This window comes from Rahnella woolbedingensis (genome assembly GCF_003602095.1).
Taxonomy (GTDB): domain Bacteria; phylum Pseudomonadota; class Gammaproteobacteria; order Enterobacterales; family Enterobacteriaceae; genus Rahnella; species Rahnella woolbedingensis.
On sequence record NZ_RAHH01000008.1, the window covers coordinates 172,464 to 217,929 of the forward strand.

The 45,466-nt window shown below is 54.4% G+C and carries 42 protein-coding genes (1 of these 42 running past the window's edge); 9 read left to right on the forward strand and 33 right to left on the reverse strand.

The window, feature by feature from the left end:
* The 7 genes from D6C13_RS08700 to D6C13_RS08730 form a co-directional block, all read right to left on the reverse strand.
* On the reverse strand, positions 1-1,096 hold the 5' portion of the coding sequence (locus D6C13_RS08700) for a gamma-aminobutyraldehyde dehydrogenase (RefSeq protein ID WP_120132385.1). 323 nt of this gene lie to the left of the window's left edge; 1,096 of the gene's 1,419 nt are visible here — the first part of the coding sequence; its start codon is at positions 1,094-1,096; the stop codon falls past the left edge of the window.
* Between the two features lie 13 nt (positions 1,097-1,109).
* On the reverse strand, positions 1,110-1,916 hold the full coding sequence (locus D6C13_RS08705; protein WP_120132386.1) for an ABC transporter permease: 807 nt from the start codon (positions 1,914-1,916) through the stop codon (positions 1,110-1,112).
* Positions 1,906-2,838 carry an ABC transporter permease gene (locus tag D6C13_RS08710; protein WP_120132431.1) on the reverse strand — a complete coding sequence of 311 codons (933 nt, stop codon included), beginning with the start codon at positions 2,836-2,838 and terminating at the stop codon, positions 1,906-1,908. The genes D6C13_RS08705 and D6C13_RS08710 overlap by 11 nt, the downstream gene beginning before the upstream one ends.
* A gap of 15 nt (positions 2,839-2,853) precedes the next feature.
* On the reverse strand, positions 2,854-3,879 hold the full coding sequence (locus D6C13_RS08715; RefSeq protein ID WP_120132432.1) for an ABC transporter ATP-binding protein: 1,026 nt from the start codon (positions 3,877-3,879) through the stop codon (positions 2,854-2,856).
* Between the two features lie 152 nt (positions 3,880-4,031).
* On the reverse strand, positions 4,032-5,189 hold the full coding sequence (ydcS, locus tag D6C13_RS08720; RefSeq protein ID WP_425272705.1) for a putative ABC transporter substrate-binding protein YdcS: 1,158 nt from the start codon (positions 5,187-5,189) through the stop codon (positions 4,032-4,034).
* A 35-nt stretch (positions 5,190-5,224) separates the two neighbouring features.
* Positions 5,225-6,688 (reverse strand): gamma-aminobutyraldehyde dehydrogenase, encoded by a 1,464-nt coding sequence (locus D6C13_RS08725; RefSeq protein WP_120132387.1) that lies wholly within the window; start codon positions 6,686-6,688, stop codon positions 5,225-5,227.
* 163 nt (positions 6,689-6,851) lie between these two features.
* The gene (locus D6C13_RS08730) at positions 6,852-7,760 is read right to left on the reverse strand and encodes a LysR substrate-binding domain-containing protein (protein ID WP_120132388.1); all 909 of its coding nucleotides are present in this window, start codon (positions 7,758-7,760) and stop codon (positions 6,852-6,854) included.
* A 280-nt stretch (positions 7,761-8,040) separates the two neighbouring features.
* On the opposite strand from D6C13_RS08730, the gene D6C13_RS08735 reads away from it, so the two are divergent.
* The gene (locus D6C13_RS08735) at positions 8,041-8,325 is read left to right on the forward strand and encodes a type II toxin-antitoxin system ParD family antitoxin (RefSeq protein ID WP_120132389.1); all 285 of its coding nucleotides are present in this window, start codon (positions 8,041-8,043) and stop codon (positions 8,323-8,325) included.
* 355 nt (positions 8,326-8,680) lie between these two features.
* Here the strand turns inward: D6C13_RS08735 and D6C13_RS08745 are convergent, their stop codons facing one another.
* On the reverse strand, positions 8,681-9,109 hold the full coding sequence (locus tag D6C13_RS08745; RefSeq protein ID WP_120132390.1) for an OsmC family protein: 429 nt from the start codon (positions 9,107-9,109) through the stop codon (positions 8,681-8,683).
* 134 nt (positions 9,110-9,243) lie between these two features.
* Here D6C13_RS08745 and D6C13_RS08750 point away from each other — a divergent pair, with 134 nt between their 5' ends.
* The gene (locus tag D6C13_RS08750) at positions 9,244-9,423 is read left to right on the forward strand and encodes a YodC family protein (protein WP_120132391.1); all 180 of its coding nucleotides are present in this window, start codon (positions 9,244-9,246) and stop codon (positions 9,421-9,423) included.
* A gap of 78 nt (positions 9,424-9,501) precedes the next feature.
* On the opposite strand, the gene metQ is transcribed toward D6C13_RS08750, so the two are convergent.
* The 3 genes from metQ to D6C13_RS08765 all read right to left on the reverse strand — a co-directional run bounded on the left by metQ (position 9,502) and on the right by D6C13_RS08765 (position 12,390).
* Positions 9,502-10,314: a methionine ABC transporter substrate-binding lipoprotein MetQ gene (metQ, locus tag D6C13_RS08755; RefSeq protein WP_120132392.1), complete on the reverse strand. Its 813-nt coding sequence runs from the start codon at positions 10,312-10,314 to the stop codon at positions 9,502-9,504.
* Positions 10,315-10,515: 201 nt separating this feature from the next.
* The gene (locus tag D6C13_RS08760; RefSeq protein ID WP_120132393.1) at positions 10,516-11,727 is read right to left on the reverse strand and encodes an MFS transporter; all 1,212 of its coding nucleotides are present in this window, start codon (positions 11,725-11,727) and stop codon (positions 10,516-10,518) included.
* Positions 11,728-12,054: 327 nt separating this feature from the next.
* Positions 12,055-12,390: a DMT family transporter gene (locus D6C13_RS08765; RefSeq protein WP_120132394.1), complete on the reverse strand. Its 336-nt coding sequence runs from the start codon at positions 12,388-12,390 to the stop codon at positions 12,055-12,057.
* Between the two features lie 395 nt (positions 12,391-12,785).
* On the opposite strand from D6C13_RS08765, the gene D6C13_RS08770 reads away from it, so the two are divergent.
* On the forward strand, positions 12,786-13,793 hold the full coding sequence (locus D6C13_RS08770; RefSeq protein ID WP_147408178.1) for a diguanylate cyclase family protein: 1,008 nt from the start codon (positions 12,786-12,788) through the stop codon (positions 13,791-13,793).
* 3 nt (positions 13,794-13,796) lie between these two features.
* The gene (locus D6C13_RS08775) at positions 13,797-15,080 is read left to right on the forward strand and encodes an HdeD family acid-resistance protein (RefSeq protein WP_120132396.1); all 1,284 of its coding nucleotides are present in this window, start codon (positions 13,797-13,799) and stop codon (positions 15,078-15,080) included.
* Here the strand turns inward: D6C13_RS08775 and D6C13_RS08780 are convergent.
* From D6C13_RS08780 to D6C13_RS08810, 7 genes are all read right to left on the reverse strand, one after another.
* A complete protein-coding gene (locus tag D6C13_RS08780; protein WP_120132397.1) occupies positions 15,075-16,874 on the reverse strand; it encodes an ABC transporter ATP-binding protein in 1,800 nt (599 codons plus the stop codon). The two genes, D6C13_RS08775 and D6C13_RS08780, sit on opposite strands and share 6 nt — an antisense overlap.
* Positions 16,875-16,876: 2 nt before the next feature.
* Positions 16,877-17,794: an ABC transporter permease gene (locus D6C13_RS08785; RefSeq protein WP_120132398.1), complete on the reverse strand. Its 918-nt coding sequence runs from the start codon at positions 17,792-17,794 to the stop codon at positions 16,877-16,879.
* Positions 17,794-18,768 (reverse strand): ABC transporter permease, encoded by a 975-nt coding sequence (locus D6C13_RS08790; RefSeq protein WP_120132399.1) that lies wholly within the window; start codon positions 18,766-18,768, stop codon positions 17,794-17,796. The genes D6C13_RS08785 and D6C13_RS08790 overlap by 1 nt, the downstream gene beginning before the upstream one ends.
* A complete protein-coding gene (locus D6C13_RS08795) occupies positions 18,765-19,724 on the reverse strand; it encodes a nucleoside hydrolase (protein ID WP_120132400.1) in 960 nt (319 codons plus the stop codon). The genes D6C13_RS08790 and D6C13_RS08795 overlap by 4 nt, the downstream gene beginning before the upstream one ends.
* A gap of 4 nt (positions 19,725-19,728) precedes the next feature.
* A complete protein-coding gene (locus tag D6C13_RS08800) occupies positions 19,729-20,679 on the reverse strand; it encodes a nucleoside hydrolase (RefSeq protein ID WP_120132401.1) in 951 nt (316 codons plus the stop codon).
* A complete protein-coding gene (locus tag D6C13_RS08805) occupies positions 20,676-21,560 on the reverse strand; it encodes a dihydrodipicolinate synthase family protein (RefSeq protein WP_120132402.1) in 885 nt (294 codons plus the stop codon). Before D6C13_RS08805 ends, D6C13_RS08800 begins: the two co-directional genes overlap by 4 nt.
* 93 nt (positions 21,561-21,653) lie before the next feature.
* Positions 21,654-23,219: an ABC transporter substrate-binding protein gene (locus D6C13_RS08810; protein ID WP_120132403.1), complete on the reverse strand. Its 1,566-nt coding sequence runs from the start codon at positions 23,217-23,219 to the stop codon at positions 21,654-21,656.
* 141 nt (positions 23,220-23,360) lie between these two features.
* Here D6C13_RS08810 and D6C13_RS08815 point away from each other — a divergent pair, with 141 nt between their 5' ends.
* On the forward strand, positions 23,361-24,248 hold the full coding sequence (locus D6C13_RS08815) for a LysR family transcriptional regulator (RefSeq protein ID WP_120132404.1): 888 nt from the start codon (positions 23,361-23,363) through the stop codon (positions 24,246-24,248).
* Between the two features lie 394 nt (positions 24,249-24,642).
* Complete coding sequence (locus D6C13_RS08820) at positions 24,643-27,132, forward strand: membrane-bound PQQ-dependent dehydrogenase, glucose/quinate/shikimate family (protein WP_120132405.1); 2,490 nt, start codon at positions 24,643-24,645, stop codon at positions 27,130-27,132.
* Positions 27,133-27,193: 61 nt separating this feature from the next.
* On the opposite strand, the gene D6C13_RS08825 is transcribed toward D6C13_RS08820, so the two are convergent.
* Together D6C13_RS08825 and D6C13_RS08830 are read right to left on the reverse strand one after the other, a co-directional pair.
* Positions 27,194-28,489 carry a type II toxin-antitoxin system HipA family toxin gene (locus tag D6C13_RS08825; protein ID WP_120132406.1) on the reverse strand — a complete coding sequence of 432 codons (1,296 nt, stop codon included), beginning with the start codon at positions 28,487-28,489 and terminating at the stop codon, positions 27,194-27,196.
* Between the two features lie 3 nt (positions 28,490-28,492).
* Positions 28,493-28,744, reverse strand: coding sequence for a helix-turn-helix domain-containing protein (locus D6C13_RS08830; protein ID WP_120132407.1), 252 nt, complete (start codon positions 28,742-28,744; stop codon positions 28,493-28,495).
* Positions 28,745-28,951: 207 nt separating this feature from the next.
* On the opposite strand from D6C13_RS08830, the gene D6C13_RS08835 reads away from it, so the two are divergent.
* Positions 28,952-29,662, forward strand: a complete 711-nt coding sequence (locus D6C13_RS08835; RefSeq protein ID WP_120132408.1) for a GntR family transcriptional regulator — start codon at positions 28,952-28,954, stop codon at positions 29,660-29,662.
* A 5-nt stretch (positions 29,663-29,667) separates the two neighbouring features.
* On the opposite strand, the gene D6C13_RS08840 is transcribed toward D6C13_RS08835, so the two are convergent.
* Positions 29,668-30,867 (reverse strand): enolase C-terminal domain-like protein, encoded by a 1,200-nt coding sequence (locus tag D6C13_RS08840; protein ID WP_120132409.1) that lies wholly within the window; start codon positions 30,865-30,867, stop codon positions 29,668-29,670.
* Positions 30,868-31,192: 325 nt separating this feature from the next.
* On the opposite strand from D6C13_RS08840, the gene D6C13_RS08845 reads away from it, so the two are divergent.
* A complete protein-coding gene (locus D6C13_RS08845; RefSeq protein WP_120132410.1) occupies positions 31,193-32,593 on the forward strand; it encodes a PTS transporter subunit EIIC in 1,401 nt (466 codons plus the stop codon).
* A 6-nt stretch (positions 32,594-32,599) separates the two neighbouring features.
* Here D6C13_RS08845 and D6C13_RS08850 read toward each other — a convergent pair whose 3' ends face one another.
* Entirely contained in the window at positions 32,600-33,472 is an 873-nt protein-coding gene (locus D6C13_RS08850; RefSeq protein WP_120132411.1) for a fumarylacetoacetate hydrolase family protein, read from the reverse strand.
* A gap of 158 nt (positions 33,473-33,630) precedes the next feature.
* Between D6C13_RS08850 and D6C13_RS08855 the strand changes: the two genes are divergently transcribed.
* Positions 33,631-34,554, forward strand: coding sequence for a LysR family transcriptional regulator (locus D6C13_RS08855; protein WP_120132412.1), 924 nt, complete (start codon positions 33,631-33,633; stop codon positions 34,552-34,554).
* Between the two features lie 32 nt (positions 34,555-34,586).
* Here the strand turns inward: D6C13_RS08855 and D6C13_RS08860 are convergent, their stop codons facing one another.
* The 11 genes from D6C13_RS08860 to D6C13_RS08910 all read right to left on the reverse strand — a co-directional run bounded on the left by D6C13_RS08860 (position 34,587) and on the right by D6C13_RS08910 (position 45,427).
* Entirely contained in the window at positions 34,587-35,552 is a 966-nt protein-coding gene (locus D6C13_RS08860; protein WP_120132413.1) for an ABC transporter ATP-binding protein, read from the reverse strand.
* Positions 35,549-36,553: an ABC transporter ATP-binding protein gene (locus D6C13_RS08865; RefSeq protein ID WP_120132414.1), complete on the reverse strand. Its 1,005-nt coding sequence runs from the start codon at positions 36,551-36,553 to the stop codon at positions 35,549-35,551. The genes D6C13_RS08860 and D6C13_RS08865 overlap by 4 nt, the downstream gene beginning before the upstream one ends.
* Complete coding sequence (opp4C, locus tag D6C13_RS08870) at positions 36,550-37,497, reverse strand: oligopeptide ABC transporter permease (protein WP_167458005.1); 948 nt, start codon at positions 37,495-37,497, stop codon at positions 36,550-36,552. Before opp4C ends, D6C13_RS08865 begins: the two co-directional genes overlap by 4 nt.
* Positions 37,497-38,456 carry an ABC transporter permease gene (locus D6C13_RS08875; RefSeq protein WP_120132416.1) on the reverse strand — a complete coding sequence of 320 codons (960 nt, stop codon included), beginning with the start codon at positions 38,454-38,456 and terminating at the stop codon, positions 37,497-37,499. The genes opp4C and D6C13_RS08875 overlap by 1 nt, the downstream gene beginning before the upstream one ends.
* A gap of 57 nt (positions 38,457-38,513) precedes the next feature.
* Positions 38,514-40,133 (reverse strand): ABC transporter substrate-binding protein, encoded by a 1,620-nt coding sequence (locus D6C13_RS08880; protein WP_244212659.1) that lies wholly within the window; start codon positions 40,131-40,133, stop codon positions 38,514-38,516.
* Positions 40,134-40,564: 431 nt separating this feature from the next.
* Positions 40,565-40,786, reverse strand: a complete 222-nt coding sequence (locus D6C13_RS08885; RefSeq protein WP_013573939.1) for a DNA-binding transcriptional regulator — start codon at positions 40,784-40,786, stop codon at positions 40,565-40,567.
* 94 nt (positions 40,787-40,880) lie between these two features.
* Positions 40,881-42,032 carry a phage late control D family protein gene (locus D6C13_RS08890; protein WP_425272706.1) on the reverse strand — a complete coding sequence of 384 codons (1,152 nt, stop codon included), beginning with the start codon at positions 42,030-42,032 and terminating at the stop codon, positions 40,881-40,883.
* Positions 42,033-42,040: 8 nt separating this feature from the next.
* On the reverse strand, positions 42,041-42,511 hold the full coding sequence (locus tag D6C13_RS08895; protein WP_120132418.1) for a phage tail protein: 471 nt from the start codon (positions 42,509-42,511) through the stop codon (positions 42,041-42,043).
* Positions 42,512-42,523: 12 nt separating this feature from the next.
* Positions 42,524-44,998 (reverse strand): phage tail tape measure protein, encoded by a 2,475-nt coding sequence (locus D6C13_RS08900; RefSeq protein WP_120132419.1) that lies wholly within the window; start codon positions 44,996-44,998, stop codon positions 42,524-42,526.
* The gene (locus D6C13_RS08905; RefSeq protein WP_112150974.1) at positions 44,991-45,113 is read right to left on the reverse strand and encodes a GpE family phage tail protein; all 123 of its coding nucleotides are present in this window, start codon (positions 45,111-45,113) and stop codon (positions 44,991-44,993) included. The genes D6C13_RS08900 and D6C13_RS08905 overlap by 8 nt, the downstream gene beginning before the upstream one ends.
* A gap of 32 nt (positions 45,114-45,145) precedes the next feature.
* Entirely contained in the window at positions 45,146-45,427 is a 282-nt protein-coding gene (locus D6C13_RS08910) for a phage tail assembly protein (protein ID WP_120132420.1), read from the reverse strand.
* Between the last annotated feature and the right edge of the window lie 39 nt (positions 45,428-45,466).

Here is a 45,466-nt window from a genome sequence, read left to right on the forward strand (position 1 = left end):
CACCCGCCAGCACGGTGGGCTGGAAATAGTAGCCTTCGCCGCGCACACGTTCACCGCCGGTGACGACCTGAATGTGCGCCTGCTGTTTTGCGCGTTGCACGAAACCTTCCACCCGTTCTAAATGCGCTGCCGATACCAGCGGCCCCATTTCGCTGCTTTCGTCAGTGCCCAGTTTGATAGTAGAAGCCGCTTCGCCCAGCGCTTTGACCAGCCGCGCGTACACGCCTTTTTGCGCGTAGAGTCGACAGGCCGCGGTGCAGTCTTGTCCGGCATTGTAGAATCCGAATGTGCGCACGCCTTCCACCACCTGATCGATATCGGCGTCATCGAACACAATCACCGGCGCTTTGCCGCCGAGTTCCATGTGCGTGCGTTTGATACCGCTGGTGGCCTGCGCGACAATTTTCTCGCCGGTCGCAACGGAACCGGTCAGTGAAATCATCCGCACTTTATCGTGATGCGTCAGGGCGTTACCGACCGTCTGGCCATCGCCAAACAACACATTCAGCACGCCCGCCGGGAATAAGTCCTGTGCCAGTTCGCCGAGCTTCAGCGCGGTCAGCGGGGTGAGCTCCGAAGGTTTGATGACCACACAGTTTCCCGCAGCCAGCGCGGGGGCGATTTTCCATGCCGCCATCATCAGCGGATAGTTCCACGGCGCGATGGAGGCAATCACCCCCAGCGGGTCACGGCGGATCATGGAAGTATGTCCGGCCAGATACTCGCCGCTTGCCAGGCCGTTCAGACAACGACTGGCTCCGGCAAAGTAACGGAACACATCAGCCACCGCCGGGATTTCATCCCCCAGCGCCAGATGAAAGGGTTTGCCGCAGTTCAGCGATTCGAGCTTCGCGAGTGCTTCGGCATTGGCTTCGATACGATCGGCCAGCGCCAGTAACAGTTCGGAACGGGTTTTCGGCGTGGTCTGCCCCCATTCGGTAAAAGCGCGATGTGCCAGAACGACGGCCTGATTTGTCTGTTGCTCGCTGGCCTGAGCCAGACGCACAATTTCCTGCCCGTTATGCGGGTTGTAAACCGGTAACGACGTCCCTTCTCCGGCAACCAGCTCACCATTAATCAGCATCTTCGTTTGCATTCTTTTTTCCTTATTATTTGCCGTCACCGGCCACATCAGACCCGTTTCTTGTCAGATACCACGCACCCAGGATCGGGATCATGGTCAGAACCATCAGGCATAGCGCCACCACGTTGGTGACCGGTACCTCGCGCGGACGTCCCAGCTGATTGAGCAGCCAGATAGGCAAGGTGCGCTCATGTCCGGCGGTGAACGTGGTGACAATGATTTCGTCGAAAGACAGCGCAAACGCCAGCATTCCGCCTGCCAGCAACGCGGTGCTGAGGTTGGGTAAAATGATGTAGCGGAAGGTCTGCCAGCCGTCGGCACCTAAATCCATCGAGGCCTCAATCAGGCTGTGGGTGATACGCCGGAACCGCGCAATGACGTTGTTATAAACAATCACCATGCAGAACGTGGCGTGACCGATAACGATAGTCAGCATCCCCGGCTCGATTTGTGCAGCGTGAAATGCGTTGAGCAGCGCCAGCCCGGTGATGATCCCCGGCAGGGCAATCGGCAGCATAAACAGCAGGGTGATGCTGTTTTTGCCGTAGAAATCCCGCCGGTAGAGCGCCGCTGCCGCCAGCGTGCCCAGCACCATGGCAATTACCGTGGCGTAACAGGCGATTTGTACCGAGAGCCAGATGGCGTCGAGGATGTCATGCCGTCCGGCCGCCACCGCAAACCAGTGCAGCGTGAAGCCCTTTGGCGGAAAACTGAACGCCGCGTCTTCGGTGTTAAAGGCATAAACCGCGATGATGAACAGCGGAAAATGCAGGAACACCAGCCCGCCCCACGCGGACAGTTTGAGTAACCAGGGTGCGCGTCTAGAGTGCATCGAAAGCTCCCAGTCGTTTAACCATCGTCAGATAAACAGCAATCAGCACAATCGGTACCAGCGTGAACGCCGCTGCCATCGGCATGTTGCCAATCGACCCCTGCTGGGAATACACCATATTGCCGATGTAGTACCCCGGAGGCCCCACCAGCTGCGGGATGATGTAATCGCCGAGCGTCAGGGAGAAGGTGAAAACCGAGCCGGCGGCGATGCCCGGAACAGCCAGCGGGAAGATGACATAACGCAGCGTCTGCCAGGGTTTCGCGCCCAAATCTTCAGATGCCTGAAGCAGCGACGGCGGCAGACGTTCCAGCGCCGCCTGAACCGGCAGGATCATGAACGGCAGCCAGATGTAAACGAACACCCAGAAGCGCCCGATCCCCGAGGTGGACAGCGTATTACCGCCGATGCCCGGCAGGCTGAGCATGGCGGTCAGCAGCGGTTCCAGCCCGAGATGCTCGAGAAACCATTGCAGCACGCCACCTTTGGAGAGCAGTAACGTCCACGCATAGGCTTTAACAATGTAACTCGCCCACATCGGCAACATGATCGCGACATAGAAGAAGGCTTTTTTCTTGCCGGTGATGTAGCGCGCCATGTAATAAGCAATCGGAAACGCCAGCACCGCGCTGAAAAATGATACCAGCAGCGCCATGCTGACCGTGCGGATAATAATGTCGGCGTTTACCGGGTCGAACAGCGCGCGCAAATTCGCGGTGGTCAGCGTTGAAGACACCGTCATGGTGAAGTCATCGAAGGTATAAAAACCCTGCCACAACAGCGCAAACAACGAGCCTAAGTAAATAGCACCGAACCACAGCAGCGGCGGTACCAGCAGTAAAGCCAGATAAAAACCGGGGCGATGATGCAGGAAAGTGATCAGCGCCCGGCCACGTCGCGCCCGCTTCTCGTAAGGAGTCATGCTGATATCCATCGTTTAACCCTCAAGCAGCGCCACCATGGCGTCCCGGTTCCAGCAGGCCACCACCGGCTGCCCGGTCTGGAAGTTCGTTTGCTGGCTGGCCGACAGATTATTCGGCTCACTGACAAACAAGCGTTCGCCGCCATCCAGCGCCAGTTCATAGCGCGTCGCTGCCCCCTGAAAATGGATATCTTTCAGGATGGCGCTGACCTGCACGGTATTGCTGTCAGTTTGCGGTTGCGGCGTCAGGCGGATATGTTCCGGACGAATCGAGCGGCTGCCAGAAAGCCCGGTGAGCCTGAGGGAGAGGTCAGAATTAAGCACATTGGCGGTGCCGACAAACTGTGCGACAAACGCCGTGCGCGGATTGAGATACAGTTCGCGAGGTGAATCCACCTGCTCGATGCGCCCGTTGTTAAACACCGCCACGCGGTCTGACATCGACAGCGCCTCGCTTTGATCATGGGTAACGAAAATGAAGGTAATACCCAGCTCGCGTTGCAGCTTTTTCAGTTCGCCCTGCATCTGCTCCCTCAGTTTGAGATCAAGCGCGCCGAGCGGTTCATCGAGCAGCAACACGCTGGGCTGATTGACCAGCGCCCGCGCCAGAGCCACGCGCTGCCGCTGCCCCCCGGACAGAAACGCCGGTTTACGCGCGGCCGTAAAACCGAGCGCCACCCGCTCGAGGGCTTCCATCGCACGGATATTGCGCTCTTTTTTGCCCACGCCTTTCACCATCAGGCCGTACGCGACGTTATCCAGCACGGTCATGTGCGGAAACAGCGCGTAATCCTGAAAGACCGTGTTTACATCCCGCTCATACGGCGCGAGTTTGGACGCCTCTTTGCCGTGAATGCGGATAGAACCGGCAGACAGGGTTTCAAACCCGGCAATCAGGCGCAGGCAGGTGGTCTTGCCCGACCCCGAAGGCCCGAGCATCGAAAAGAATTCGCCGTCCTGAATATCGATCGAGACATTATCGACAGCTTTGGTTTCCCCGAATATTCGGGAAACATTGATAAATTGTACGGCCGGCATAATTAGCTCCCGGAGTTTCATTTTTGAAACAAACCAATTCCAATGGAATACGCAAAATCATTTGTGTTGTATCAAGGCGGCAACTGAGTGAATCCCGGGAGCTTACTGAAGTAAGTGACCGGGGTTCACGAACGCAGCGCAAAGGATGCCGCGTATTAACGACCGCCCATGATGGCGATGTAATCCTGCGTCCACTTACTGTATGGGACGAACTTGCCGCCTTCCGATTGCGGCGTCTTCCAGAATGAAATCGACGCGAATTTATCGAAACCGTTGGTCTGACAGCCTTCTGCGCCTAACAACGGGCTGGCCTTACAGCCTGCGGGAACGGCCGGAACGGAACCAAACCAGGCCGCGACGTCGCCCTGCACTTTCGGCTCAAGCGACCAGTTCATCCACTGATAAGCGCAGTTCGGATGCTCCGAATCTGCCGCTAACATGGTGGTATCTGCCCAGCCGGTGACGCCTTCTTTCGGGAACACGGTGGCAATCGGCTGTTTCTCACCTTTCAGGGAGTTGGCCTGATACGGCCAGGAAGAGCTGGCGACCACACCTTCATTTTTGAAATCGCTCATCTGTACCGACGCATCGTGCCAGTAACGGTGGATCAGCGGATGTTGCGTGCGCAGCAGTTTCAGCACGGCCTGATACTGGGTTTCGTTGAGCTGATACGGGTCTTCGATTTTGAGATCCGGCTGGGTACTTTTCAGGTACAGCGCAGCGTCGGCGATGGCAATCGGACCGTCATACGCCTGAACGCGCCCCTGATTCGGTTTGCCATCCGGCAGGTTTTGCGGCACAAAAATCACCGCCCAGCTGTCCGGTGGCGTCGGGAAGGTTTTAGTGTTGTACATCAGCAGGTTCGGCCCCCACTGATAAGGTGTGCCGTAGACTTTACCGCCGACGTTAAACCATGCGCCTTTGGTCAGACGCGGATCGACATTTTTCCAGTTAGGGATCAGCGCAGGATTGATCGGCTGAACGCGCTTTCCGTAAATCAGACGCAGTGACGCATCGCCGGACGCCGTCACCAGGTCATAGCCGCCTTTCGCCATCAGGCTGACCATTTCATCGGACGTCGCCGCAGTTTTCACATTCACCTTGCAGCTGGTTTGCTTTTCGAACTGCGTTACCCAGTCGTAATTTTTGTCGCTTTCGCCGCGCTCGATATATCCCGGCCACGCGACAATATTTAACTGACCTTCGCCTTTGCCAATACTGGTGGGTGCGTCTGCGGCCAGTGCGCTATTTAAAATACTCAGCAGGCCCAAACAAATAGCAGATAAAGCATAGCTACCTTTAATTTTGTTCATCGCTTACTCCTGTCCTGTCGTCGTAGATGTTGTTTTTAGAATTGAGGTTTGAACTTCGCCATGATGTGTCTGACTACGCTGTAGTCCTGTAAGGAATAACTGGAAAGATCGTTGCCATAGCCCGAGCGCTTGAGTCCGCCGTGCGGCATTTCACTGACCAGTGAAAAGTGGGTGTTAATCCACGTGGTGCCATATTGCAGATGCGAGGAAATCTGCATGGCGAGGTCGATATTTTGTGTCCAGACGGAGGAGGCCAGCCCGTATTCGGATTCGTTCGCCCAGTTGACGACCTGCTCAAGGGTGTCAAAACGCGTGACGCTGACCACCGGCCCGAACACTTCGCGCTGGACGATTTCATCACTTTGCAGACACCCCGCCAGCAGCGTCGGCTGATAATAAAAGCCGGAGCCGGAATGCGACGCCGCACCGGTAATGCGCTCGATATGTGGCTGGCTCAGCGCCCGCTCGACAAAACTGGAGACGCGGTCGCGCTGACGACTGCTGATCAGCGGCCCCATGAAGTTTTCACTGTCGTTCTTTTTGGCGAATGGCAGCTGCGCAACGGCTTCGCCCAGCTTTTCCACCAGTCGCTCATAAATGCCGGCCTGTGCATAGACGCGGCAGGCGGAGGTGCAATCCTGCCCGGCGTTGTAATAACCCCAGGTGCTGACCGCGTGGACCACATCGTCAATATCCGCATCATTGCAGACAATCACCGGCGCTTTGCCGCCCAGCTCAAGATGGGTACGTTTCACGGTTTTCACAGCGGCCTGCAAAATCCGCTGACCGGTGACAATATCGCCGGTCAGGGAAATCAGGCGCACGTGGGAATGGCTGACCAGCGCATTACCCACGCCTTCGCCGCTGCCGGTGACCACATTCAGTACGCCCGGCGGCAGGATGTCCTGCAAGGCAGGCAGTAAAGCAAGAATGGTCAGGGGAGTATGTTCGGAAGGCTTGAAAACGACGGTGTTTCCGGCGGCCAGCGCCGGTGCGATTTTCCAGGCCGACATCATCAGCGGATAATTCCACGGCGCTATCGAGGCGACGACCCCAAGCGGATCGCGGCGCACCATCGAGGTATGTCCGGGCAGATATTCTCCGGAAAGTTGCCCCTGCTGACAGCGGATGGCACCGGCAAAAAAGCGAAAGACATCCACGGCGGCAGGCAGGTCGTCATTCAGCGCCTGATGCAGCGGTTTGCCGCAGTTTAAGGCTTCGAGACGCGCCAGCTGCGGCGCCTGCTTTTCAATGACGTCAGCGATACGTAACAGGACAGTTGCGCGTTCTGCGGGGGTGGTGCGTGACCAGCGGGTAAAAGCCTGACTGGCAGCGTTAACGGCCAGATCGACCTGTGCCAGAGACGTTTCAGCCACTTCTGCAATCACATCGCCGGTGGCGGGATTAAAAATACTCTGCGTTGCGCCATCGCCTTGCAGAAGGTCGCCATTGATCGCGTGTTTATCAGAGAAACTGGCAACAAATTCTGCATCCGACATCGTATCGCCCCTCAGAGAAGACAGTCATCTTGAGTTGGTTATCATGAAATGACAAAAATGTTATTAGCTAGTAACAAAACTGCTAATTCACATTAGGTAATTTCTCTGAGGGCAACAAATAGCAATTACTGAAGGCTGCGTTCGGAAAAAACGAATGCTCCGGTTAGGACGGCTTTCTCTTGGCGCTGTTTTCACGGGCGATGGTCAGAAACGGTGTCACCAGTTCAGGCCGGGCGCTGCCCCGTCGCCAGGCCAGTCCGATATCCAGCGGCTCGATAGAATCCTCGAGTTTGCTGGCTTCGATCATGTTGCCTTCCAGCGACCAGGCGCGGTAGGCCATATCCGGTTGTACGGAAACGCCCAGCCCGGCGGCCACCAGGCTGCGCACCGCCTCCGTTGACGCGGTTTTCATGGCAATATTGGGCTTGAGTCCGGCACGCGCCCACAGCCGCTGCGCATGTTTTTCCATCTCATCCACGTTGAGCTGAATCAGCGGCTCATTAGCGATATCAGCCAGAGAGATGCTTTCGCGCTCCAGCAAAGGATGTAACGGCGGTAGCCATAACCGGTACGATGAGTGGGTCAGAACCTCAGTTTGCAGCGCATCGCGATCTTCCAGATTTGAGAGGATCAGCACACCGATGTCGATTTCACCACTCACCAGCAGATGCTCGATGTACTGGCGTTCATCCTCCACCACTTTCACTTCGACATTCGGGTAATAGGCGTTGAATTGCTTGAGTAAATCCACCAGAAAATACCCTGCAACCAGACTGGTCACGCCCAGGGTCAGCTGCCCGGTAACATTTTCGGTGCCCATTTGCAGACTGCGCTTGGCGTTATCGACGGTAGCGAGAATAAGGTAAGACTGGCGTAAAAACTGGTGCCCCTGATGCGTCAGCGTCATGCCTTTCGCATGGCGGTCAAACAGGCGCGCCTCGGTTTCCGTCTCAAGCTGTTGAATTGCTTGTGTAAGTGAGGACTGCGATACAAAAGAGGCCTGTGCGGCAGCGGATATCGATCCGGTCTCGGCGACGGCAATAAAATGGCGGATCTGGCGCAGTGTCAGCATAACGGCTCTCTCATCGCATTAAAAAACCGAATTCTGAGCATCAGCATTCGGTTTTAGGGAATGATCAAGTAATGACTGAGGGGGGATTTTTGTCAAACCGGTGCATGGGTTTTTGCGAGGCGTGCAGGAGAATGGGAACGCAAGGCTCGAAGGTTCAATCAAAATCACTATATTGTGGAGTCAGATTTCGAAGGCAGCGCAGAGCGTGAAAATACCCGCTGGCTTGCGGTAATGGATGAAACTATACTCGTTGTAAGACTTATTCTTACATGAGGTAATGATGGCCAGAACAATGACAGTTGATTTGGGTGATGAACTTCGCGAGTTCATTGATTCTCTGGTGAAATCTGGAGATTACAGAACGCAGAGTGAAGTATTGCGCGATGCGTTGCGATTGCTGCGTGAAAAACAGGCTGAATCTCACTTACAAACACTACGTGAGCTTTTAGCTGAAGGTGTCAGCAGCGGAACGCCACAAGAATGGGATAGGGATTCATTCCTGCAACGAGTGAAAGGAAAAGCAGATCAAAAGGAAAGAGATCAGTTTAACGCCCAGAGCGACTGAAGACTTAGAGAGCATCTGGTTGTATAGCCAGGAACAGTTTGGCCTTCAAAAGGCCGACGAATATATCGGACGCATTTCTGATATTTTTGATTTGTGGCCACCTATGAAGTAGGTACCAAAAGGCCGGAATTGGGAGACGATATGTATTCACATCCGGTTGAAAAACATGTCGTTTTCTTTCTCGCCCTAGAGTTGGCGATCATTGTGATCCGTGTGCTTAATCAGTCACAGGATGTGCCCCGGTGTCTGGTCTGGCAATAATTTCATTGAGTCACATGATCCCTGAATGTATTCAGGCACAAAAAACCACGCAAACATCACGTGGCTTTTTCGGTTTCAGCACTTCAGTTAATCATCAATTCAGCTGATACGTCAGCGTGATTTCCGCTTTCAGTACCTGAGATACCGGGCAACCGGCTTTGGCTTTTTTGATAATTTCGTCGAATTTATCTTTATCGATCCCCGGCAGTTTCACTTTGCTGTCGAGCGCGATTTTGGTGATCGCAAAACCGCCATCCACTTTATCCAGTGAAACGTCTGCGACGGTATCGATACTTTCAGGGGTGTGACCAGCTTCGCCCAGCATCAGCGAAAGTGCCATCGAGAAGCAAGCAGAGTGCGCTGCCGCTATTAATTCTTCCGGGTTCGTTCCGGGTTTTCCTTCAAAGCGGGTATTAAAACCATAAGGCTGTTCCTTCAGCGCACCGCTCTCAGAAGAGATGTAACCTTTACCGTGTTTAATGTCGCCTTCCCAATGCGCCTGCCCTTTCTTATGAATGGTCATGTTTTCCTCCGGTTTGTATTACATTAACTTTAAGTATAGCTTCAGAACGGTGTTTCGCGAGGATGGCCGGGCTATGCGGCCTGCGGGCACGTTTTTCCATAATCTCAACATCATTGAAAACAGAGGAAAAAAACATGTTCAAACCCCAAGACATCGTTCAGTCCAAAGCCGGCGGCCCGAAGCTGGTTGTGCAACGTGTTGATGGCGACACGCTGTGGTGTACGCGTCAGGACGAGTTCGGTGCGAAGGAAATGGAAGTGAAAGCGGATACCGTGAGTCTGTATCATGAAGAAGGCGATTTCGGCGTTTGCTGATTATAGATAGCCTTACAGTAAAAAATCCTGAGATTCTAAAATCTCAGGATTCAATAATCATTAATGCACGTCTGCGAATTACCAGCCTTTCACCGCATCGCCATGATAGATGGCATCTGCCGCTTTGACCGTTGCATCAGTCTGATAGGCTTCTACCAGTTCCTTCACCGCCTGACTATCTTTGTTATCTTCACGCGCTACGATGATGTTCACGTAAGGTGAATCTTTATCTTCCACAAAGAGCCCGTTTTTACCCGGCGTCAGCCCGACCTGGCCTGAATACGTTGTGTTGATAATGGCCAGCTGGATTTTGTCATCGTCAATAGCGCGGGTCAGCTGAGGCGCTTCAATTTCGACAATCTTCAGATGTTTTGGATTTTCGATAATATCCAGCGATGTCGGCAGCAGGCCTACACCCTCTTTCAGTTTGATTAGCCCGACTTTCTGCAGCAGTAACAGCGAACGACCAAGGTTAGTCGGATCGTTTGGCACCGCCACCTGCGCGCCGTCACTCAGCTGATCGATAGATTTGATTTTGCGGGAATATCCGGCAATCGGATAAACGAACGTTTTACCCACTTCCGCCAGCTTGTAACCGCGCTCTTTGATTTGTTTATCCAGATAAGGACGGTGCTGGAAGGAGTTAACGTCGATATCGCCGCTGCTCAACGCAGAATTGGGCAACACAAAATCAGTGAACGTCACCACTTCGACATCCAGATTGTACTTGTCTTTTGCGGTTTTTTTGATGGTTTCCCACATTTGCTGATCGATACCGGCGCTGATCCCGACCTTGATGTGATTCTCATTGGATTTCTGATCACAAGCACTCAGCACCAGTGCGCCCGCCAGAGATAAAGCCAGAACAGATAATTTTAATATTGTGCGCATAAAGGTTTACTCTTTCCGTGAATAAATTTTCAAGTTGAAACAGACTGTTAAGCCGTCAGTGTTTCAAATCATTTCCCGATCGGCAAATACGAAAAAGAAATAACCTAATGCGTTTTTTTGGCCTGGAATGAGACAAAACCCGCGATAAGCGGGTTCCGGGTGATTATTCAAATGTGGAAAGATTTCCTGATCGTTATCCGATCAACGCATCGCACCGTGTAAGGTAACTGGCTGAGGACGGGACAGGAAAATGGTGATGCCCGCCAGCAATGTCAGCACGCCGCCGAGCAGGAAAGCACTGCTCACACCCGAATTGTCCGCGAGGATCCCGCCAAACAATGCGCCTAACGCCAGCGAGGTCTGGAAAACACACACCAGCAGCGCGGAGCCTGTTTCGAAAAGCGCAGGCGACGCCTGATACGTCCAGATATTCAGACACACCGGCAGCGCGCCAAAGGCTAATCCCCACAGGATCACCAGCGTACAGGCCATCACTAGCGGTAACTGGAACAGCGACAGCAGCAGCACTGACACGCTGAGCAGCAGCATATTGAGCATAAACGCCCTCTTCACGCCAAATTCACGCACGCTGATTTCAGTCGTCAGCGTACCCACCAGACCCGCAACACCATAGCCCATCAGCAACAGTGAGATATCACTGGCAGAAAGATGCAGATTAAACCGCAGCCACGGCTCGAGGTAGGTATAGGCAGCGAAATGACCGCCCGCCATGAATACGCCGATGATCAACGCGTAACGGATCCCCGCCACTTTGGTCACACCCAGCATGGCACGCAGGCCGATAGATTGCTGAGCGGGCAACGAGGGGAGCGCCAGCCATTGCAACACAAAGAACACCAGCGCCAGCACTGCGTTAAGCGTAAACGCCATGCGCCAGCCAAACAGATCGCCGATAAACGCGCCCGCCGGAACACCCGCGACCGTGCCGACCGCCACACCCGCAGTGATCAGTGAAATCGCCCGTGCGCCCTGCTCCTCTGACACCAGTCGCCGCCCGGAAGGAATGGCGAATGACCAGAAACCGCCTACGCCGACGCCCAGAATAATGCGTCCGATCAGCAGAATGTTGAAAGACTGCGCCATCACAGCAATCCCGTTGGCCACAATGACCGTCGCGGAAAGCAACAGCAGCAGGTTACGGCGGTCCATCTTGCGGGCGAAAAGCATGATTAAGGGGGCGGAAATTGCGGCTACCAAACCGGGCAGCATCACTGCCAGTCCGGCATGACCTTCAGTAATGCCCAGAGATTGTGCGATCGGCGAAAGCAATCCGATTGGCAGGAATTCGGTATTAACCAGCGCGAATGTGCCACAGGCAAGCGAGAAAACCGCCAGCCAGCGGCGGAAAGCAGGCGTTTCTGGCCGGGTGTCCAGCGATGAGCACTCAGTCATTTTATTATCCTTATACTTAGCAAGGTGAATTATTTCGGAACTGTAGAATGTGGTAATAAACGTGATCACTATCACAGGGTCAAGGCATTTTCATAATGATCATTAGGGTATTTATTATCCGCCACGCAGCTAAACCAGTCCCCGCCTGCGATGCGGGTTACAGAGGCGCGCGGAAGCTCAAATGAAAAAGGCACATCCAGATAACTCGATCAGATAATTACTCCACATATAAGTATGTTGTAACTAACATGTGAGTGAACATGAAACCGCCGACTCAGGCGGCCATCATTTTAGGGGGGAGCGAAATAACGAGGGGCAAATAGCCGGTTAATGCGTCACTGATTTTGAGTAAAGCTGAATAATAATGATACCGATGGCGATACAGGCCATACCGATCAGCGCAGGGATATCCAGTCGTTGTTTGTAGATGAAAAATGACAGGGTCGACACCAGGAAAATCCCCATGCCCGCCCAGATGGCATAGGCTATGCCGATATTCATGACTTTTACGACCTGAGAAAGCCCGTAAAAGGAAATTGCATAGCCCACGACCACAATAATACTGGGGAATAATCGGGTGAAACCGTCAGACGCTTTCATCATTGAGGTGGCCAGTGTTTCTGCGCAAATAGAAACCGCAAGAATAAGATATATTTTGTACATAACACCTTCTGATTTTTGAGAAAGAAAAGAAGTGTGGCTCAGGATTTATCTCTTCTTCGATTCTAGTCGCATTCTTTAAAATTTTCGGCTGACCCGGGGAAAACCCTCTCTGCGGGATCCATTTGTTCTACGCTTTAGCTACAACTCAGTGCTTTGAATCTGCTCCCGAGGTCACTTTGTCCCCTGCTAAATTTTATTTACAGCTGCTGTTATGGTGCGTGCTCTACTTCTCTCTCGGGTATATCTCTTTGTTTCTGGATGATCCCCTGAGCCGGGTTTCTTTTGTCTGGTTTCCCGCAGGCCTTGCCGTAGCAGCATTTTTGTTAACACCGCGCAGGTTCTGGCTGCCTCTGTTTTTAGGTTTGTTCATCGTGCGGACTCTGCTGGATGTCACGATGCGGCATTCACTGGAAACCTCGCTGGTGCATTCGGTTATCTCACTCGGCAATGATTTCGCCATCGCCTGGCTTGTCCGGCGTTTCAGACGCCCGGCTGACTTGCTGCACAACATGCTGGTCTGGTTATCCGCCACCGTGGTGTTCAGTGCCATCGCCGCCGCTGCGGGTGCTGGTTGGGTGCTGTATCGTCACAACATCGTTTTTATCCAGACGCTTTGGATTTGGTGGTCAGCGAATGTAGTAGGCACCATTCTGCTGACGACGATTGTGATGGGACTGTTCTGGAAGTCTGAAGTTCTCGCCTTGCGTAGATGCATCGCAGGTTGTGGATTATGGCTGCTGCTGTGTATCAGCGCGGCCTACGTGTTCAGTCAGCCCTTCGGCGACGCGCACGGTGAAGCACTGCTTTTCAGTCTGGCCTGTATCCCGGTGATGGTCATGATTGCCATCCCGATTGTCAGCGGTAACCGGCTCGGGGCACTGGCATTTCTTAGCTTCAGCGTGATTGTTATTTATTTCTCCTGGCATCGCCTCGGTCCGTTATTTATTCCAGGATTACAGTCGGGAGAGCCGCTGCTGCTGGCACAATGCTACCTCTCCGGTACCGCCCTGCTGTTGAATTTTGTGTACGTCCTCAAGCGGAACGTACCGGGAATGGTCTCCTCTTATTATCTGATCCCACAGACCGGGCGTCTGACCTGGGACCAGACGTCGGTCACTTCTCTCACACCGCATGTGCTGAAAATAAATCATGTGGATGAACTGCTGGAGCGGCTTTCGCCCGAAGATCAAAAACGGATGCGGACCAGGTGGGAGACGATTGTCCACGGCGGTACTGTCAAAGACACCTTCCCTTTCCTGCTTCGGCTGTCGCCGACAACGAAAGTGCAGCTTCTGGAAACCAGGCTGATTGGCCTTGCGCAACCCGAAGGCGTGGTGATTATTGGGTCGTGGTCACCGGAAATACACAACCGGGCCATCGCCCGTGCGGCCAGGGAGGCGTAATCAATGCTGCAACTTGCACTGTTATTGATGGGCGCCAACTTTGTCCGCAAATCTGCGCCCGTTTTGGCGATTATTGGTGTTTTATGGAGCGGATTAGGGCTATCGATTTTCATGGACGGATTGGAAGGTATGCGCTATTTCCCCTTTCATGTCTTCGGCATAATTTTACTGGTCGAAAGTTTGGTGACTCTCTTTATGGCGGGCGGTGCCGCCGGGGCGAAAAAGTCTGTCTTCTATTTTAAGGGCGGCATATTTTGCTTTATCGCCGTGCTGATCCTCTCAGGTCGTGAGAGCAGTAATCTGCTGCTGGCCATTTTGTTTGGTTTCGCATTTTTCATCACCGGTCTTTTTGTCATGGCGTCGGCCTGGGTGGTACGTTATGACCGCTGGCGTCAGGTCTTTTTCAGCGGTGTTGCTCAGCTGATTTTTGCCCTGTTTCTGTTTCTGCCCTATCCCACTCATCACCACGGCACGATTTCACAGTTTGTCGGCATGATCATGATCCTCGGCGGGATCCAGTGCATTCCGCTGGCCTTCCGCGCCTTTAAAATGCGCGATGGCGTCACGCTTTCCGCCCTGATGGCACCGCCCGGCCTGGTCCCCGTCATTGCGTTGCCAGCTGCCAGTGCCCGTTCTGAAGGTTCGCTGATTGTGCATATCTGGACGCCGGAAGGCTCGGCGGCTAACTCCCCGGTTCCGCGTCCGGTATTCAATCGTTATATCGCCGCCGTTGACACACAGGGCGTGATTTCTACCGGCCATGCTGCACTGGAAATGCCGCCAGATCTATACATCAGCCTTTATCCGGCAGCCGACATCGACCGTTCCCCTGCTGAGTTTTTCAACACCCTGAAAGCCATTCAGGAAAACAACGTACCCGGACTTTTCCAGAAGAGCTATGTCAGCGAAGCGGCGGGCTGGTGCGAGTCTGATCGCAAAATTGTGTTCAGCGATTTTAATGCGCAGGCATTGCAGCAGTTCTGGGAAAGCTACCGGCAATTGGCGATTTACAACCTGACCTGGCGTAACTGTTCCAGCAGCGTGGCCTACGGGTTAGAAGCCGCGCTGGAAGGCGTGATTTCCCGCCAGGGGGGTGGGGGGCGTTTCCTGAAGTTATTTTTTATGCCTGAATTGTGGATTGCCGCCCAGTTACGCAAACGCGCCACCACCATGGCCTGGACGCCGGGTCTGATGCTCGATTACGCGCGCGCTTTACATGCGCTGGTACATCCGGTGCGGCATTCGTGGTTTAAGCGCTGGCGGCAGCTGGATAAATCGCAGTCATAGCTGCACGAAATGCCCGTCGCTGACTTCGCGGTATTGACGCACGGGCGGTTGAAAGGTCGCTGCGCGCAGCGGACTGGCGAGTTCTTCGGGCACCACGGTACGTTTGCGGCGCACGTCCGGATCAGGCACCGGCACGGCGGCCAGCAATTTGCGGGTATAGAGGTGTTGAGGATTTTCGAAGATGTCTGCCCGCGAGCCGATTTCCACGATCTCGCCCAGATACATGACCGCTACACGGTGGCTGATGCGCTCGACGACGGCCATATCATGCGAGATAAACAGATACGCCAGACCCAGCTGTTCTTGAAGATCGAGCATCAGATTGATGACCTGCGCTTTCACCGACACATCCAGCGCCGAAACCGCCTCATCGGCGATGATCATTTTAGGTTCCAGCGCCAGCGCGCGGGCAATACAAATGCGCTGTCGCTGTCCGCCGGAAAACTGATGCGGAAAACGCGTCGCCATATTGCTTTGCAATCCCACCTGTTCCAGCAGCTGGGCCACGCGGCGTTTGGCGCTTTGTGCATTATGCAGCCCGAGGCTGACCATCGGTTCGGCAATCGCCTGCCCGATGCGCATTCTCGGGTTCAGGCTTTCATACGGATCCTGAAAAATCATCTGCGCCTGCGTGCGGATTTCCGCCAGCCGCGCACTGTCCGCCCGGCGGATATCTTGCCTGGCAATCAGCACATCGCCGGAGGTCGCTTCAGTGAGGCGCAAAATCGTGCGTCCGGTAGTGGATTTTCCGCAGCCTGATTCACCGACCAGCGAGAGTGTTTCGCCCGGTTGCAGGCTGAATGACAAATCTTCGACCGCATGCACGCGTGCAGAAACACGGCGCATCAGGCCGGATTTCACATCAAAACGTGTCACCAGATTTTTGACGTCCAGCACCGGCTGACCTTTGCGCAGCGTATCGACGGATTCAGCCACCGGCTGCGGCTCACCGGTTTGCATATCATTGAGCGGAAAGCGTTTTGGCAACGCCACACCGTTCATTGCACCCAGACGCGGCACCGCCGACAGCAGCGCCCGCGTATAAGGATGTTGGGGCAGATGGAAGATTTCGCGCGTGGTCGCCTGTTCCACAGCCTCGCTACGGTGCATCACCAGCGTGCGATCCGCCACTTCCGCCACCACGCCCATATCATGCGTAATGAACAGAACCGACATGCCCTCTTCTTCCTGCAAGGATTTAATCAGCGTCAGGATTTGCGCCTGAATGGTCACATCCAGCGCCGTTGTGGGTTCGTCCGCAATCAGCAAACGCGGGTTGCAGGCCAGCGCGATGGCTATCACTACGCGCTGACGCATGCCGCCGGAAAAGCTCAGCGGATATTCATTAAGCCGCGAGGTAGCCGCCGGAATGCGCACTTTTTCCAGCAGGCGCACCGCTTCGGCGCGGGCTGTTTTATCGTCCATGCCACGATGGCGTTTGAGCACTTCGGTAATTTGCACACCGATTTTCAGCACCGGATTCAGGCTGGTCATCGGCTCCTGAAAAATCATACCGATGCGGTTGCCGCGAATGCTTTGCATCTGCGCGCGATTCAGGCTGAGTAATTCCTGGCCGTCAAACCGGATACTGCCGGAATAACGGGTCTGCTTTTCATCCAGCAAACGCATCACAGACATCGCCGTTACACTTTTTCCGGAACCGGACTCCCCCACCAGTGCCAGCGTCTCTTTCGGGCCGATCGAGAACGAAAGTTCCCGCACCACGTTCAGCCATTCGCCGTCGACGGAAAACGCAGTATTCAGCTTATCGACCTGTAAAACCGGGTTATGCATCATCAATCCTTGTTCCGCGGGTTGAGGATGTCGCGCAGCGCGTCACCGACTAAGTTGATGGCGACGATCAGCACCAGCAGGGTGACGCCGGGGAAGAAACTTATCCAGTAATCGCCGGACATCAGATAATCAAACCCGTTGGCGATCAGCAGGCCGAGTGAAGGTTCGGTGACCGGCAAACCGATTCCAAGAAACGACAGCGTGGCTTCGAGCATGATGGCGTAAGCAATGCGCATAGTCGCCACCACAATCAGCGGCGGCAGACAGTTGGGCAAAATATGGCGGAACAGAATGCGCGTATCAGACAGCGCCATGCTGCGCGCAGCGTCCACGTAACTGCGGCGGCGTTCGAGCAGCGCCGAGCCGCGGAGGGTGCGCGCGTAGTACGCCCATTGCGTAACCACCAGCGCCAGAATGATTTTATCGACGCCCTGCCCGAGCACCGCCAGTAAAATCAGCGCGATCAGGATAGGCGGAAAGCTCAGCTGGATATCGACAATGCGCATGATGAGTGCGTCGGTTTTGCCGCCGACGTAAGCACTGATCAGCCCCAGAGCCGCACCCAGGGTCAGTGCAATCACCGCGCTGGAGACGCCGACCAGCAGGCTGATGCGCGTGCCGTACAAAATCGCGCTCAGTAAATCGCGCCCCTGATCGTCGGTGCCCAGCCAGTAAATCATGCCGCTGAGGCTGGCCGTGCCCGGTTTCAGGCGCCCATCCATGATATCGAGTTGCGATAAATCATACGGATTTTGCGGAGAAATCCACGGCGCCAGCACCGCCAGCAGAATGGCGATACCTAAGATGATCAGGCCGCACAGTGAGAATTTATTGCGCAGCAGCGCACGCACGATGTTGTAAAACGCGCAGTGCGGTTTGCCCTGAACGGCGCTGCGCGAGTGAACCGAATCAGACGCCATCAGTTCCCGCCTCCCAGCCGGACGCGCGGATCCACCAGCATATACAGCACATCCACCAGCAGGTTAATCAGGCTGAACATCACCACCGTTATCATCAGATAGGCCAAAATAACCGGGCGATCCAGCACAGCGATAGAATCAATGATCAGCTTGCCCATTCCCGGCCAGGCGTAAATGGTTTCGGTGACCACGGCAAATGCGATAAGCGAACCGAGCTCCAGACCGATAACGGTAATCAGCGGGATAAGGGTATTTTTCAGGACATGAACCAGCACGATGCGGCTTTCCGATAACCCTTTCGCGCGGGCAAATCGTATAAAATCCTGTTGCAGGCATTCGAGCACACCGGCGCGGGTCAGGCGGATGATCAGCGAGATTTTAAACAGTGCCAGATTGAATGCGGGCAAGATCAGATGCGCGAGGCCGTCTGCGGTAAACAGGCTGACGGGGACGCCGAAAACATCCACCGTCGCGCCCCGCCCCGAGGACGGAAGCACGCCGAGTTTGACGCTGAACAGCATGATCATCATCAGGCCAATCCAGAACGTTGGCAGGCTGAATCCTAAAATCGAGATAGTCATGACTGACTTTGATAACCAGCCGTCAGGGCGCAGACCGGCATATACGCCGAGCGGAATACCTATTACCAGCGCCAGCACAAACGCCACCAGTGCCAGTTCGAGCGTGGCAGGCATACGCTGAAAAATCAGGTGCAGCGCGGGTTGGTTATAGATAAAGGAGTTGCCCATGTCGCCGTGCAGGGCATTGACCACGAACAGGCCATATTGCTCCCACACCGGCTTATCGAGGCCAAAAGACTGGATCACGCCGAGTCGCTCGGCGGGTGTCGCGGTGGTGCTGAGCAGTAAATCCACCGGATTACCGACCAGATATACGCCGCCGAATACCAATAATGACATCACCAGCAACGTCAGAAATGTCTGTCCGAATCGCCCGAGCAGATAACGGCTCATGCCTGAACGTCGTCAGGGTGGTTGCCGTATCGCGAGAAAATGCGGCGCATCAGGCTGAAGAAGCCATATTCATCCACTTTCTGCATGACCGTAGCGTTAGGAGGCGTCGCCAGCTTGTTCCAGAAATCCGCGTAAGTGTAACCGGCCGTTTTACCGGAGATTTCCACGCCCACGCGGGCAGACTGGCCTTCAAACAGGCCGGGTTGCAGCAGCCATGCAAGGGTGGTGGCGTCATGCACCGGGCCGCCTTCGCGACCAAAACGATTGAGGTCGCTGCGGTCAAACGCATTAAGCAGCGCGGCCACAGACTCGCCCGGTAAGCCACCATCCTGTTTTAACGCCTCGATATCATCTTTGCTGATCAGCGCCTGGAAGGTCATATCCAGTGGCATGATGATAAGCGGAACGCCGCTGTTAAACACTTTTTCGGCGGCGTGCGGATCGGCATACACGTTGAATTCCGCCCACGGCACGCGGTGGCCGAGTGCGGTAAATGCGCAGCTCATGGTAACGATGTGTTTGATACCGCGCGCGACGTCCGGATGCATCCCCAGCGCCAGCGCGATATTGGTCATCGGACCAATCGCACAAACCGTGATCGGGCTGTTATCTTCGGCGGCCTGCCGCAGGGTCCGCACCAGAAAATCTACCGCGTGTTCGGCCTGCGGTTGCAAATCCGAATCCGGCACCAGCTCATTTTTGAATGCGCCGATGTGCGCGTATTTGCCATAAACCTGCTCGCGCACCAGCGGACCGGGCGCACCGGCAAACACCGGTGTCGTTTTACCTGACAACGCCACAATCTTGCAGGCGTTACGCACGGTATCTTTCAGCGCCACATTACCGGCGACGACGGTCACGCCAAGTACGTCCAGTTCCGGTGAGGCCAGCGCCAGCCAGAGGGCGATGGCGTCATCCACGCCGGGGTCAGTATCAATAATGATGCGCTGGCTCATAAGATTATTTCCCGGCATATCGTGAAAGCAGTTCGTAAAACAGCGCGAAGACTTTGTTGGCGTCCACGCGCGTGACGATATCAACGTTGGGGGTTTGCCCCGACTTACCGTACCAGTCGGCAACGGTTTGCCCCATGCACAACTCGCTGTCGTGTTCGATAAACACCCGCGCCTTTTCAGTGCCGAACAGTTCCGGTGCCAGCACATAAGCAATCACCAGCGGATCGTGCAACGGGCCGCCGCGTGAACCATAACGGCGTACGTCATTGCGATCCCAGAATGCCATCAGCTCGCCAAGCTGGGAGGAAATGCGTCCGGAGACTTTCACAAAATTTGCCACGTGTTCGGGTGTGAGGATCACCTGATGCGTGGCATCGAGCGGCAATACGGTGATGTTGAGATCACCGGAGAACACAACGTGCGCGGCGTGCGGGTCAGCCAGCATATTGAATTCGGAAGTCATGGTGCGGTTGCCCGCTTCACGGTATGCGCCACCCATCAGCACCACGCGGCCAATACCGGCGGCGATTTCCGGTTTCATGCGCAGTGCCGTCGCCAGATTGGTCAGCGGCCCCAGCACACATAACGTGAGCGGCTGATGACGGGCTATCGCCTGTTCACAGCTGTTGATCAGAAAGTTAACGGCATGAAGGGATTCGGCGTGTTTTTGCGGTGTGGGGAAAGCGGTATTTCCCAGCCCGTTTTCGCCGTGAAACTGGCCGTGGATCGGCGCGCGCAGAATCGGCTGATGACAACCGGCAAACACCGGAATATCCAGCCGGTAACCCAGTTCGGTGATTTGCAGCGCATTGCGGGTGGTATTTGCCAGCGGCTGATTGCCGCAGACCGTGCAGATGCCAAGAATGTTCAGCTGCGGCGCGACAAACGCGCTAAGCAGTGCGATGGCATCGTCGATGCCCGGATCGCAATCAATGATCACCGGTATGGTTTTCACAAGGCCCCCACCGAACGTAAAACCTCTGCAATTTCCTGACGCGCGGCCTCGTTCAGAGGCACCTGCGGCGGCAGCGGATCGCCCACTGCAAAACCCTGCAATTGCAGCGCGGCTTTGATACAACCGGCGATGGAATATTTGGCAAAGATTTCGTTGATGCGCCACAGCGGACGCTGCAACTCCATCGCCTTTTTCCAGTCGCCCTGTCTGGCGGCCTCATACAGCGCCAAACTTTGTTTCGGCACAATACACGCCGGACCGGCCATCCAGCCCACGCCGCCAATCAGCATCACGCACGCCGGAATATGTGCCGAGGCGGCAAACACCTGCATCCGCCCCTGCGTGCGCTCAATAATTGACAGCAACCGGCCGGTATTGGTCGACGCATCTTTAATATAGTTAATGTTTTCCACGTGGCTCAGTCGCTCAATTACCGGCAGGCTGAGATCCGAACGCTGGAACTGCGGATTGGTGTACAGCACGAGCGGCAGCTTTCCGGCTGCGGTCGCGATGGCACGAAAATAGTCTTCGACACCCTGATCGGGCACCGGGAAATACGCTTCGAGGATCGCCAGAATACCGTCGACACCCAGAGCGGCGTAGCGAGCGGTTTGCGCTACAGCGTCCTGAATGGTGGTGGCTGCGACACCGGCAATGACCGGAACGCGGCCCCGAGCGGCTTCGACGACGGTTTTCACTATCTCCGTACGTTGATCTGCATTGAGATAAGCGAACTCACCTGTACTGCCAAGCGGCGTCAGACCGTGCACGCCGCTGTTAATCAGATGTTCGACCAGCGCGGTTAGCACTGGTTTGTCTATCTGGCCGCCATCAGTGACAGGCGAAACCAGATAGGGATACACACCGCTAAAAGAAGTCATAGCTTCTCTCTCTTTTAGTAAACAACTACTTTAGTACAGCCCTGGTGTTGGTGCTGTATTCCCGCCTGGGTTCGTTATGCACTCTGCGCTGACTTATTGTTTCTCATGCACAAAGTACGGCAACGTGTAGCCATCGGAGCGGCCAACGTAGGTATAAGGTGTTTTCATCGCCCAGGTGTATGAAAGGAACAGCAGCGGAATAACGCCTTCGTCTTTCATCGCAATCTCTGTGGCCTGCTGCAACAGCTTTTCACGCTGGCCGTCGTCGAGAGTTTCCCGCGCTTTTGCCAGCGTTTTATCAAATTCAGGACTGGAATAACGTCCGCGGTTGCCCTGTCCGCCATTCGGCCCGAAGGTTTCCAGCAACGGGCCCAGTACGCCGGAAGCTTCACCGGTTTCAATCGCCGCGCCGCCCATGATCAGGCTGAAATCGCGTTTGGATGCACGCGAGAAATACACGCTGCCCGGCATAGTGACGACGTCGGTTTTAATGCCAATGCGGCTGAACATCTGCCCCAGCGCCTGTGCGATTTTAGAATCATTCGGATAACGGTCGTTTGACGCATGGAACGTCAGCGTGAAACCGTCCGGATAACCGGCCTGCGCCAGAAGTTGTTTAGCTTTCGCCGGGTCATAAACCGCGGCGGGTATCGCAGGCGTATAACCAAAATATCCAGCCGGCACCAGCTGCGACGCCGGAACGCCCTGCCCGTCCATGATGCGGTCAACCATCGCCTGACGGTTTATCGCCAGCGACATCGCCTCACGCACTTCACGTTTTTTCAGCGGATTGCTGCCATCCGGCCCTTTGGCGAATGGTGAGACATCGCGATCCTGGTCCGGATGTAAATACAGAATGCGGTTACCGGCGACAGATTCCAGATGCAGGCGGGTTTGTTTACCCAGATCCCGCCCGTCCGCCGTCGGCACGCTTTCAATCATGTCCACATCGCCGGAACGCATCGCCGCTACGCGGGCACTCGGGTTTTTGAACACGCGCAATGTGACATTATCCCACTGCGCTTTTGCGCCCCAGTACTGGTCATTGCGGGCCAGAACCACGTTATCGTCCGGCGTCCAGCTGACAAATTTGAACGGACCGGTGCCGATCACGTCTTTCCCTTCATTGAGGGTTTGTGACCCGACGGTTTCAAGTCGCGCAGGCATAATTGCAACGCGGCTTAAGTTGTTCAGTAATAAAGGTGTTGGCGCTTTGGTGATAATTCTCACCGTTAAAGGATTCACTTCGGTGACATCAGCGATGTCATTCACGTACGGTGTATAAGCGCTCGGGCTGTTTTTCGAGGCCAGCGCCACGCGTTTCACGCTGGCAATCACGTCTTTCGCGGTGAAATCGCTGCCGTCGTGGAATTTCACACCAGGACGCAGGGCAAATTCCCAGGTTGTGTCGTTGATGACTTTCCAGGACACCGCGAGCGCAGGTGTAATATGTTGTTTTTCGTCCTGATTCACCAGACCGTCAAAGATATTGCGCGCCATCGCGCTGTTGGCGCCACCGACGTAAAATTGCGGATCCATTGAAGTCGTGGAAGCGGCGAGGCCGATTTTCAAATCAGCTGCCTGTGCAAAGGGGGTATTAAAAACGAAAAGCGTGGCCAGTGCTGAGGAAAGCACTCCTGCCAGTACGGACTTTCTCATGCATTTAACCCTTAATTATTTTAGATTTTCAGGCAATGTGTGTCAGATCGTAAACTGGAGTCTAGGGGGTGGACTTCTGAATTGAAAATTGTATTTTGTGTTACACCCATAAACAAATGTTATGGGTTTTGAGGATATGTTATGAAAATTAATCCCCGTCAGGTCGAAGCTTTTCACAAAGTGATCCTGACAGGTAGCATTACCGCGGCCGCGAATATGATGAACATCACACAGCCTGCGGTCAGCCGGTTGATCCGCGACTTTGAATATGCGGTAGATCTCAAGCTGTTTGACCGTGACGGACGCGGGCTGATCCCGCGTGACGATGCGATCAAGTTGTACCGCGAAGTCGAGCGTTTGTACCTCGGACTTGAACATATTTCACATATCGCCGACGAAATCCGTCATTCCAAAGGCAGCGTGTTGCGCATTGGCTCCGTGGCGGCGTTATCGGCGTTGTGCGTCGAGCATATCCTCCCGCCGCTGATCGAACAAATTTCTGATATCTCGCTGTTTCTGGACATCGAAAGCACGACGCATATCACGGATGTGGTCACCAGTAATCAGTACGACGTGGGGTTTATTTTCGGCAAGCCGGATGTGAAAGGCCTGGAAGCGGAAATGCTGGCGCGAGCCAAAGCCGTTGCCGTGATGTCGCCGCGCCACCCGCTGGCAAAGCAGGACGTCGTGACCGCTATGGATCTGACACGTTACCGCCCGATCATTCCCGGACGCAAAACTCCGCTGCGTGAACAACTTGATCAGGTGATGAGTCGCCTGGACTTATACCTGAACAATCCTATCGAAACTTCGCTCAACAACTGTTGTGTGATGGCCGGGAATAATCTGGGCGTCGGCGTGGTCGATTTCATTACGGCACGCAGCCATAAAAGTGACCTGGTTCTTAAACCTTTTACACCGGATATCAGCATCGCCTATCTCGCCGTTTTCCCGCCGCAAATCCCGAAAAGTCGTCTGGTGGAGCACATCACCAAAGAAATGAAGACCTTAATCGAAGGTTATTTGTAAAACGCCCCGTCTGGTTCGCCAAAATCGTACCAATGAGTCCAAAATATCACATTTCAGTCTTCATGATGAAAAACGAGCGGACAGTTGGTATAAACTGTTAGATGAAAAACGTATATCATTTGCTAAATTCATTTAAATATTGAATAACTACATTTATTTTATTCTTTAAAATCAATACATAAAAACCACTGCGCAAATAGTAATCCACTCTATATTAATTTACCTAATTTCAAACTCTTCGTTACACATTCACAACCTCGATGAGAAGTATTACTATTTGCGCGAAATTGTTCTACTTGGTTCATTTGGTGACGGATGGTCGCAAATGTAACTCGCTTGTATCAAGAGCTTTCTACCAACTATTTTTCTACAAACCCATGCAGTGAGATAAATCATGCCAACAACAAATAACAAGTGGACGTGGCTCCTCTGGTTACTGAGTGCGCTGATGCTCGTCATCGGCCTGACGCTCGGTATCGGTGGTGCGTATCTGGTCACATTAGGAGGAAGTGTTTACTTCCTGCTGATGGGGCTGGCGCTGATCGTTTCCGCCGTCTTAATCTTCAAAGGTAAGCCATCCGGCGCATGGCTGTTTGCCCTGGCGTTTGTGCTGTCTATTATCTGGGCCGTCTGGGACGCAGGTTTCACGTTCTGGCCGTTGTTCTCCCGCCTGTTCACTTTCGGCGTTCTGGCATTCCTGGTCGCACTGGCTTACCCGCTGCTGAAAGCACGCGCGGGTCTGGTGGCGCGTAAAGGGCCGAGCTTATCACTGGCTGCGGTTCTGGCCGTTGCGCTGATTGCCGCTTTCGGTAACACCTTCATCCCGACGCCAATCATCAGCGCCGACAACGATCAGGTGCCGGTCAAACCGGTAGAAAAAGGTGCAGAGCAGAAAAACTGGGAAAGCTGGGGTAACACCACCGCAGGCGACCGTTTTGCTGCATTGGATCAGATCAACAAAACCAACGTCAGTAAACTTCAGGTTGCGTGGACTGCCCACACCGGCGATATCCCGCAGAGCAACGGTTCCGGCGCTGAAGACCAGAACACTCCGCTGCAGGTTGGTGACAAGCTGTTTGTCTGTACCGCTTACAGCAAAGTGATCGCCCTGAATGTGGATGACGGTAAAAAGCTGTGGTCTTACGACTCCAACTCTACCGCGCCAAACTGGCAGCGTTGCCGTGGTCTGGGCTATTTCGATAACAGCAGCAATAACAGCGCCGCGCCACAGGCTCCGGCAGCACAACCTGCTGCAATTCCTGCGGCTGAACCGGCCACGCCGGCAGCGGCTTCTGAAGCGGCTGCACCTGCAACAAATGCACCGCAAGCGCCAGCAGCGACCGGCGGTACCGTCAGCGGTACCTGCGAACGTCGTCTGTTCCTGCCCACTATCGATGCGCGTCTGATCGCCATCAACGCTGACACCGGCAAGCCTTGTGCTGATTTCGGTGATAACGGCGTGGTGGATCTGAAAGTCGGCATGGGCGAAGTGAAACCAGGCTACTACCAGCAAACCTCTACCCCGCTGGTGGCGGGTAACGTGGTCGTTGTCGGTGGTCGCGTGGCAGATAATTTCTCCACCGGCGAACCTCCGGGTGTGGTGCGTGCGTTTGATGTGCACACCGGCGCACTGGTGTGGGCGTGGGATCCGGGTAATCCGAACATCACCAAACTGCCACCGGAAGGTGAGACTTACACCCGTGGTACGCCGAACGTCTGGTCAGCCATGTCATACGATCCAAAACTGGGTCTGATTTACATGCCAACCGGTAACGCGACGCCAGACTTCTTCGGCGGCACGCGTACCGAGCTGGATGACAAATACAGTTCTTCTGTTGTCGCGGTAGACGTGGCCACCGGTAAAGTCCGCTGGACTTTCCAGACCACTCATCACGACCTGTGGGACTTCGACCTGCCTTCTCAGCCGCTGCTGTATGACCTGCCGGACGGTAAAGGTGGCAGCACGCCGGTTCTGGTGCAGACCTCCAAACAAGGCATGATCTTCATGCTCAACCGCGAAACCGGTCAGCCGGTCGCGAAAGTCGAAAACCGCGAAGTGCCGCAGGGCAACGTCCCTGGCGAACGCTATTCCAAAACTCAGCCTTTCTCCGTCGGCATGCCAAACATCGGCAACCAGACGCTGAAAGAATCTGACATGTGGGGCGCAACGCCGATGGATCAGTTGCTGTGCCGCATCGAATTTAAAGGTATGCGTCACCAGGGTGTTTACACGCCACCGGGCCTGGATCGTTCCCTGCAATTCCCGGGTTCTCTGGGCGGCATGAACTGGGGCAGCGTGTCGGTTGACCCGAACAACGCCATCATGTTCGTGAATGATATGCGTCTGGGTCTGGCGAACTACATGGTTCCGCGTGCACAGGTTCCGACCGGCGCGAGCGGCATCGAGATGGGCATGGTGCCAATGGACGGCACGCCTTATGGCGCAGTCCGCGAGCGTTTCCTGTCTCCGCTGGGCATCCCTTGCCAGAAACCCCCGTTCGGTACGATGTCTGCGGTTAACCTGAAAACCGGTAAAATCGTCTGGCAGGTTCCGGTCGGCACGGTGAAAGATACCGGTCCGCTGGGCATCAAAATGCGCATGCCTATGGAAGTCGGTATGCCAACGCTGGGCGCGAGCCTGTCCACGCAATCCGGCCTGCTGTTCTTCGCCGGAACGCAGGATTTCTATCTGCGCGCGTTCGATACGGCAACCGGTAAAGAAATCTGGAAATCCCGTCTGCCGGTCGGCAGCCAGTCTGGCCCGATGACTTACGTTTCCCCGAAAACCGGTAAACAGTACATCATCATCAGCGCCGGTGGCGCACGTCAGTCCGCAGAACGCGGCGACTACGTGATCGCCTACGCACTGCCTGACGAGAAGTAAGGTTTCGCAGTAAATGACAAAGCCCGCCAGTGCAAACCGGCGGGCTTTTTTGTTAGAAAGATTAAGGCAATCGCGCAGCCTGACGTCTCAGGCCTTCAAAAATTGCATCACTGATTTTTGCCGGAAAATTAGCAGGTATTATTGCTTCAACATCTGCGATCACCTGCTCAGTTTTTTCCTTCATTTCCGTCATCATTACAGAGACATTTTCTTTCGAGTACTCAACGCGTTGCGCCGTCGACACAAAATGGCGGGGAAGAATTCTGTCCCAGTGAAAATGCCGGTTTTTCCCTAATACAGCCATCGCCATTTTGGCTTTCTTCACCGGAATTCCTTGTGGATTCATCAGAGGAAATGCTGACATCACGTCATAGAGCGGCGTCATGCGGTAAGCGCTGCCCGGCTCGATATAAACACTGAAATTTTTAGCATGACCGTCAATGGCGGCCAGCATCCAGAAGAGGATCTGGCTTTTGAAGAAGATATCCCTGTCCGCCCCCGCCCGTTGAGAACCCAGTAAAAGCTTCATTGCGCGCGCAATTCCGAGGCCGCCATCAGATTCATACTTCAATGCGGGAGCAACACCCAGCGCCTGACAAAAATCTTCCTGAGGTAAGCGCATCAGCCAGGATCCATCCTGCGACCAGCGGCGGTCAAAACGCTCAACGACTAACACTTTTTGCGTGCCAAAACAGGCAATCTCAGACCGTGCGACTGGGAATCCAAATTTTTCAGCTATCTTCAGACATAACCATTCATTCTCCACGCTCTCGCTGAGATCAATGCCATTGTTAGCGATATAACCAATAGGAAGTTTAAGGATATGGCTGGTAGGCGTACTTCCCTGCGGGCGGTGCCACTGGTCGCGATACCAGAGCAGCGCTGTTTTTTCCTGCGCACCAGCCAGAGAAATGCGGAAGTCTTCAATGTCAGCCTCCATGCCCAAAGGTGCATCTTTATACCCCTGCAAAAGCTGTTCGACATCTTTCTCGCCAAGCGGTCGGGCATGGACTTCAGTGACAGGCGCAACCTGATCACCCTCAGGATAGAGCTGGATCGCACCGACGCAATCCCCGCCGATCCGCGAGAGCAAATCGAAGGGTTGTTTGGTCGGGATCTGGAAACGCGCCTGAATGCGGCTGCGTATTTGTTGACTATCAGGCAGAAGATTATCGAAAAAATTGTACACCACCGCGCCGCGGAATTTATCTTCCTGTAGAGGTAATGATAATGAGATAGCGCGGGCTCCGGGGCGATCGAGCCAGCTTTGATGGTAAACAAATGACATTTCACCACTGCCACCTTTTTCCAGGGTACCGACAGCAATGCCATTTAATGCGAGCGTTAACTTATCCATGTATTACCACTCCTGATCCCAGGACGTCTTTTCCTTAGGATTACTATCTCTTGGCGTGATCTGTAGCTCTAAATCCAGCGCCGCCAATAATTTGAACAGGGTTTCCAGACGTGTACCGTCCGGATAATTTTCGAACTCAGAAACCGTAGACTGCTTCAGGCCAATGGTTTCAGCCGTTTTACTTTGGCTGAGTTTGCGCTTTTTTCGCTCATTACGCAGCGCATCGGCGAGCATTTTTGTAGAAGTAATGTTCATATTATCCTCCCCGGCGGATAACTTCAGTGTATCCCTTGTAAGGGATAAATCAACTTCTATCCCTTACAGCAGATAAAATTAAAATATCCCTTTCAGGGGATATTACAGCCTAAAAGCTGTTAAATCTCAATACAGCTTAAACGCTGTAATTTGCCCATTGCCGCCCCGTCATGCTCAAATAGCTTTTTCACGCACGGATGAAACCCCATGAAAAAAAGCGAATTTATCGCTCAGGATTTACTGAGCAAGATTTATCAGAACAGCGGTTCGGTCCCTGAAAAGTTGCCGCCGGAGCGCCAGCTGGCGGAAGAATATGGGGTTTCGCGGTTTACGGTGCGCAAGGCGCTGGAAAAACTGGTGAGTATCGGTGCGGTGCATATCGTGCAGGGTTCCGGCATTTACATTAATGCGGGCGTCAGCAGCAATCCGCTGGTCTACAACTCGGTGACTGAGAAGAAATTCGCTGAAATCAGTTTCAAAATGCTGGAATTACACAAACGCCGCCCGGATAAAGAGGAACAGCAGGTTTTCGGTTTAAGCGCTGATGATTTTATCTGGGCGTTCACCCGCTTACGGCGGATAAATCTGCGCAATGTGCAGATTGAATATTCCCGTATGCCCGCAGAAGTGTTTGCCGATCTGAACCAGAAAACCATTGAGCATTCCATTCAGCAATATGTGCTGAGCAAGGGCTATGCGATTTCGCATTCCCTCACCCGTTATCAGGCCGTGAATATCAGTAAGGAACAGGCGCAGACCCTCGGCTGCAAAAAAGGGATCGCCGCCATGCATATTACCAACAGAGGTATTTTGCAGGGCGGCAAGGTTTATGCGTTCAGCGATATTGTGGATATCGACTATTCCTGCACCTACGTCATCCCGTTTAATCAGGACAATCTGGCCTTTCGCCAGACATAAGCAGATTACGGCGTGTGGATCACGCCATCCGGCAGGCGGCTTTGCGTCCATTCATGTGGCCGGTACACCACCGGAAACTCTGCGGCGGCCTGTTGGTTAAAGCCCACACCAATCCCTGCTTCTTCTCCCGGATAAAAATAGCCGTTCTCGGGCTTCTGTGCGCCGGGGAACACCTGCTGCGTGTTCGCCGGATAGGCGACAAATTCCTGGATAGCCGCGTTATGCAGATGAATATTGAGATGCGTATTCACCGCTGCGCCAATGGGTGTCATGTCCGGAGGACAATGCCAGGCGAGCCGCACGCCAAAACTCTGGCAGAAATGCGCCAGTTTTAATGCCGGTGTGATGCCGCCGATTTGCGAAACGTGGCAGCGGATGAAATCGATCCGGCGGTTGATAATCAGATCTTTCCATTCGGCGGGATTATTGAATAATTCACCGGTCGCCAGCGGAACAGCGGTCTGACTGCGGATCTGCGCCAGCCAGTCGTTCTGGTCCGGCGGCAAAATATCTTCGATAAAATAAGGCCGGTACTGTTCAACGGCTTTGGCGAACTGCACTGCCTGTTGCGGGAACAAACGCTCGTGAACGTCATGCAGAATGTGGAATTGATTGCCGTATTTTTCACGCAACGCTTTGAACATCGCCAGCGTGTTGTCGATGTACTGATCCTGATCGTAATACGCGCCCGCCGTCGGTTCGCGGGTGCTGTGAAAATCCTGCGCATTGCCGCCGTAAAAGCCCAGCTGACAGCGGATGTGGCGATAACCTTCGGCCAGCAATCTGTCCACTTCGCCGTACAATTCTTCCAGCGTTTCACCCGCTGCGTGGCTGTAGGCCGTTACCGCATCTTTCGATTTGCCGCCGAACAGATGGTACAGAGGCATATTCGCCAGCTTACCTTTGATATCCCACAATGCCATATCGATGCCCGCGATAGCATTGTTGATCACCGGTCCGTTACGCCAGTAAGCGTTCACCATCATCATCTGCCAGAGATCTTCAATGTGATTCGCATCGCGTCCCATCAGCAGCGGTTTGAGATATTCATCCACCATCAGTTTGACGGCCAGCGGGCGCTGCTGGAACGTCGCGCAGCCCAGACCGAAAACGCCACGATCAGTTTCAATTCTGACCACCACTAAATTATGACGATCGGGACGTGTTATCTGGCATTCGATATTTGTGATCAGCACAGGCTGCATGATAAATCCTTAATAAAAACCGTTATTCCTTTTTCATGAAAAAGGCGGCGGAAATAATCGTATTAGGGTTATTTCACCGTATTTTCATCCTGTTTGTAAACCTAAAATTCAGGCTTTTATTTTGGTTTGAAAGCATGCCTTATTATCAGTAAAAAACAGACCAATTTAGCCATGACGCACTAAATCAGCGGCTGGCAGTGAAGTTTTGTGATGAAGATCCTGTTTTATTGGTTTGTTTTTGAAAACTGCTCTCATTACACTCCCAGTCAATCAAATAAAGAATAATTCATTTATCTTCGCGGGGTTCAGGGTGAATACAGAAATAATGCAGTCGGTCATTAAACTGGTCGGCGGTGCGGGAAATATTAATAAAGTCTGGCATTGTATGACCCGTCTTCGTTTTGATTTAGGTGATGAAAATAAAGTGGCCTGGGAAGAAATTAAAAATCTGCCCGGCGTACTCGGCGCGCAAAGTCAGAGTGGCCAGGTGCAGATCATCATCGGTCCGAAAGTGAATATCTGGTACGAAGCCATCGTGTCGCAGCTGGAGCCGATCAGTGATAGCGCGGCTGCATCAACAGGAAATGTCTCCACAAAAGGACGTAAAAGTCTGATCACGATGTTCATGGATACTGTGTCCGGCGTGTTCGGCCCGATCGTTCCGGCCATTGCAGGGGCGGGGATGATCAAAGGCCTGCTGGCCGGATTAATCGCCCTGAAGGTGATTTCTCCCAAAAGTGACACGGTGATGATCATCGATTTGATCGCCAGCGGTGTGTTTTACTTCCTGCCGTTTTTCCTGGCGGTTTCTGCGGCGAAGATTTTCAAAACCAATGAATATCTCGCTGCCGCCGTGGCAGCCTGCCTGATGTATCCCACGCTGATAGACGCTGCCAAAGCGCTCGCCAGCCATACCGCAGGCGCGCCGACGGCGTTGTATTTTATGCATGCGTTGCCGGTATCCGTTTTCAACTATTCGGCGAGCGTCATTCCGGTGATTTTCTCGGTGCTGGCGCTGAGTTACATCCACCGGTGGGTGGATAAAATTATGCCGGACGTGCTGAAAACCGTCTTTACGCCGACGCTGACTCTGTTCATTGCCGCACTGGTGTCACTGACGTTGATCGGCCCGGCGGGGATTTATCTCGGCAATTTGCTGGCGTTTGGCATTCAGGAGTTATTCAATGTGTCGGCGGTATTTGCCGGATTTATTGTCGGTGCGATCCGACCGTTGGCGATCCTCACCGGTATGCACCACGCGATGACACCGATTGCGTTGCAGAACTTCACCGATCAGGGCTGGGACATGCTGATGCCAATGATGTTTATGGCCAACATGGCGATTGCCGGATCGACATTTGCGATTTACTTCCATGTCAAAACCCGCGAGCAGAAATCCGTGGTGCTGTCTGCGGCGATTTCCGGTCTGCTGGGGATCACTGAGCCTGCGCTGTTTGGCGTGCTGACGCGCTACAAAAAAGCGTTTATCGCCACCACCATCAGCAGTTCTGTGGCGTCCGCGTTTATCGCCTTCTTCGGGGTACGGTTGTATGGCTATATTCTGTCGAGCATTTTCAGCCTGCCCGCTTACATCGGCCCGTATTTCATCTACATTCTGATGGGCGTGGTGCTCTCGCTGGGGCTTTCCTTTACGCTGACGTATCTGATGGTCGTTAAAAATAAAGGCACCGAACAAACGGGGCCTCTGGTTAATCAGACTCGCTGAGGTTTATCAGGCCGCTGTCTTTGAATGTGAAATCTCAGACAGCGGTGCATTCTGAATCAGATTGGTCAGTCGTCCGATATTTTCAATTTCCACTTCAATCTTGTCATTTTCATGCAGGAACAACGGCGGCACGCGGGTTTTACCGACGCCACCGGGTGAACCGGTCATGATCACATCGCCCGGTGAAAGCTGGGTGAAGGTGCTGATATAAGCGATCATCTGTGGAATGGTGTGGATCATGCTGGCGGTGGTATCGTCCTGCACCAGCCGATCATTCAGCCAGGTTTTGATACTCAGGTTTTGCGGGTCACCCACTTCATCCGGCGTCACCATCCACGGGCCAAACGCGCCTGTCGACGGCCAGTTTTTCCCGGCGGTATACCATTTATGCTGCCAGTCGCGCACCGAACCATCCATATAGCAGCTGTAACCGGCGACAAAATCGAGCGCGTCATCCGCTGAAATATTGCGACCCGTGCGGCCGATAATAATCGCCAGTTCACCTTCATAATCAAACTGCTCAGAAGAAGCCGGTTTAATAATGGTGCCGTTGTGGCCGACCTGCGAATCCGCAAAGCGGACAAACAGCGTTGGCGCGTCGCTGGTTTCGTTAAATTCTTTGCGCTTTTCCGCGTAGTTCATACCCACGCCGAAAATTTTCCCCGGACGGTCGATAACCGGCAGGAAACGGATGTCATTCAGCTGAAGATCCGCAGGCAGCGCAATATAGCGTTGCAGTTCTGAAAGTGAATGACGTGCCATGAATTCGTTAATATCGCGACATCCTGAGTGGCTGCCAACGTCGACAATCCCCTCTTCTTTATAGATGCCGAAGCTTTTGGTGTGGTCTTTGCTGATGGTGAAATTAACAATTTTCATAGATGCACTTAGATTCTTATTTTACTTAAAACAGGTAAATTCGCTGGCGTTCGTGTTGCAAAAACGGCTTGCCCGTCGCAACGTCGGCGTGATTATTGACCCTGCCTCTCATGCCTTCTACTATATTTTATTACCGAATTGATGAATTTCAGGAATCCATGTTAAATAACAGAGATTTAGATTACTTCGTGACGGCTGCACAGTTGATGAATTTGAGACTTGCGTCACAAAATTTAAATATAACTCAGCCTGCACTTTCTAAATCCATCACCCGTTTAGAGAAAGAACTGAAGATAAAACTGTTCAAACGGGCAGGACGCGGACTCGAACTGACCGAAGCGGGGCGGGTGCTATATCAGCGCGGTCTGGCATTGCAAAGTTCCTATCTGGAAATTGGCGAAATAATGAATGAACTGAGCAGCGGCGCGGGCGGGATCGTACGCGTGGGTGTCTCAGGTTCCGCAACGCAATTCCTGCTGCCTGAAATCTGCAAAATGCTGCAATCGCAGGTGCCGAACATGAAACTGGAAATCCAGATCGGCATGAACGATGTGCTTTTTGCCCTTCTGGAACGTCATGCTATTGATGTGATCATCGGGCCGCTGATTAATTACGACAGCCCGGTGGTGCAGTTGCCGGTGACGGCAGACCGGGTGATCGTCGCTGCCTCACGCGACCATCCGCTGGCCGGAAAACCTGCCAGTCTGCGCGAACTCAGCCGTTATGGCTGGATCTTACCGGCGAAAACCGTGTCGATGCGCCAGTGGCTGGATAAAATGTTCTATGAAAATCATTGCTCACCGCCGGACGTGAAAGTGGAAATCAGTTCGCTGGCATCGGTGCCGGGGCTGATTGCAAAGAGCGGATTGCTGAGCTTTTTATCAGAAAACATTTTGGTGGAAGAAGAATTTCTGTCGCGGCTAATCCGTATCGATAACGATCAGTTAGTGATGGAACGCCGGGTTGGGATCACCTGGCTGGAGGGCGCATTTCTTTCGCCTGCCACGCAGAAAGTGATCGACGTGACGAAAAGCGTCGGGCAGAAAATGCAGATGGAGGCCCGCCGGATAATGGACGACTGAATACCGGCGGGTGCGGGTTTATTTCGCTTTTTCTATACCAGATGGCAGGCTACGCGGTGGCCGTTTTCCACTTCGCGTAACAGTGGAATTTCCTCGCGGCAACGCGCCATGGCATGCGGGCAGCGGGTGTGAAAACGACAACCGGCGGGCGGTTTGGACGGATCCGGAATTTCACCGCTGACCATCGCCACCGGTTCGCTGTCTGGATCGAGCGTCGGCACCGCCGCCAGCAAAGCCTGCGTGTAGGGATGCAAAGGCCGCTGAAACAGCACATCGCGGCTGGCGGTTTCCACCAGCTGACCGAGATACATCACCGCCACGTCATCACAAAGATGTTCAACGACGCCCAGATCATGCGAGATAAACAAAAACGTCACGCCGTGATCGTCACGTAAATCCGAGAACAGATTGATGATCTGCGCCTGAATGGAAACATCCAGCGCGGAAATAGGTTCGTCCGCAATGATAAATTCCGGTTGCAAGATCAGCGCCCGGGCAATGCCGATGCGCTGGCGCTGACCACCGGAAAATTCGTGCGGGAAGCGGTTGTAATGCAACGGCGACAGCCCGCAGATTTTCATCACCTCCAGCACTTTTTCCCGCAGCTCTGCGCGGGAACATAACTGATGTTCACGCATCGCCTCGCCGATAGCGTCACCAACGCGGATCCGCGGGTTCAGAGAACTGTAGGGATCCTGAAACACCAGCTGGATTTTCGGACGCAGCGCCTTCAGCTGTTTAGGCTTGAGGGCGTGAAGATCTTCGCCGCGAAACTTCACGCTGCCAGCGGTCTTGTCATACAGCCCCAGCAGCGTGCGCCCTACCGTGGTTTTCCCGCTGCCAGATTCGCCGACCAGACCGAAAATCGTGCCTTTGCGGATGTTAAAACTGACGCCATCCACGGCGCGCAGCTGGCCGGTTTCCTGACCGAATACTCCGTCGCGGATCGGGAAATACTTTTTCAGCCCGTCGACTTCAATCAGATATTCCACGCTCATGGTTGCAGCTCCGTGTCTTTACTCTCTTGCGCTGTTGTTAATCCGCTGTAGAAACAGGCGGCCTGACGGTGTTTTCCTTCCAGCAGCGGGATCCCCTCGCGGCAACGGTCAGTAGCGCGGGCACAGCGATCGGTAAACGCGCAGTAAGGCGGCAACGCTGCCAGGCTGGGCACTTGTCCGGGAATGGAATACAAACGGCGGCGGCGTTCTCCCGCGGTGGGACGCGAAGCGATCAGCCCCTGAGTATAAGGATGCAGCGGATTGCGCAGCACATCGGCGGTGGCGCCCTGCTCGACAATTTTGCCGGCGTACATCACAACCACGTGATCCGCCATTTGGGCGATTACACCTAAATCGTGGGTGATCAGCATCAGCGCCATGTGGTTTTGTTGTGCCTGGTCACGCAGTAAACGCAGAATTTGCGCCTGAACGGTGACATCAAGCGCGGTGGTCGGTTCGTCAGCAATCAGCAGCTGTGGCTTACAACTGAGCGCCATCGCGATCATGATGCGCTGCAACATTCCGCCGGAGAGCTGATGCGGATAACTGGTCATCAGACTTTCCGCTCGCGCGAGTCCGACTTCGGTGATCATCTGCGTCGCATGGGCCCACGCCGATTTCGGCGATTTACCGCGATGGCGGATCAGCGGTTCGACCAGTTGTTCGCCAATGGTCAGCACCGGATTGAGCGCAGTCATCGGTTCCTGAAAGATCATCGCCAGCTGATTGCCACGCAAATCGGCCATTTGCGACGAACGTAGTTTCAGCAAATCACGCCCCTGAAACAGGATTTCTCCCCCGTCTATGCGGGCAGCCTGTGGCGGTAACAGCCCCATCAGCGACATCGCCGTGACGCTTTTTCCACATCCTGATTCACCTACAACACCCACAGTCTGCCCGGCCTGAATGTCGAAGGTGACATCCTGCACCGCGCTCACGCGCCCTTCATCGCTGGCAAAAGATAGTGAAAGCTGATTAAAACGGATCAACGGTTCAGTCATTTTTTGCTCCGTTTCATTTTGGGATCGAGCGCATCACGCAGGCCGTCACCCAGCACGTTAATCGCAATTACCGTAATGAAAATCGCCACGCCCGGCGGCATCCATAACCACGGACGGCGCTGGAAGTCGATCAGGCTGTTGGCGGCGTCCATCATATTTCCCCATGACGGCGTTGGCGGCACCACGCCTAATCCCAGATAACTGAGCGCAGATTCACTGAGAATGGCATTCGCCACGGCCATCGTTGCCATCACCACCAGGATAGGTACGGTATTCGGCAGCAAATGACCGAACAGGCGGCGGCGCGACGACAACCCGAGCACCTGTGTCGCCAGCATGAAATCACGCTCGCGCAGGGAAAGAATTTGCCCGCGAACCAGGCGCGCCAGCTTCGGCCATTCCAGCAAACTGAGCATGACGATCACCATGTACACGCGGGAATCCGGCGAAAAATCCAGCTCAGACAGCATCGCGCCCATGACGATGAGCAGAGGCAAACTCGGTATGGTCATCACCAGATCGGCAAAACGCATGATGATTTTGTCGGTGATACCTCCAACATAACCGGATACTGCGCCCATCAGATAGCCGAGTGTCACGGAAAGCAGCATGGTCAGCATGCCGATAATCAGCGAGATACGCCCCGCCAGCAGCAGCCGCGTATACACGTCGCGTCCGAGAAAATCGGTGCCCAGCCAGTGTTCAGTATTGGGCGCTTTGTTGATCATCATCGCGTCGGTCGTATCATCACGCCATGGCGAATAGTAAGGGCCCACTATGCACCAGACCGCCATGACCACGAGTAAAATCAGGCAAAACATCGCCAAACGGTTCTGACGCAAGGCACGCCACGCCTGCAACCAAGGTGACGGTGTCACCTGTGCCAGCGCGGGGATCTGTGCTTCGCGTAACCGTCGGTTAGTAGAGAATAAAGAGCCAAACATCACGACCTCACACGAATACGCGGGTCAGCCCACGCATACAGCACATCAGCAATCAGGTTGCCGAGAATGGTTAGCACCGCCAGAAACAACGTAAACCCCATCAGAACCGGGTAATCACGGGCTGCCAGTGAATCAATGTGAATGTGCCCTGCTCCCGGCCAGTTAAAGACTTTTTCGGTGATCAGCGCACCGGAAAACAACCCCGGCAGCTCAAAGCCCAGCAACGTGATAATCGGCAATAAAGCATTTCTCAGCGCATGCTTCAGGATGACCGTACGCTCTCGCAGACCTTTGGCGCGGGCAGTACGGATGAAATCCATACGCACGACGTCGAGCATGCTGGCGCGGAAATAACGCGTCAGACTGCCTGCCTGCAACATCACCAGCGCCACCACCGGCAATACCAGATGCGCTGCCACCTGCGCTACCCACGTCCAGCCCGTAGCATCGCTGCCGGTATTGGTCATGCCGCCTACCGGAAGCCAGTGCAAATCCACGGCGAACCATTTGATCAACAGCAGGCAAAGGAAGAAGGTCGGGAAGGACATTGCGGCAAAAATTACAATACTCACCGCATGATCGAACAGGGAATAAGGCTTCATTGCAGAGACAATACCCACCGCCAGTGCTATCCCCCAGTACAACACCATCGCAATGGTAGCCAGCAGAAAGGAGTTCCAGATGTACTGGTTCAGCAGCTGACTGACGGGGATCTGATATTGCATTGAGAAGCCGAGGTCGCCGCGCAACAGATTACCCAACCAATGCAGATAACGGCTGAGCAAAGGCTTATCCAGACCGTACAGTGCTTTCAGTTCGGCGGCACGCTGAGCGGTCAGGGTAATATTTCCGTCGATGAAATCACCCGGCGTTTTGGCGAACAGCATGAAAATGAGCAGTGAGGCGAGGAACAGCATCGGGATGGTTTGAAGCAAACGACGCAGAATAAAATTTCTCATGACTTTCCCAAGGCCACCGCACCGGCAAAAGTGCGGCGGCAATGTGGTTGAACGGTATTATTTTACGATTTTGACATCCGGCAGACTGCCGGTCAGACCGTTGTAAATATCCGGTTTGAACCCCGTCACACGAGCGCTGCTGGCGGAAAGGATTTTACGGTTACCGAGCAAGATCACCGGCGGATCGTTCGCCAGCACTTTGTACAGCTCATGATAGATAGTCTTGCGCTTTTCGATATCCAGCGTGGCGTTGCCTTCATTGATCAGTTTGTCGACCTGAGGATTGTTGTAGCCAGACTCCGTGGATTCCGTGCTGTAGTAATCCCACACGCCATCGTGCGGATCGTTGAGCGTGCTGGTGCTGAATGACGCCAGATCGTAATTCCCCGCCTTGCGTTGTGACATCAGCGCGTTGAAATCCACCACCTGAGGTTTCAGCAGCACGCCGATTTTCTGATAGTTCTCTTTAGCAATTGGGATCAGCGCATCGTTCAGTACTTTTTTACTGACCAGAAGTGTCAGTTCCAGACGCTTACCGTCTTTCACGCGGATCCCGTCACTGCCTGCTTTCCACCCTGCTTCATCCAGCAATTTGTTTGCCTGCGCCGGATCGAACTTATACGGATTCACACCTTCAGTGTTATACGCCCAGGATATCGGCGCGATTGGCTCGATCGCTACAGAGCCGTAGCCCTGATACACCACGTCGATCAGTTTCTGGCGATCCAGACCGTAAATCAGCGCCTGACGGACTTTTACATCCTGCAATGCAGGGCGTCTGACGTTGAACTCAATCTTGCTGTAATCGCTGGATCCGTAAAGATTGATGTTGGCAAAACCCAGCATTTTCAGCTGTTCGATATCATCCGGGCGCGAAGTGAACGCGTCGTAATCGGTATCACCAGTCTGGAACAACTGGAAGTTAGTCGACGGATTGGTCACGCGGTAGATAAAGCGCGGAGTCGGCGGTACACCACGGTAATAATTGGCGTTGGCGTGGAAGCGGATCTCCTGCCCCGGAATGTATTTGTCGTACACATACGGGCCATTGCCCAGCGGTTTGCCATGCAACATGCGCAGATAATCGAGATTTCCGCGCGTGTAACCTTTGCCGTAATAGGCTTTCGAAAGCACCGGACCACCGATTTTTTGCAACGTAGTGGCGCCCGGCTGCGTGGTGGTGACCTGCAACGTCAGCGGGTCGATCACTTTCAGGCCACTGATGCTGTCTGCCTTGCCCTGCTTATATTCATCACCCCCAGCAATGTGCGCCAGCGTGATATCAGTGTCGCCGTCGTATTTCGGGTCATACAACACCGTCAGCGTGAATGCGACGTCTTCTGCCGTCAGCGGAGAACCATCACTGAACTTCAAATCATGATGCAGTTTGATGGTGTAAGTCTTGCCATCAGCGCTGACCGTCCAGCTTTCTGCCAGACCAGGGATCAGTTTGCCCTGGCTGTCCCAGTCAATCAGACGGGCGAAAATCACGTTAGTGACGTTTTCATCCCAGCCGTTAACGAAGAAGTAAGGATTAAAAATCCCCTGAGGTTCAGAGATCCCGGCGATCACCGTATCGGTGCGCAGTTTCGCAGCAGAAGGAACCTGACTGGCATCGGTTGCCGGCGTGATGCCTTCTTTTAAGACACCATCAGCGTAAGCAAAGGAAGACAACATTACGGCACTGGCCAGTAATGCGATTTTGAAAGAGGCAGTGCGGCGCACGCGTTGTGCGGCTGGCGCGAAAGCAGAACGTAATAACGTAGCCAAAAGAGATCCCTCGTCTGTAAGGTGTGCAAATGGTTTACAAAACATGACAAAGAGTAAGGACGGCGTTTGGCCTTGTCTAACAACGAAAACGTATGGCTTATAGCTAATTGTTATTTCTTAAAGCCCAAAAAACGCTTCACACAATCAAGTTAAATTGAACAAATTCATAATGTTATTTGTTTATTACTAAAGTTGTTTTTTAGCCATGGTCTTAGTGATGGCGATGAAATGGCGGTAGAGTTTACCCACCCCACCTTTTAATGCGGCTAGCAATCATAGCCTGTAATCATTGATAAGGCACAATAGATAAGAAACCCGCCATTGGCGGGTTTCTTGTTTTAATGCATCTGGAGAGATTGCTGCTGATGCTTGTCGGGATGCAACTGCACGGCGTGAACTGTTCCTGGTTCAACAATGATGTCAGCAATCGACTCATGAGTTTTAAATGTGCAGCTGCAATTGATATTCTGACACTGGTGATAACGCTCTTTGGTATTGATGCTCAGGTAACGACTGGAACGTGCGTGGGCGGCGTGCTGGCATTTCGGGCAGTGCATCATAATAATCACCATGTAATCATTTTAATCATATTCAATCATTGTATGTTATTCGCAAAAACATACATCTGACATTACAGTGATTTACACACTCCTCTTATTCAGCACCGCCGATTTCCGTCGCCTCATAACTCACATTCGACAGCGATACCTCCAGATTTAACGTCGTCACAAAGCCACTGCCGCCCAGGCTGTGCGTCACCTTGCTGATTATCCAGGGCTGCGCGTCGATCACGGATTTAAATCCGGACACGGCAACCGGCGTTTCAGGGAATAAGTCAGCCCGTCCGCGTGCCAGGGAGATCGAGAACTCGGCGACGCCGCGCTGGAGTTTGTCCCACTTCGCCTGGGCTGCCCGCATGGCGGCCTTTTGCGTGGCGTAAATGGTGGTGAGGTTAAACACGTTTTCATCACTGCCCGCCAGATAATCCCCTTCCTTTGCCTCCGGCGTTTTCTGCACCTTCGTGCTGGTCTTCTTTGCCTTTGGATGTTGCAGGGCACGCAGGTACTGCACTTTCGGTTTGCGCTGTACCTTCACCTTTTTTGGCTTCGGGTCTTTGGTATGCAGCCAGCTTGCCGACACGCCGGTATAAGCCCCACGGTCAGCAATATTGAACGTGTGCCCGTCGCCGTCGCTGCGGATAATCGTCATCTGCGGGATGGGCTTCCCGCTGGCAGTTTTTGCTGCCCCAGGCTTGATAAACAGCAGGCTGCCCGCCTTGATGGCGACCACCGCGCCGTTCAGCTCCGCCAGACGCGTGATAAATTTCGCGTCCGTTTCCTGGGTCTGGTCGATGTGCGACACCGGCACGTTCCTGAACGGCTCGGCAATTGCGGGCCTGAGGTTATTGCGCGCCGCCACAGCCGACACCACCGCCTCCAGCGTCGTGTCGTGATAGGAGTTGTCGCGGCGGGAATTCAGGCTGCCGCGATAGTCCGCACTGCGGGCGCGGATGGTCAGCGTGTCAGGCGTTCCGCGGTGCTCCACCTCATCCACGGTGAAGTCGCCTTTGTTCGTCAGTGCCTGACCTTTCCAGCCGAGCGCGATATTCATCACCGCGCCGCGCGGCGGCATGTCCAGGAGGCCGTCGGTGTCGCTCAGCTCAATGTCGAGCTGGTCAGCCTCAAAGCCACGATTATCTGTGAGCGTCAGCGAGATTAGCCGGTTGCTGACGTCCTGGGTGATGTCTTTGCCGCCGACGGTCACCGTGAAGTCCGGCGCAAACAGCGCACCGGCGCCAATGGTCATATCGGTAATCACAGCAGCCCTCCCAGCTGACCGGTTAACCCACCGGCCTGATTGAGCAGACCGTCGGCCTGGGCTTTCATATCGCCGAACATCGCCGCCAGGGATTCATCTACGCGGGTCAGCGTCAGCGTGAATTCAATCCGGCGGGCGGCACCGTTTGAGAAATGTTCCGTGTGGGTTTCGCTGACGCTGTTCACCACGAACATCCCGTAAATGGTGCCGCTCCCTTCCAGCAGAGGCCACGCCTTGCCCTCGTCAGCCATCAGGTTCAGTGCCATCAGTGACAGCCGTCCGCCGGTGATTTCCGGCATCAGCACGCCGGACAGGGTAATTTTCTCCTCGTTAACACCGAGGAACTGCGGCAGCGGACGCAGGCCGACGCGGTTGTTTGCAGGCCAGCGGTAATCGACGTCGCGCTGCAAGCTTTGATAAGGGACGGTTTGCAGCTGAAACACAAACAGACCAAGCGTTAACATCATGCGGCTCTCTCCTTAATCGTTATCCATGCGGGAACGTTGCTGGGCGGCGCGGGCGCGGTCACGGGCTTCCAGCTCGGCGCGTATCTGGCGGCTGGTGTCCTGGACGCCTAAACCGGCACCGGCGGCAATAGTGTAATGGTGCGTGCTGCGGTCGATATAGCTGCGCCCGCCGCCGACGGATACCGGCGTGTAACCGCCGCCCGGCAGACCGCCCGACGGCGGGACAATCGGGGCGGGGTTATCCAGCGGATGTTCTGCCGGATCCGTATCGCCGTTTTGCCTGGTACGCCGGTCAGCTTTGTCCGCCGTTTTATCAATGTCTGCGGATTCATCCTTGATGATGCCAAGCTTCTCCAGCAGCCAGTCGACACCGGATCGCAATTTGTTGAACGCCTGCAACGGCGCGGTCAGCGCGTTGGCAATGGCCTGCCCGAACATCACGCCGGTGTCCTTGCAGCTGTTCAGCGTTTCCTGGGTGGATTTGACCGGTTCGATCAGGTCTTTGAACCACTGCCAGACCATTTTTAGTTTGTCGCCGAGCCAGTCAAACACCGGCTTAAGCGGCGCAAAGAGTTCTTTCACCGGCGCGAACGCAATGCCCAGCCCTTCAATCACGCCCGCAAAGAAGGCGCCGATCGGCTCCCAGTATTTACGGATAAGCAGCGCACCTGCGACGATGGCCGCCGCGACGGCCACAACAGGCCAGGTCAGTCCGCCAATCGCGGTGATAATGGCGCTACCGGCTGTGCCCAGGATGCTCCAGAGCATACCGGCGGCGGCAACAATCAGATTGATGCCACCGATAACCGGACCCGCCACCAGGCCAAACACGCCGAGCGCGCCGATAATCAGCAGCGCACCGCCCGCAATTTTGCCGAGCGTCTCCGCCAGGGCTTTATTGTTCACCACCCACTTATCGAGTTTCAGCACGTAGCCGGTGGCGGTCTGCACCAGTTGGCGCAGTGACGAATCCTGCTGGTCGAACAGGTCAGTGCCGACGGCCTCATACGCAGACTGAAATTCCTTAAAGTCGCCGCCGAGGTTGTCCTGCATGGTTTTGACCAGCTCCCCGGTTTTCCCGTCCGAGGTTTTCAGCGCCCTGGTGAGTTCATCAAGCTTGCCGGAGGAGGCACCCGTCATCAGCACCGCCGCCGCCGAGCTGGCTTCCTCACCAAAGATGGCTTTCATGTACTGCGCCCGCTGCGACGTGCCGAGCTTGTTTTTCTCAAAGCTCTTTTGCATTTCTTTCAGGAGGGTAAACAGCGGGCGCATGTTGCCTTTGCTGTCCGCCGTTTTTACCTTCAGCTCACCCAGTGCGGCGGCTGCGGTGCCCGTCGGTGCCTGCAGGCGGGTAATGACCGCACGGGCACCGGTGCCCGCCATCGAGCCGGTGATTTTGGCATCCGCCAGGGCGGCGGCCATCGCGGCCGTTTCTTCGACGCTGATACCGGCCTGCTTCGCCACCGGCGCGGCATAAGTCATGGTGTCAGACAGCCCCTCAAAGGTGGCGGCAGACTTATTCATTGCCGTAGAAATCACATCGCCGATGTGAGACACGGTGTCATTGGTCATGCCAAACGCGGACTTCACGCCCATCAGCAGGGTGGCGTTTTCCTCCATGGTGCGCTTGTTTGCCAGGGACAGATTCAGGATGGTCGGCGTCGCCGCCAGAATGCCGTCCTTGTCCGCGCCGGATTTCGCGACGATGATTTGCGCGGCGGCGGCATCATCGGCAGACGCGGCGGTGTTGTCGCCGAGCTGTCGCGCCTGGGCGCGCAGCGCGGTCATATCGCCGGAGTCTTTTTCTAATCCTAACGTCGCCTGTAACTCTGAGTTTTTCTGCGCAAAGTTAAATCCGGGCATAAGCAGCCCGACACCCGCCGCCGTGCCCGCCGTCGCAATCCCGACACCGGCAGCACCTGCACCGGTCACGCTACCGGCGAACTGTTTGCCCGCCTGATACCGGCCTTTCACGGCATTGAGTTTGGCCTGCTGCGCGCTGACGCGTGCCAGGGATCCGCGCTGCCGGTTGAGCTGCGCGGTGGTTTCGCTGATGGAGGTTTTCAGGCGACGCTCAGAGTCAGACAGCGCGCGCGTGCTGATGCCCGCCTGGCTGAGTTCCGTGCGCTGACGCTGCACCGACTGCCGCAGCCCGTTGAACTGCGTCTGCAACTGCGCGGCGGTGCGCTTCGCGGACTCCATGGCCTGCGCCTGGGCGCGGGTCGGGCTGGCGGTGTTTCTGAACTGGACAGCCAGCGCCGCCGCTTCCGCTTTGGCACCTTTAAGTTTCTGACCGGTGACGGCAAGCTGTGCGCTGGATTTCCTGAAACCGTCAATCTTTCCGGCCTGGGCGTTCAGGTCTTTGAGCGTGCCCTGTGAATTGCGAATATCGCCGGACAGCGCCTTACTGGCGTTTTGTACCGCTTTGAACGGGCGGGTCGCCTGGTCTACCGCCTTTAACAACACCTCTAACTTTAAATTACTCACTGTCGGTGGCTCCGCTGCGCTGCATGGCCTTATGACGCCACACCAGCAGCTCGGTCAGCGTCATCGGGTTCAGTTCTGACGGCGGCCAGTGAAAAATCACCGCCACGTCCGCCATCAGGTCATCAACGGTCAGTGCCGCAGGAATGTTTACTGTTCCGATTTCGGCGATAAAAAACCGATCACCTTGCCCGCCATGGCAATCAGGTCGGGCAGGTGCAGGCTTTTGCAATCCTGGGTGGTCAGGTTCGGGACGGTAATGCGCGGCAGAATGACGGTCAGCGCGTCAACGTCGGCATTCGCCAGCGCCGCCAGGCCAATCCCGCGCAGGTGTCCCGCGTTCGGTTTGATGATTTCAATCTGCGTGATCGGGGTGTCGCCGCGCTTGATCGGCTCTTCCAGGATAACGATGTTTTCATTGTGTTCTGACATAGCGGTGTCTCTTCTTCAAAAGGTGAGGTTTCGCGCCGG

Coding starts and splice junctions, on each gene's coding strand:
- D6C13_RS08705 (WP_120132386.1), bottom strand. CDS start 1,916: ATGCACTCTAGACGCGCACCCTGGTTACTCAAACTGTCCGCGTGGGGC.
- D6C13_RS08710 (WP_120132431.1), bottom strand. CDS start 2,838: ATGACTCCTTACGAGAAGCGGGCGCGACGTGGCCGGGCGCTGATCACT.
- ydcS (WP_425272705.1), bottom strand. CDS start 5,189: ATGAACAAAATTAAAGGTAGCTATGCTTTATCTGCTATTTGTTTGGGC.
- D6C13_RS08725 (WP_120132387.1), bottom strand. CDS start 6,688: ATGTCGGATGCAGAATTTGTTGCCAGTTTCTCTGATAAACACGCGATC.
- D6C13_RS08730 (WP_120132388.1), bottom strand. CDS start 7,760: ATGCTGACACTGCGCCAGATCCGCCATTTTATTGCCGTCGCCGAGACC.
- D6C13_RS08735 (WP_120132389.1), top strand. CDS start 8,041: ATGGCCAGAACAATGACAGTTGATTTGGGTGATGAACTTCGCGAGTTC.
- D6C13_RS08745 (WP_120132390.1), bottom strand. CDS start 9,109: ATGACCATTCATAAGAAAGGGCAGGCGCATTGGGAAGGCGACATTAAA.
- D6C13_RS08750 (WP_120132391.1), top strand. CDS start 9,244: ATGTTCAAACCCCAAGACATCGTTCAGTCCAAAGCCGGCGGCCCGAAG.
- metQ (WP_120132392.1), bottom strand. CDS start 10,314: ATGCGCACAATATTAAAATTATCTGTTCTGGCTTTATCTCTGGCGGGC.
- D6C13_RS08760 (WP_120132393.1), bottom strand. CDS start 11,727: ATGACTGAGTGCTCATCGCTGGACACCCGGCCAGAAACGCCTGCTTTC.
- D6C13_RS08765 (WP_120132394.1), bottom strand. CDS start 12,390: ATGTACAAAATATATCTTATTCTTGCGGTTTCTATTTGCGCAGAAACA.
- D6C13_RS08770 (WP_147408178.1), top strand. CDS start 12,786: ATGCGGCATTCACTGGAAACCTCGCTGGTGCATTCGGTTATCTCACTC.
- D6C13_RS08775 (WP_120132396.1), top strand. CDS start 13,797: ATGCTGCAACTTGCACTGTTATTGATGGGCGCCAACTTTGTCCGCAAA.
- D6C13_RS08780 (WP_120132397.1), bottom strand. CDS start 16,874: ATGCATAACCCGGTTTTACAGGTCGATAAGCTGAATACTGCGTTTTCC.
- D6C13_RS08785 (WP_120132398.1), bottom strand. CDS start 17,794: ATGGCGTCTGATTCGGTTCACTCGCGCAGCGCCGTTCAGGGCAAACCG.
- D6C13_RS08790 (WP_120132399.1), bottom strand. CDS start 18,768: ATGAGCCGTTATCTGCTCGGGCGATTCGGACAGACATTTCTGACGTTG.
- D6C13_RS08795 (WP_120132400.1), bottom strand. CDS start 19,724: ATGAGCCAGCGCATCATTATTGATACTGACCCCGGCGTGGATGACGCC.
- D6C13_RS08805 (WP_120132402.1), bottom strand. CDS start 21,560: ATGACTTCTTTTAGCGGTGTGTATCCCTATCTGGTTTCGCCTGTCACT.
- D6C13_RS08810 (WP_120132403.1), bottom strand. CDS start 23,219: ATGAGAAAGTCCGTACTGGCAGGAGTGCTTTCCTCAGCACTGGCCACG.
- D6C13_RS08815 (WP_120132404.1), top strand. CDS start 23,361: ATGAAAATTAATCCCCGTCAGGTCGAAGCTTTTCACAAAGTGATCCTG.
- D6C13_RS08820 (WP_120132405.1), top strand. CDS start 24,643: ATGCCAACAACAAATAACAAGTGGACGTGGCTCCTCTGGTTACTGAGT.
- D6C13_RS08825 (WP_120132406.1), bottom strand. CDS start 28,489: ATGGATAAGTTAACGCTCGCATTAAATGGCATTGCTGTCGGTACCCTG.
- D6C13_RS08830 (WP_120132407.1), bottom strand. CDS start 28,744: ATGAACATTACTTCTACAAAAATGCTCGCCGATGCGCTGCGTAATGAG.
- D6C13_RS08835 (WP_120132408.1), top strand. CDS start 28,952: ATGAAAAAAAGCGAATTTATCGCTCAGGATTTACTGAGCAAGATTTAT.
- D6C13_RS08840 (WP_120132409.1), bottom strand. CDS start 30,867: ATGCAGCCTGTGCTGATCACAAATATCGAATGCCAGATAACACGTCCC.
- D6C13_RS08845 (WP_120132410.1), top strand. CDS start 31,193: ATGCAGTCGGTCATTAAACTGGTCGGCGGTGCGGGAAATATTAATAAA.
- D6C13_RS08850 (WP_120132411.1), bottom strand. CDS start 33,472: ATGAAAATTGTTAATTTCACCATCAGCAAAGACCACACCAAAAGCTTC.
- D6C13_RS08855 (WP_120132412.1), top strand. CDS start 33,631: ATGTTAAATAACAGAGATTTAGATTACTTCGTGACGGCTGCACAGTTG.
- D6C13_RS08860 (WP_120132413.1), bottom strand. CDS start 35,552: ATGAGCGTGGAATATCTGATTGAAGTCGACGGGCTGAAAAAGTATTTC.
- D6C13_RS08865 (WP_120132414.1), bottom strand. CDS start 36,553: ATGACTGAACCGTTGATCCGTTTTAATCAGCTTTCACTATCTTTTGCC.
- opp4C (WP_167458005.1), bottom strand. CDS start 37,497: ATGTTTGGCTCTTTATTCTCTACTAACCGACGGTTACGCGAAGCACAG.
- D6C13_RS08875 (WP_120132416.1), bottom strand. CDS start 38,456: ATGAGAAATTTTATTCTGCGTCGTTTGCTTCAAACCATCCCGATGCTG.
- D6C13_RS08880 (WP_244212659.1), bottom strand. CDS start 40,133: ATGTTGTCTTCCTTTGCTTACGCTGATGGTGTCTTAAAAGAAGGCATC.
- D6C13_RS08885 (WP_013573939.1), bottom strand. CDS start 40,786: ATGATGCACTGCCCGAAATGCCAGCACGCCGCCCACGCACGTTCCAGT.
- D6C13_RS08890 (WP_425272706.1), bottom strand. CDS start 42,032: ATGACCATTGGCGCCGGTGCGCTGTTTGCGCCGGACTTCACGGTGACC.
- D6C13_RS08895 (WP_120132418.1), bottom strand. CDS start 42,511: ATGATGTTAACGCTTGGTCTGTTTGTGTTTCAGCTGCAAACCGTCCCT.
- D6C13_RS08905 (WP_112150974.1), bottom strand. CDS start 45,113: ATGGCGGACGTGGCGGTGATTTTTCACTGGCCGCCGTCAGAACTGAAC.
- D6C13_RS08910 (WP_120132420.1), bottom strand. CDS start 45,427: ATGTCAGAACACAATGAAAACATCGTTATCCTGGAAGAGCCGATCAAG.